Source organism: Nocardioides marmorisolisilvae, assembly GCF_003725775.1.
In the GTDB taxonomy this organism is placed as follows: domain Bacteria; phylum Actinomycetota; class Actinomycetes; order Propionibacteriales; family Nocardioidaceae; genus Marmoricola; species Marmoricola marmorisolisilvae.
In genome coordinates this window covers 1,722,593-1,778,877 of sequence record NZ_RJSG01000002.1, presented here as the reverse complement: position 1 = coordinate 1,778,877, position 56,285 = coordinate 1,722,593, and the positions used below count along the sequence as shown (strand labels likewise).

Genomic DNA, 56,285 nt, shown 5'->3' with positions numbered 1-56,285 from the left:
CTCGGGGTCTCCACGACCACGGACGATGCCGAGGGTGAGGTCATCGCCTCGACGCCTGCGTCCTTCCACCAACCCGGCCTGGTCGCGGCGGAGTTCGAGGAGCTCGTCGGCGAGATCCTGCAGGTGCCGACCGCGGTCAGCGCGATCAAGGTCGACGGCAAGCGCGCCTACCAGCGGGTGCGGGACGGCGAGCAGGTCGAGCTCAAGGCCCGACCCGTGACGATCCACTCCCTCGAGGTCCGCGAGCAGCGGGTGGTGGGCGAGTTCCTCGACGTCGACATCTCGGTGCGCTGCTCCAGCGGGACCTACATCCGGGCCATCGCCCGTGACGTCGGAGCGGCGCTGGGGGTCGGAGGACACCTCACCGCGCTGTGCCGGACCGCGGTCGGCCCGTTCGGCCTCGACCTGGCCAGCTCGCTGGACCAGCTCGCCGACGAGTTCGCGCTGGTGCCGATCGACGACGCAGCCCGGGCGAGCTTCCCGGCGTACGAGCTCGACGAGATCCAGACGGCGATGGTCCGCGTCGGCAAGAAGCTCCCGATCGACCTGCCGTCCGACGGTCCGGTCGCAGTGTTCTCACCGGCGGGCGAGTTCCTGGCCCTGTACGAGCGGGGCGGCGACCTCGCCCGGCCCGTGGCAGTGTTCGTGTGATGGACCGGATCTTCCACCTCGCCCTCGCCACCGACTGGGCAGCGGCCCAGGAAGCAGGGGACTACCGGATCTCCACGCTCGGGCGGACGCTCGAGCAGGAGGGGTTCCTGCACGCCTCCCGCGAGGACCAGTGGCGGGCCACCAAGCAGCGCTTCTACGCCGACGTGCCCGAGCCGCTGGTGCTGCTCGAGATCGACCCGGCGCTGCTCACCTCCGAGCTCCGGATCGACGAGGTGCCGGAGGCCGGCGACTCGTTCCCGCACATCTACGGTCCGCTCAACCTCGACGCCGTGGTCGCGGTCCACGAGCAGTAGACGCATCGATAGTCTTTGGTCGTGCGTGTGTGGCATTCCCTCGACCAGGTGCCGGCCGACCTCGGCCGAACCGTCGTCGTCATCGGCAACTTCGACGGCGTCCACCTCGGCCACCAGCACGTCATCGCCCGGGCCCGTGAGATCGCGGACGCCGAGGGCATCCGGTTGGTCGCGGTCACCTTCGACCCGCACCCGATGGCCGTCCTGCGCCCGGACCACGCGCCGCTGACCCTGACCGACGTCAACACCCGCTGCGTGCTGCTGCACGACGCGGGGGCGGACGACATCCTGGTGATCCCGTTCTCCCGGGACATCGCGGCGTGGACCCCCGGGGAGTTCATCGACCGGGTGCTCGTCACCGCGCTCAACGCCCGCGCGGTGGTCGTCGGTGCGAACTTCCGGTTCGGCAACAAGGCAGCGGGCGACGTCAGCACCCTGACCTCGGCCGGCGCCGAGCACGACTTCACCGTCGAGGGGATCGCCCTGGACGGCGGCCCGCAGGTGTGGTCCTCGACGTACGTGCGGACCTGCCTGCTGGCCGGCGACGTGGAGGGCGCAGCCGAGGCCCTGGGACGCCCGTACGCCGTCACCGGGCACGTCGTGAAGGGCGACCAGCGCGGCCGTGAGCTCGGGTTCCCGACGGCGAACGTGCCGACCCACGGCATCGCGGCTCCGGCCGACGGCGTCTACGCCGGGTGGCTGCGCAACCTCGACGAGCCCGGGACCGACCCACTGCCGGCCGCGATCTCGGTGGGGACGAACCCGACCTTCGACGGTGAGCGCGAGCGCCGCGTCGAGGCCTACGTGCTGGACCGCACCGACCTCGCGCTCTACGGCGTCGCGGTCGAGATCTCCTTCGTCGCCCGGATCCGCGGGATGGTCGCGTTCGAGGGCATCGAGGCTCTCGTCGAGACGATGAAGGGCGACGTCGAGCGGACCCGTCAGATCCTGGGCGTATGACCGCGCTCGCCAAGGCGGGCCGCGCAGGGGTGGCGGCGCTCAGCTTCCTCACCGTGCTGCCCGTCGGGCGCCTCGTCGCGCTGGACGGCGAGGACGTGGCCCGGGGCTCGGTGCTGTTCCCGGTCGTCGGTGCGCTGATCGGCGCCCTGACCGGAGGGATCGCCTGGGGGATCGGGGACGACCTGCCGCCGATGCTCGCCGCGGCCCTCGCCGTGGCCGCCGGCGCGATGGTGACCGGAGCGCTGCACCTCGACGGCCTGGCCGACTGCGCCGACGGCTTCGGGGCGCGGACGCCCGAGGACCGGCTCCGGGTCATGCGCGACCACACCAACGGCACCTACGGCGGCACCGCGCTGCTGCTCGACCTGATCATCAGGGTGAGCGCCCTCGCCGCGCTGGCCGGCACCCGGGACGCACTCCTGTTCTCGGTCGCGGCCGGGGCGCTCAGCAGGACGGTCGGGCCGCTGCTCGCGATCGCGCTGCCCTACGCCCAGGCGAAGCCAGGAGCCGGCGAGGCGCTCAACTCGTTCCCGAGCCAGCCCCGCGCGGCTGCGGTGCTGGTGATCTCCGGCCTGGTCACGTTCTTCTGCGTGGACGACAGCACCGCCTACCCGCTGTGCCTGGTGGCCACCGCGGTGGTGATCGCACTGGTCGGCTGGACCGCGAAGAAGCGCCTCGGCCGCGTCACCGGGGACGTGATGGGCGCCTGCTCCGAGCTCGTCGAGCTCGCGGTGCTGACCGTCCTGGTCGCGACGCTCTAGGCCCGCAGCCAGGCGAGCACGGCGCGCACCCGACGGTTGTCGTCGATGTCGACCGGCAGGTCGAGCTTGGTGAAGATCGCGTTGGTGTGCTTGGCCACGGCCTTCTCGGTGACGAACAGCCCCGCCGCGATCGCCGCGTTCGAGCGCCCTTCGGCCATCAGGGCCAGCACCTCCCGCTCGCGCTCGGTGAGACGGTCCAGCGGGTCGTCGGGGCGGCGCGCCATGATCGCGGCGATCACCTCCGGGTCGATCACCGTCCCTCCGGCCAGCACGCGGCGGACACCGTCGACGAACTCGGTCACGTCCGAGACGCGGTCCTTGAGCAGGTAGCCGATGGCACCGTCGCCACTGGCGAGCAGCTCGCGGGCGTAGAGCTGCTCGACGTACTGGGAGAGCACCATGACGGGGAAGCCCGGTCGGTCTTCGCGGACCTTCACCGCGGCCCGGATGCCCTCGTCGGTGAAGCTCGGGTGCAGCCGTACGTCGAGAACGGCGCCGTCGACGTCGGGATCGGCGAGCGCGCGGTCCAGCTCCGGGGCGTTGTCGACGACCCCGGCGACGGTGAATCCGCCCGCGGTCAGGATCCGCGTCAGTCCGTCGGCGAGGAGGGCGTGGTCCTCTGCGAGGACAAGGCGCACGGGACCTCCAGGGTGATCAGTGTCGGCCCCCCGTCGGGACTCGACACGGTCATCGTGCCGTCAAATGCCGCCAGCCGTCGCATCACCCCCCGCATGCCGGTCCCCGAATCCGGGTTCGCGCCGCCGCGACCGTCGTCGCCGACGACGGTGACGAGCACCCCGTCGGCGTACCGGAGGGTGACCCAGGCGTTCGCGGCGCCGGCGTGCTTGCCGATGTTCGCCAGGCACTCGGCCACCGCGAAGTAGACCGCGGACTCCACCGGGGCGGGCGGTCGACCGGGCAGCTCGGAGGTCACGGTGACCGGCAGCGCCATGTCCAGCGCGAGCGCCTGGACCGCCCCGCTGATGCCGCGGTCGGCCAGCACCGGCGGGTGGATGCCACGCACCACCGAGCGCAGGTCGCCGAGCGCGGCGCTGGCCGTGGCCCGGGCCTCCGCGACCAGCCTGGCCGCCTGTTCGGGATCCTCGGCGTACATGCTCTCGGCCAGGCCGAGGTTCATGCCCACCGAGACCAGCCGGGCCTGGGCGCCGTCGTGCAGGTCGCGCTCGATCCGGCGCAGCTCGGCGGCCGAGTGGTCGATCGAGGAGGCGCGCGTCTCGGTCAGCACCTGGACCCGCTGCTCGAGCCGCTCGGTGGTGCCGTAGGAGAGCAGCCCACGGTCGAGCCGGGCCCGGTAGCGCATGATCGGCTCGGCGCCGTACCACCACAGCGCGCCGGTCGCGATCGCGAGGAACAGCAGCACCGTCAGCAGGGACATCACGAACCCGAGCGTGACCGCGAACAACATCCAAGCCAGGTCGCGCCAGGTCATCGGGTCCCGGGCCCAGATCAGCACCCGGCCGACCAGGTGGGTGCCCTTCGGGACCGGCCGGTACTCCGCCGGGACGGGCGCGCCGAGGATCCTCGAGGCGATCAGCCGGTGCCGTCCGGCGAACCAGCGTCCCGCAGGCAGCGCCAGGAACAGGATGCCCAGGCCGACCCAGGCGACGGCCACGACGCCGCCGACCACGATCAGGATGAAGAACAGCAGCGTCGGGACCGCCATCAGCACGTGCAGCGCCGCGAAGCCGGTCAGCTTGAAGCGTCCGGGTTGCTTGGGGGGAGCCGGGACGTCGGGGTGCTCCAGCACCAACGTCTCCTCGGGCTCGTCCATGGCTCCATTCTGGCCGAACCCGCGCTCGGCGACAGGGGACCTAGGTCTACCTCGGGTGTGGTGCTGGGGCCCCCGACACGCGGCTCGCGCCGCCCGAGGCTGGAGACATCCCTCCAACGGTGCGAGAACAGAGAAGGAGAACCCGATGTCCCTCCACCAGTCCCTGAGCCGGGTGCCGCTGCGTGCGGCACGCTGGTCGGCCACCCACCCCTGGCGCGCGATCGGCGCCTGGATGGCCTTCGTCATCCTCGCGGTCGGCCTCGCCGTCGCGATCCCCACCAAGTCCACCACCGATGCCGACTACGGCGTCGGCGACTCCGGCAAGGCTGCGGCCCTGGTCCGTGGCGCCGGGATGGAAGCGCTGCCGACCGAGGACGTGCTGGTGCGCGCCCGGGCCGGTGCCGCCCTCGACGCCACGGCGGCGAAGGCAGCTGCTGAGGACGTCGCCACCAAGATGCGCGCACTGCCGCGAGTCCACGAGGCCTCGGTCCAGCTCTCACCGAAGGGTTCGGCGTACCTGGTCGACATCCAGCTGGCCCGCGGCACCGACAACGTCGACGCGCTGCAGAAGGTCACCGATGCGGCGCAGAAGGCGCACCCGGACCTGCGGATCTCCCAGGCCGGTGACGTCAGCCTCGACAACGGCGTCAACGACCGGGTCGGCGAGGACCTGTCCTCCGCGGAGGGGATCAGCCTGCCGATCACCCTGCTGCTGATGCTGCTGGCCTTCGGTGCCCTCATCGCGGCCGGCATCCCGGTGCTGATCGCGGCGAGCAGCGTGGCCGCGACGATCGGCATCACCGCGCCGCTCTCGCACCTCGTGCACGCCGAGCCGACGGTGAGCAGCATGATCGTGCTGATCGGCATGGCGGTCGGTGTCGACTACTCGCTGTTCTACCTCAAGCGCGAGCGCGAGGAGCGGGCGCGCGGTCGGTCCACGGTCGACGCCGTGGAGATCGCTGCCCAGACCTCCGGTCACTCGATCGTGCTCAGCGGCCTCGCGGTCGTCGCCGCGATGACCGGCCTGTACGTCGTGGGCGGTGCGACCTTCAACTCGCTGGCCACCGGCTCGATCCTGGTGGTGGCGATCGCGGTGCTCGGCTCGATCACCGTGCTTCCGGCCCTGCTGGCGCGTCTCGGTCGCTGGGTCGACCGGCCGCGGCTCCCGCTGCTGTGGCGGCTCAACCGCCGGATCGGCCAGGGCGGGATCAGCAAGCGACTGCTCGGTCCGGTCGTCCGGCACCCGAAGGCCGCCCTGGGCATCGGTGCCGCCGTCGTGGTGGCGCTCTCGCTGCCGACGCTCGGCATGAAGGTCCACGAGGGCAACCTGAAGACCCTGCCGGCGGACATCCCTCAGGTGCAGACGTTCCGGGCGATGAGCGCGGCGTTCCCCTCGCAGAACGAGGGTGCCGACGTCGTGGTCAAGGCTCCGGCTGGTCAGCAGCAGCAGGTGCGCAGCGAGCTCGAGCAGCTCGCGGCCGCGGCCACCCGGACCCGCGACTTCGTGCCCGAGGACGGTCAGCTCGTTCAGGTGAGCCGGGACGGGACCGTCTCGGTGCTGCACCTGCGCACGGCGTACGCCGACTCCGACCCGCGGCTGGACGGTGCCGTCCAGCACCTGCGCGAGGACCTGGTGCCGGCCAACGTGCACGGCAGCACGGCGTACGTCGGGGGCTCGGCGGCCGAGAGCCTGGACAGCGCCGACCACCTGCGCGAGTACCTGCCGATCGTCGTCGGGTTCGTGCTGCTGCTGACGCTGCTCACGATGGGGGCCTCGTTCCGCAGCCCGATCGTGGCGGGCCTGTCCGCGCTGCTCAACCTGGGCTCGGTCGGGGTCGCCTTCGGGCTGATGACCCTGGTCTTCCAGCACGGCTGGTTCGCGGGCGCGCTCGACTTCACCTCGCCCGGCTTCGTCATCGACTGGTTGCCGATGTTCGTGCTGGTGGTGCTGATCGGGCTGTCGATGGACTACCAGGTCTTCGTGCTCAGCCGGATCCGCGAGCACGTCCGCAGCGGACTCCCGTCCCGGCTCGCCGTGGCCCGGGGCATCCAGGACACCGCCGGTGTGGTGACCAGTGCCGCGGCGGTGATGGTCTCGGTGTTCGCGATCTTCGCGACGCTGAGCATGCTGGAGATGAAGATGATGGGCGTCGGTCTCTCGGCCGCCATCCTCGTGGACGCGACGCTGGTCCGACTGGTCCTGCTGCCCGCCGCGCTGATCCTGATCGGCGACCGGGCGTGGGGTCGGAAGGACACCGCTCCCGCAGGGGAGCGCGTCACCGAGACCGAGCCGGCCTATCAGCTGGTGTGAGTCCCGCGAGGTGCCCGGGTCAGACCGGCTCGGGCACCTTCGCGGACACGAGCGCCTCGACGGTCACCGGTACGCCGCTCAGCGCGGCGTTGCCGCTGACGTCGAGGCGTTCGGGGTCGGTGAGGTCGTTGATGGAGACGCCGGGCACCGTGCTGGCGTGGCCCAACCGGGTCCCGTCGACCTGGTGCCCGTACCCGTGCGGCAGCGAGACCACGCCGGGCATCATGTCGTCGGCGGCGGTCACCTCGACCTCGACCTCGCCGACCCGGGAAGTCACCCGGACCACTGCGCCGTCGGTGATGCCGCGCGCAGCCAGGTCGCCCGGGTTCATCAGCAGGTGGTGGCGCGGCTTGCCCTTGGTCAGCCGCTCGGAGTTGTGCATCCAGGAGTTGCAGTCCTGCTTGTGCCGACGGCCGATCAGCACCAGCTCGCCCTCGGCCGGGGCCGGCAGCGCGGTGCGCAGCCGGTCGAGGTCGGCGACCAGGGGAGCCGGGGCCAGGTCGATCCGCTTGTTCTTGGTCTGCAAGCGCCCCGGCAGCGTCGGGCGCAGCGGACCGAGGTCGACGCCCTGGGGGTTCTTCCGCAGCGCACCCATCGTCGTCTTGCGGCCGACGGCGAGCAGCAGCGAGACGATCATCGCTGGGCTCATCGACAGCCGGGCCCGTTCAGCCAGGCGTTGCGCCAGCGGCTTCTTGCGGCGCAGCCGCGCGTTGGTGCGCAGGGTGATCTCCCGGAAGATCTCCCAGTCGTGCATCGCGCCCTCGGGCTTCGGGAAGACGCCCGGGGTGAACCGCGCGGTGTTCCTGGTGTTGAACAACAGCAGCGCGAGGTCGTAGTGGTCGCGCTCGAGGTGGCTGGTCGGCGGCAGGATCACGTTCGCGTGCCGGGTGGTCTCGTTGAGGTAGATGTCCACGCTGGCCATGAAGTCGAGCGTCTCGAACGCCTTGCTCAGCCGACGACCGTCCGGGGTCGAGAGCACCGGGTTGCCGGCGATGGTGAGCACGGCCTTGATCTGGCCCTCGCCGGGCGTCTCGATCTCCTCGCTGAAGACCGCGACCGGAAGCTCGCCGCCGAACTCGGGTGCACCGCGGACCCGGCTGCGCCAGGCGTCGTAGTGGCCCTTGCCGAGCAGCCCGTTGGTGAGGACGTCGATCGCCGGCTCGGAGAACAGTGCGCCGCCCTCGCGGTCGAGGTTGCCGGTGAGCATGTTCAGCAGGTTGATCGCCCACTGGCACAGCGAGCCGAAGCCCTGCGTGGACAGACCCATGCGCCCGTAGGCGGCGGCGCTCTCGGCGCCGGCGAACTCGCGGGTGATCCGGCGGATGTCCTCGGCGTCGACACCGCTGACCGAGGCGGCGTACTCCGGGGTGAAGTCGGCGATCGCCGCCCGCAGCACCTCGATGTTGTCCAGGTAGGCCGCAGGGGAGGTGAGGTTCTCCTCGAAAAGCGTGTGCACCATCGCCAGCAGCACGGCGGCATCGCTCGCCGGTCGCACGAACTGGTGCTCGGTGGCGACCTTCGCGGTCTCGGTGCGGCGCGGGTCGAAGACCGTCATCTTCCCGCCACGGGCCTTGAGCTCGCGGACCCGGTTCGGGAAGTCCGGCACCGTCCACAGCGACCCGTTGGACGCCATCGGGTTGGCGCCGAAGACCAGCAGGTACTGGGTCCGGTCGATGTCCGGGACCGGCAGCAGCAGCTGGTGGCCGAACTGCAGCATCCCGACGTACATGTGCGGGATCTGGTCCACCGAGGAGGCGGAGAACTTGTTGCGCGTCTTGAAGCTCTTGATCAGCTCGAAGCCGTGCGTCATCGCGCCCAGGGCGTGCGCGTTCGGGTTGCCGATGTAGATGCCGAGGACGTTCGGGTCGTTCTCGTTGATCGCCTCGGCCAGGTTGTCGGCGACGGTGTCCAGCGCCTCGTCCCAGGAGATCTCCTCCCAGGTGGCCTCCGCGCCCTCGCCGACCCGCTTGACCGGGTGCCGCAGCCGGTCCGGGTCGTTGTAGACGTCCGCCAGCGCCACGCCCTTGGGGCAGATGTGCCCGCGGGAGAGCGGGTCGGCCTCGTTGCCGCGGATGCCGGTGATCTCGCCCTTCTCCAGGGTGATCTCCAGACCGCAGATGGCCTCGCAGAGGTTGCAGACCCCGATCCGGGTGCCGGTGAAACCGGGCTCCACCGGGTTGCCGGCGCCGACGATCGGGAGGAGGCGCACAGCACGGTTCAGCTCTTGGGTGACGTCCATGCCTGCATCCTCACATCGGGAGTGGTGCGAAGCCAGGTTTCAGGCCCCTGAACTGCGGAAACACTCGATTTCGACTCTGCAAGAACCGCTGATAGCCTTGGGCGTTGCCGTCTATCGGCCGCGGACCCCAGTGCCCGGAGGGACATGCCCCGGCGCGCCGCGCTGCGAACAAAAGGAAGGGAGCTCACGTTGTCCATCGGTACCGACGCTGAGACCAAGAAGAAGATCATCGCCGAGTACGCCACCGTTGAGGGCGACACCGGCTCCCCGGAGGTCCAGATCGCGCTGCTCTCGCACCGCATCTCGCACCTGACCGAGCACCTGAAGTCGCACAAGCACGACCACCACAGCCGTCGTGGTCTGCTGCTCCTCGTCGGTCAGCGCCGCCGTCTTCTCAACTACCTCGAGAAGACCGAGATCGAGCGCTACCGCTCGATCGTGCAGCGCCTCGGCCTGCGTCGATGATTTCCCGGCACCCCGGAGGGCACTAGCCTCCGGGGTGTCGTCTTACAACTGAACAAAACAACCCAACAGGAGCGGCCCGCGAATGCCGGCCTTTGGTAGTGGCCCCCCGTTCCGACGGTGGGCTTCGATCGAAGACCGGCCCCCAGCAGGGCAGGCGCCCGCCAGGGCTCGCGGATCGCTCCGCGAAGAGAAAGGGAACCCCTTTGAACGAGGGACCCGTCGTTTCCGCCGTCGAGACCGTTCTGGACAACGGCAAGTTCGGCACCCGCACCGTCAAGTTCGAGACCGGGCTGCTGGCCCGCCAGGCCGCCGGCTCCGTGTCGGCGTACCTCGACGACGACACGATGCTGCTCTCGGCCACCACGGTCGGCAAGCAGCCGAAGGACCAGTTCGACTTCTTCCCGCTGACCATCGACGTCGAGGAGCGGATGTACGCCGCGGGCCGCATCCCCGGCTCGTTCTTCCGCTCCGAGGGTCGTCCGGGTGAGGACGCGATCCTCGCCTGCCGGCTGATCGACCGCCCGCTGCGCCCGACCTTCAAGAAGGGTCTGCGCAACGAGGTCCAGGTCGTCATCACCGTGATGGCGCTCAACCCCGACGCCCAGTACGACGTGCTGGCGATCAACGCCGCGTCCGCCTCGACCCAGCTCTCCGGCCTGCCGTTCTCCGGCCCGGTCGGTGCCACCCGGGTCGCCCTGATCGAGGGCCAGTGGGTCGCGTTCCCGTCGCACAGCCAGGTCGAGAAGGCCGTCTTCGACATGGTCGTCGCCGGTCGGGTCACCGACACCGGTGACGTCGCGATCATGATGGTCGAGGCCGAGGCCACCGAGCAGACCATCGAGCTCATCCAGGGCGGCGCCACCGCGCCGACCGAGGAGGTCGTGGCCAGCGGTCTGGAGGCCGCGAAGCCGTTCATCAAGCAGCTGTGCGAGGCCCAGGCCGAGCTGGCGAAGCAGGCCGCGAAGCCGGTCGAGGAGTTCCCGATCTTCCTCGACTACCAGGACGACGTCTACGAGGCGGTCAAGGCCGCTGCCGAGACCGAGACCGCTGCCGCGCTGACCATCGCCGGCAAGCACGAGCGCGAGGACAAGCTCGACGACATCAAGGCCGGCGTGCTGGAGAAGCTCGGCGCGCAGTTCGAGGGTCGCGAGAAGGAGATCGGCGCGGCGTTCCGCTCGCTGAACAAGTCCCTGGTCCGCCAGCGGGTGCTCCGCGACAAGGTCCGCATCGACGGCCGTGGCCTGACCGACATCCGGTCGCTGACCGCTGAGGTCGAGGTCCTGCCGCGGGTGCACGGCTCGGCGCTGTTCGAGCGCGGCGAGACCCAGATCCTGGGTGTCACCACGCTGGACATGCTCAAGCTGGAGCAGCAGCTCGACGGTCTCTCCCCGGAGAAGTACCGCCGGTACATGCACAAGTACATCTTCCCGCCGTTCTCCACCGGTGAGACCGGCCGCGTCGGTTCGCCGAAGCGTCGCGAGATCGGTCACGGCGCGCTGGCTCGCCGCGCGCTGCTGCCGGTGCTGCCGACCCGCGAGGAGTTCCCGTACGCGATCCGTCAGCTCTCCGAGGCGATGGGCTCCAACGGCTCCACCTCGATGGGCTCGGTCTGCGCCTCGACCCTGTCGCTGCTGCAGGCCGGTGTCCCGCTGAAGGCTCCGGTCGCCGGTATCGCCATGGGCCTGATCTCCGACACCGTCGACGGCAAGACCGAGTACGTCGCGCTGACCGACATCCTCGGTGCCGAGGACGCGTTCGGTGACATGGACTTCAAGGTCGCTGGTACCAAGGACTTCGTGACGGCCCTGCAGCTCGACACCAAGCTCGACGGCATCCCGGCCGACGTGCTGGCCGGTGCGCTGACCCAGGCCCGTGACGCCCGCCTGACCATCCTCGAGGTGATGGCCGAGGCCATCGACGGCCCCGAGGAGATGTCGGTGCACGCCCCGCGGATCATCACCATCAAGATCCCGGTGGACAAGATCGGCGAGGTGATCGGGCCGAAGGGCAAGGTCATCAACCAGATCCAGGACGACACGGGCGCGAACATCTCGATCGAGGACGACGGCACCATCTACATCGGTGCCACCAACGGTGAGGCCGCCGAGGCCGCCCGGTCCGCGATCAACCAGATCGCCAACCCGACGATGCCCGAGGTCGGGGAGCGCTACCTCGGCACCGTGGTCAAGACGACCAACTTCGGTGCGTTCGTCTCGCTGATGCCCGGCAAGGACGGCCTGCTGCACATCAGCAAGCTGCGCGACCTCGCCGGCGGCAAGCGCGTCGACAACGTCGAGGACGTCGTCTCGGTGGGTCAGAAGCTCCAGGTCCAGATCGCCGAGATCGACGACCGCGGCAAGCTGTCCCTGATCCCGGTCGTGGAAGACGCCGCCGCCGAGGGCGCGGCTGACGACGCGGCCGAGGAGTCCGTCGACGCGTGACGCTCGCAGCTGAGCAGAAGCCCGGCACGACCCGCACCCTCATCGAAGGCGTCCACAGGACCGTCCTTCCGGGAGGGCTGCGGGTCGTGACCGAGCACGTCCCCGGTGTCCGCTCCGCGGCCATCGGGGTCTTCGTCGGTGTCGGGTCCCGTGATGAGACCCCGGCGCTGAACGGTGCGTCGCACTTCCTCGAGCACCTGCTGTTCAAGGGCACCCCGACGCGCTCGGCGATGGACATCTCCGCCGCCCTGGACTCGGTCGGTGGCGAGTTCAACGCCTACACCGCCCGCGAGTACACCTGCTACCACGCCCGGGTGCTCGACGAGGACCTGCCGATGGCGGTCGACGTCCTCGGCGACATGCTCACCTCCTCGCTGATCACCAGCGAGGACGTCGAGGCCGAGCGCGAGGTGATTCTCGACGAGATCGCCATGCACGACGACGACCCGGACGACGTGGTGCACAACCTGTTCGCGGCCAAGGCCTGGAGCGGGACCTCGCTGGCACGCCCGATCGCCGGCACGAACGAGTCGATCCGCGCCCTGAACCGCTCGCAGATCAACCGGTACTACCGGACCCGCTACACCGCGCCGGCCATGACGGTGGCGGTCGCCGGGAACGTCGTGCACCGCGACGTGGTCCGCCTGGTGCGCAAGGCGTTCTCGCGCAACCACTTCCTCGCCGACCTCGACGCCCGCCCGCTGCCGCCGCGTCTCTCGTCCACCCCGAAGCCGACCAAGCCGGGCCACACGCAGACCACTCGGCCGTTCGAGCAGGTCAACCTGGTCCTCGGGATGCGCGGCATGACCCGGTCGGACGACCGCCGCTACACGCTCGGCGTGCTGAACGCCGCCTTCGGCGGGGGATCGTCCTCGCGGCTGTTCCAGGAGGTGCGTGAGCGCCGCGGCCTGGCCTACTCGGTGTACTCCTTCGCGACCAGCTACTCCGACGCCGGCATGGTCGGCGTCGCCGTGGGCTCGCTGCCGAGCAAGTCGACCGAGGTGCTCGACGTGGTGCGCTCCGAGCTGACCCGGATGGTCGAGTCCGGCCTGACCCAGGAGGAGCTCGACCGCGGTCGCGGCCAGATGCGCGGCGGCCTGGTGCTGTCCCTGGAGGACACCGGATCCCGGATGACCCGCCTCGGTGAGGTGGAGCTCTTCCAGGAGCGGCTGCTCTCGCTGGACGAGGTGCTCAACCGTCTGGACAAGGTGAACCTCGCCGACGTGCACGAGCTCGCCCGCGACCTGTTCCAGCGCCCCGAGACTCTGGCCGTCGTCGGTCCGTAGTCCTAGTTCAGCATCGCCCAGAGCACGCCGGCCCAGGCGATCGCCCAGAGCACGCTGGTGAACGAGCCGATGATGAAGCGCTCGGCCGCGCCCGGCTGCTTGAGCTCGGGGTAGCGGCCCAGACCCTTCATGGCCAGCACGATGGCCAGCCCGTGCGGCCACCCGACGGCCAGCGTCACGAAGATCGCGGCGCGCTCCATGGCGCCGATCCAGGCGCCACCGCGCAGCACGTTGCCGGCCTGCTCGATCGGCCCGCCGTGGTCGACGCGGTGCAGCACGGCGGCGGTGACCGGTCCACCGCCGAAAGCAGCGAGGAGTGCGATCAGCAGGGTGAGGGTCCCGCGCAGGGCGTCGCCGTCGGCGACGTACCCGGGGTCGTAGAGCAGCCAGGCGCCCAGGCCGAGCAGGCTGAGCACGCCGACCACGGAGCCGACCAGGTGCGCGCGCGTCTTGTCCGAGAGGAACCAGCCGGGCAGGGTGCCGGCCAGCGCCACGAACAGCACCGCGATGGTCATCGGCGTTCCTCTCCTGTCAGTACCTGGTCGATCAGCTCGGTCAGAAGCTCGGCCGCCCGATCCGCCTCGACGAGTCCGGCGGCCTGCGCCCGCTGGGAGACCGCTGACTGCGAGATCCCGAGCCGGTGAGCCGCCTCCGCGTGCGAGATGCCTCCTGCCAGCAGGTCGGCCACCTCCCAGCCACGGACGCTGCGTCGGGTGAGGACGCCGGCCCACAGCCACGCGATGGTCTCGATCTGATCCGCACGATACTGGCCGTCGCCGACAACGCCGGAGCCCGTCACCGCCAGCCGGCTGGGGTGTTGCTTGGCCCGGGTCACCGCCTGGCGGGCGAGCACGAACGCCTCACCACGGCCGGCCCGGGTCGAGGGCGGCAGCGGCTCCTCGACGTCACCGAGGCCGAGCCCGACGTTCCACTCGCCGCGGCGCAGCAGCAGCTCGATGCGACGCACGACGGCAGCGCCGTCGGCCAGCACGCCCTGAACCTCGTCGCCGGCGGTGCGTTCGAAAGCCCGGGCAGGCGTTCCCAGGTCGGGGGAGTTCAGAGCCTCGAGCACCTCGGGCACCAGGTCCGGTCCCGAGCGGCTGCCCCGCTGGTCGACCGTGAGGATGGCGATCGGCATCGTTAAGCCTCCGTCCTTCTTTCTCAAAGCATAAGCCATAAGCCTTATGAAATGAAGATGAAGGCCAGAACCTGTTCCGCTAGGCTGAGCCGGTGAACGCGATGAGGGTCGGGGTGCTCGGTGCCCAGGGCAAGGTAGGACGCGAGGTCTGCGCTGGTGTGCAGGCGGCCGAGGACATGGAGCTGGTCGCCGGTCTCGACCTCGGCGACGACCTGAAGGCCCTGGTGGACGCAGGGGCCGAGGCGATCGTGGACTTCACCCACCCGGACGCGGTGATGGCGAACCTCGCGTTCTGCATCGAGAACGGCATCAACGCCGTGGTCGGAACCACCGGGTTCGACGACGCCCGCCTGGAGACCCTCCGCGGGCAGCTGGGCGAGAGCCCGCGCAGCGGTGTGCTCATCGCCCCCAACTTCTCGATCGGCGCGATCCTGATGATGCGGTTCTCCGCCCAGGCCGCGAAGTACTACGAGTCCGTCGAGATCATCGAGCTGCACCACCCGACCAAGGCCGACGCCCCGTCGGGCACCGCCGCGCGCACCGCCCGGCTGATCGCCCAGGCGCGCCGCGACGCCGGGCTGGGCGCGCCGCCCGACGCCACCTCGACCGGGATCGAGGGCGCCCGCGGTGCCGACGTCGACGGCATCCGCGTGCACGGACTGCGCATCCGTGGCCTGGTCGCGCACCAGGAGGTCGTCCTCGGCGGCCCGGGGGAGACGCTCACCATCCGTCACGACTCGCTCGACCGGGCCTCGTTCGTCCCGGGCGTGCTGCTCGGACTGCGCAGCATCGGTGCGGCGCCCGGGCTCACCGTCGGCCTGGAAGCGTTCCTCGACCTCGACTGACGCGGAGATTGCAGGTTCCTGCAGCACAGCTTTTGACAGGTTCCCGCAGTCGTCGTGACGGCGTGATGCTGTCCTCGCGAGGAGCACTCGGGCACCTCCACGAACGTGCATCTCGGAGGAACCATGCGCATCCCACCGCTCCTCGCTGCCACGACGGCGGCCGCCACCGTCGCTGTGGTGGCTCTGGCCACCCAACCGGCCCACGCCCAGTCACCGACCGGGCAGACCCACGCCCAGCGGGCCATCTCAGCCCTGCGGTCCCACGGCGCCGCGGCTCACGTCGACTCCCACCAGGGCTTCCGCGCGACGGCCACGATCGTCGACGCCGACGGCACCTCCCACGTCCGGCTCCAGCGCACCTACCGCGGGCTCGACGTCGTCGGCGGTGACCTCGTGGTGCACCAGTCCAAGTCCGGGACCTGGCGCGGGGTCAGCCAGACCCTCGGCAAGAACCTCACGCTCGGCACCACCGCAACGGTGAGCCAGGCATCGGCGGACTCCGCAGCGACCTCGTCGAAGGCCAACCGCCGGATCGCCGGGGCGAAGGCGGAATCCTCGAAGCTGGTCGTCGACGCCACCACGACCACGCCGCGCCTGGCCTGGGCGGTGACCACGGGTGGCACCCAGTCCGACGGCACGCCGAGCCGCCTGGTGAGCTACGTCGACGCACGCTCGGGTGCACTGATCCGCAGCGAGCAGCAGATCGAGACCGCGGACGGCTCCGGCCAGTCCCTGTACGCCGGCACCGTCCCGCTGCAGCTGACCCAGTCCGGTACGACGTACCAGCTCAAGGACGGTACCCGCGGCAACACCTACACGACCGACATGAAGAACAAGTCCGACTCGATCCTGTGCACCGGTCTCGGGATCGGTTGCTCGGCGGGCACGTTGTTCACCAGCCCGGACAACCTGTTCGGCAACGGCACGACCAGCTCGCGCGAGTCGGCGGCGGTGGACGCCCAGTACGGCACCAACATGACCTGGGACTTCTACAAGACCACGTTCAACCGCAACGGCATCTTCGGCAACGGCACCGGCTCCTACAACCGCGTCCACTACGGCAGCAACTACGTGAACGCCTTCTGGGACGGCACCAAGATGACCTACGGCGACGGCGACGGGACGAACTACGGTCCGCTCACCTCGCTCGACGTGGCCGGACACGAGATGTCGCACGGCGTCACCGAGAACTCCGCGAACCTCACGTACTCCGGTGAGTCCGGCGGCCTGAACGAGTCCACGTCGGACATCTTCGGCACCATGGTCGAGTTCTTCGCCAACAACCCCGCCGACCCGGGCGACTACCTGATCGGCGAGCAGTTCGACAAGACGCACAAGGGCCTGCGCCGGATGGACAACCCGGCCTCGGACGGCAAGTCCGCGAACTGCTGGTCGAGCTCGGTCGGCAACCTCGACGTGCACTACTCCTCGGGCGTGGGCAACCACTTCTTCTACCTGCTCGCCGAGGGCTCGGGTCCGAAGACCATCGGCGGCGTCGCCCACAACAGCCCGACCTGCAACGGTTCGACGGTGGTCGGCATCGGCCGCGCCGATGCCGAGCAGATCTGGTACCGCGCGCTGACCGTCTACATGACCTCGAGCACCAACTACGCCGGTGCACGGACCGCGTCGCTGAACGCGGCCAAGGACCTGTACGGCGCGAGCAGCGCCCAGTACGCCGGCGTCGCGGCCGCCTGGAGCGCGGTCTCGGTGAACTAAGGAGCCGTCCCGGTCCGTACCTCGGCACCTCCCTGCTCGAGGTCCGGACCGGGATCGAAAGCGCGAGGAGCTCTTGCCCTGGGGGTGGGAGCTCCTCGTCTGTTCTGGGCTCCGGATGCGGCGTGGCCGGGACGCCACCGGTAATGATCGCGGCAGATGATGGCATCCGCGCACTCATAGCGGCAGATCCGTGCACACGTCAGCGGACCGTGAGGATCGCAAAGACCAAGCCAGCGATCACGGCCAGCACGATCCACTCCGGGTGCTCGCCCCAAGCGCGATCGAAGCCCGAGACATACCTCCCCTTGCTGCGGCGGCGGGTGAACCTGGTCGCGAGGGCCGACATCAGCAAGAAGCCGGGCAGGTAAATCAAGATGATGAACGCCCAGAACTTCACGTGAGCAGTATGAGTGCCGCCAGCGACGATGCTGATCTCGGCAGATCCGGACACCCCGCAGGTCAGCCAGCCAGCCGGATCAGCGCCGCCGTCAGGGCCGAGGCCACGACCACGACGAGGAACGGCGCCCGCAGCAACAGGGCGACGACCGCGGCGCCGAGCCCGGCCAGCCGTGCGTCGACGGTGAGGCTGCGACCGTCCCCGCTGAAGACCTGGACGGCGATGAGCGCTGCCAGCAAGGCAACGGGCAGCAGGTCGGCGATCCGCTGGACCAGGGGTCGTTCCAGGACGCTCGCCGGCACCGACAGGCCGGCCACCTTGAGCGCGTAGCAGCCGACCGCGCAGGCGAGGACACCGAGCCAGATCATGAGTCCGCCCCCGTGCCATCGCGGCCGCGAAGGCCGAGGCCGAGGGCGACGACCCCGGCGGCGAGCACCGGGATGCCCGCCGGGGTGAGCGGCACGAGCACCGTCGCCAGGACCGCGGCGAGGATTGCGGTCAGCCGGGCGGTCGGGGTGTTCAGTCGGGGCCAGAGCAGGGCCAGGAAGGCGCCGCCGACGGCCGAGTCGAGGCCGTAGTCCCGGGGATCTCCGAGTGCGTCGCCGGCCAGGGCTCCGATCAGGGTGGAGAGGTTCCAGAGGCTGAAGACGCCGAGCCCGGTGGTCAAGAAGCCGACCCGGGCGGCGGCGGTCGAGTCGCGGGTGACACTCATCGCCGTGGACTCGTCGATGACCAGGTGCGCCGCCGCCGTCCGTCGCGCGCCGTGCCAGTCGAGGAGCGGGGCGAGCCGGAGCCCGTAGAGGGTGTTACGGACGCCGAGGAGCAGCCCGGAGGCGGCGCCGAGCAGGGGAGCGCCACCGGCCGCGATCACGCCGACGAACGCGAACTGGGACGCCCCGGTGAAGACCAGCAGCGAGAGCGCACAGGTCTGGAGCACGTCGAGCCCGCTGCTGACGCCGATCGCGCCGAAGGAGATGCCGTAGGCGCCGGTCGCGACCGAGACCGCGATCGAGTCGGAGACGATCCGGCGTCGCTCGGCCGGGTCCAGCGGTGGGTCGGGCGTCGGCACGGTCAGCCCAGGTCGGTGTGCAGGCGGACCTGCTTGACGGTGACGCTGCCGTCGCCGGTCAGGTCGAGGGTGCGGTGGGCGCCGTCAGGAGCCCAGCCGGCCGCGGTCAGGAAGGTCCGGGTCGCGTCGTCGGTGGCGCCGAGCCAGGTCACGGCGCGGTTGAACCGGTCGGCCTTCAACGTGTCCACGCAGGCCTGCATCAGGCGCGAGCCGTGACCGTTGCCGCGCTGGTGCGGGTCGACGGTGAGGTCGGTGATCTCGCCGTCCGCGACCGGATCGCGGTCGGGGTCGGTGGCCGGCCCGGTGAGCGCGAACCCGGTGACCAGGTTCCGCTCCAGGGCGATCAGCACGCGGTTGCGGGCGTCGGCGGGCCGGGCCAGCGAGGCGCTCCAACCCTCGGCGATCGCCTCGGCATTCAGGCCCGCCAGCAGCTCGGCGGGCAGCAGGTCGGCGTAGGAGTCACGCCAGGCCCGGACCTGCACCGCGGCGATCGCGGGGGCGTCGTCGGACCAGGCAACGCGGCAGGAGACATCAGCACTCACCGGGCCATCCAACCAGGGTGCTCGACGCCGGTCGCGGATGTTTCACTTTGCACGGCGTACAACGATGAATCTGTAACACTTCTGGGTTACCCTCGGGGCGTGAGCACGTTCGAAGCACTGATCGCGGCACAGGACCGGGTCGAGCCCCGGGACGAGATGCCCGGGGACTACCGGGCCACTCTGGTGCGCCAGATCGCGCAGCACGCGCATTCCGAGATCATCGGCATGCAGCCGGAGGGCGACTGGATCACGCGAGCGCCGAGTCTGCGCCGCAAGGCGATCCTGCTGGCCAAGGTCCAGGACGAGGCCGGGCACGGGCTCTACCTCTACGCGGCCGCCGAGACCCTCGGCGTCGACCGGGACGACCTGCTCGAGGCGCTGCACACCGGACGGCAGAAGTACTCCTCGATCTTCAACTACCCCAGCCTGACCTGGGCCGACGTCGCTGCCATCGGCTGGCTCGTCGACGGCGCCGCGATCGTCAACCAGGTGCCGCTCGGGCGTTGCTCCTACGGCCCGTACGCGCGGGCGATGGTGCGCATCTGCAAGGAGGAGTCCTTCCACCAGCGCCAGGGCTTCGAGTCGCTGCTGACCATGAGCCGCGGGACGCCGGCCCAGCACGCGATGGCCCAGGACGCCGTCGACCGCTGGTGGTGGCCCTCGCTGATGATGTTCGGTCCACCCGACGCCGAGTCTCCGCACAGCGCACGGTCGACCGCCTGGGGCATCAAGCGGTTCTCCAACGACACCCTGCGGCAGCGTTTCGTCGACCTCGCGGTGCCGCAGGCCGAGGCACTCGGACTGACCCTTCCGGACCCGGACCTGCGCTGGGACGAGGAGCGGGGTTCCTGGGACTTCGGCACGATCGACTTCACCGAGCTCCGCGAGGTCGTCTCGGGCAACGGGCCGTGCAACGAGGTCCGCATCGGGCGCCGGGTGGCAGCTCACGAGGACGGCGCCTGGGTGCGCGAGGCAGCGGCGGCGTACGCGGCCAAGCAGGGCACGCGGGGTGCGGCATGAGCGACGGCAGCCTGCTCTGGGAAGTGTTCGTCCGGCCGCGTCGCGGGCTGGCGCACACGCACGTCGGCTCGATCCACGCCGCTGACGCCGAGCTCGCCCTGCGCAACGCGCGCGACGTCTACACCCGTCGCGGTGAAGGGGTTTCGATCTGGGTGGTGCCCTCAGGCGCGGTGACCGCCAGCAGCCCTGACGAGCAGGACTCGTTCTTCGAACCGGCCGGCGACAAGGTCTACCGGCACCCGACCTTCTACGAGGTTCCCGATGAGCTCCAGCTCTGAGGTCGACACCGGGATGGTGCTCGCCCTGGCCGACGATGCGCTGGTCGCCTCGCACCGGCTCTCGGAATGGATCGCTCGCGCGCCCTCGATCGAGGAGGACGTCGCCCTGGCGAACATCGCGCTGGACCTGCTCGGCCAGGCCCGGCTGCTCTACGCGCTGATCGGCGACGAGGACGAGCTGGCCTACCGTCGCCCGGCCGGGGCGTTCCGCAACGCCGTGATGCTCGAGCGACCGAACGGCGACTTCGGCGCGACCATCGCCCGGCTGTTGCTGCTCGCCGCCCACCAGCACGCGCTGTACTCCTCGCTGGCCGCGGCGGACGGCGACCTCGGGGCGATCGCCGCCAAGGCCGTCAAGGAGGTCAGCTACCACCGCGACCATGCTCGGGCCTGGACGGTGCGGCTGGGGGACGGGACCGAGGAGTCCCACCGCCGGATGCAGGACGGCCTGGACGCCGAGTGGGCGGTCTGGGGCGAGCTGGCGCCGACTCAGGAAGCCGTCGACTGGGCCACTGCGGTGATCACGCAGGCGACCCTGCGCGTTCCTGGTCCGGTGCTGGCCGTCGAGCGCCAGGAGCACACGGCGGACCTCGACGAGCTGCTGAGCACGATGCGCGAGGTCACCGCCGTTCACCCGGGGGCGACCTGGTGAGCGTGATGAGCACCCCCGTTGCCGATGAGCTGCGCCGCCGGATCGAGCAGGTCGCCGACCCCGAGCTGCCGGTGGTGACGATCGCCGACCTCGGCATCCTGCGCGAGATCACCGAGCACGACGGTGTCCTGCAGGTCACCATCACCCCGACGTACGCCGGGTGCCCGGCGATGGACGCCATCCGTGCCGACATCGCCGCGGCCGTCAGTCCGCACGAGGTCGTGGTGCACACGGTGCTCGCACCGGCGTGGTCGACCGACGACATCACCGAGACCGGCCGCCAGCGGCTGGCCGAGCACGGGGTGGCCCCGCCGGCTCCGGTTCGCGGAGGTCCGGTGGACCTGACGCTGGGCACGCGCCCGGTCACCCCGCGGTGCCCGCACTGCGGCTCGGGCGAGACCCGGGAGGCGAGCCCGTTCTCCTCCACCGCCTGCAAGGCCCTGTACGTCTGCGCGTCGTGCTGGGAGCCCTTCGACTACTTCAAGCCGCTGTGACCGCGCTCGAGACCGGGCGGACCGGTCACCTCGCCGGGCCCACCTTCCACCCGCTGCGGGTCGTGGAGATCGAGGAGCTGACCGACGACGCGGTCGCGCTGCGCTTCGAGGTGCCCGCGGAGCTCGCGGGGGAGTTCGCCTTCACCCCGGGCCAGCACGTCGCCGTCCGGGTGCCCGAGGACGAGGAGCGCCGGTCGTACTCGGTCTGCTCGGCGCCCGGCGCGCCGCTGCGGGTCGGCGTGCGACGCATCCCCGGTGGTGCGTTCTCGGGGGCCGTGCTCGACCGGCTGCGTCCGGGCGACGAGCTCGAGGTGATGACCCCGACCGGGCGGTTCGGAGCCGCACTGCCCGGTCTGCGCCGACCGGGGTTCGTCGCGGCCGGATCGGGCATCACGCCGATCCTGGCGATGGCCACCGCTGCTCTGACCGATCCCGCGGTCGAGCGCGTCAGCCTGGTCGACATCAACCGCAGCCAGCGCGACGTGATGTTCCTCGACGAGCTCGCCGACCTGAAGGACCGCTACCCCGAGCGGTTGCAGCTGGTGCACGTGCTCACCCGCGAGCCGCAGGAGAGCGAGCTGCTCTCCGTCCGTCCCGACGCCGACGGGATCACCCGGATCCGCACGGCGCTGCTCGGTGATGTCGACGGCTGGTTCCTCTGCGGGCCCCAGGGCATGGTGACCACGGTGCGCGACGCCCTGCTGGCGGACGGAATCGAGGGCGGGAGCATCCACACCGAGCTGTTCCATGCCGACGCGGCTCCGGCGCCGGATCTGCCGGCGGTTCCCGGCCTGGACTCGGTGGAGGTGGAGGCGCGCCTCGGCGGCCGCCGCTCGGCGTACCGGATGTCGGCCGGCGAGACCGTGCTGGATGCGCTGCTGCGCACCCGCGGCGATGCGCCGTACGCGTGCAAGGGCGGGGTGTGCGGGACGTGCCGGGCACGCGTCGTGGAGGGGTCGGTCGCCATGGCCGCGTCCTGGGCGCTGGAGCCGGACGAGATCGCCCGCGGTGACGTGCTCACCTGTCAGTCACGGCCGACCTCGGACCGGGTCGTCCTGGACTACGACGCCTAGCTAGCTGGCGTCCTCGAGGTCGGCGGCGCCGTCGTCGAGCACGTCGTCCTCGATCATGTCGATCGCCGCCTCGGCCCCGCAGAGCACCACGCCCGCCGCCATGCTGATCACGAAGGCGCCGATCGCGAACGGCCACCAGCCGTCGCGGACCTTGTCGTCGAAGAGCGCGATCCCCACCGTCGCCGGGAGGGCGGTGGCCAGCAGGATCTGCGGCGCCGTTGCCGCGGTCACCGAGGTGCGCTTCAGGGCGACCGAGTAGAGGACGAAGCCCAGCGAGCCGAAGAGCCCGATGCTGAGCGCCGTCGCCGCAGTGTCCGGCTCCCAGGAGAAGTCGACCAGGGCGCGGGTCGCGATCGGCGAGGTGCCGTAGGCGAACCCTGCCAGGATCGCCAGGGCGACGCCGCTCTGCCGGTGCTGCCAGCGCCAGGCCAGCCAGCCGAGCACGGCGGTGACCGCGAGCAGGCTGTAGAGCGCGACGGTGGTCCGGTCGGTGAAGTGGGACTGGCCGACCTTGCCGGCGGCGATCGCGAGGACGCCGAGGCCGACGACCATCCCGACCACCGCCAGCCAGTGCCCGCGGTGCAGCGGCTCGCCCATCACGAAGGAGGCGAGCACAGCGGTGACGACCAGCGAGGAGCCGACGCCGACCTGGGCCAGGTAGAGGGGGAGCTCGGAGATGGCCACGAAGTGCAGTGCCCAGCCGACCAGGTACGCCGCCAGGACGCCGAGCATCGGGACCGACCAGAACCCGTGCTTGCGGATGACGGAGGCCTGGATGGCGGCGATCGAGCCGAACATCGCCGCGGCCAGCAGGGCCGATGCCATTCCCAGAAGCACAGCCGGAGTCTGTCACGGGCGACAAGTGGTGTCAGACGCCCGCGGTTCGGAGGCACTGCCGGGGGTGGTGCGCAGGTAGGTTGGCTCCATGCAGAGCTACCTCGACCTCGTGCAGAGGATCTTGGACGAAGGCGTCGAGAAGTCCGACCGAACCGGCACCGGCACGCTGTCGGTCTTCGGGCACCAGATGCGGTTCGACCTGGAGGCCGGGTTCCCCCTGGTGACCACCAAGAAGATCCACACCCGCTCGGTGTTCGCCGAGCTGCTCTGGTTCCTGCGTGGCGACACGAACGTGAAGTGGCTCCAGGACCGGGGCGTGACCATCTGGGACGAGTGGGCTGACGAGAACGGCGACCTCGGACCGGTCTACGGCTACCAGTGGCGGTCCTGGCCGACCCCGGACGGTCACCACGTCGACCAGATCAAGCAGGTCGTCGAGCAGATCCGCAGCAACCCCGACTCGCGCCGGCACATCGTCTCGGCGTGGAACGTCGCCGACATCCCGCAGATGGCGCTGGCGCCGTGCCACACCATGTTCCAGTTCTACGTCGCGGACGGGAAGCTCTCCTGCCAGCTGTACCAGCGCTCGGCGGACGTCTTCCTCGGGGTGCCGTTCAACATCGCGTCGTACGCGTTGCTGACGCACATGGTCGCCCAGGTCACCGGCCTCGGTGTCGGTGACTTCGTGCACACCCTGGGCGACGCCCACCTCTACACCAACCACCTCGAGCAGGCCCGGCTCCAGCTGACCCGCGACCCGCGGCCGCTGCCGACCCTGCACCTGGACCGGTCGGTCACCGAGCTCGACGCGTTCGACCTCGAGCACATCGAGATCAGCGGCTACGACCCGCACCCCGGGATCAAGGCGCCGATCGCGGTATGAGCCTGACGCTCGTTGCCGCTGTCGCGGACAACGGCGTCATCGGCGCCGACGGCGACATCCCCTGGCGGATCAGCGAGGACTTCGCCCACTTCAAGGCACTGACCATGGGCGGCGTCCTGATCATGGGCCGGGCGACCTTCGAGTCGATCGGCCGGCCGCTGCCCGGCCGGACCACGATCGTGCTGACCCGCGACCCGTCCTGGCCGCCGGGCGAGGGCTTCGCCGGCGTCCTGGTCGCACCGGGAATGGACCAGGCCCTCGACCTCGCCGCTGACCTGCCTGGTGAGGTCTTCGTGGTCGGAGGCTCCAGCGTGTACGCCGCGGCGCTGCCGCACGCCACCCACCAGGTGCTTACTGAGGTGCACCTCGCGCCCGTGGGGGACACCCGGTACCCGGCCTTCGACCGGTCGGCGTGGACCGAGGTACGCCGGGAGCCGCACCTGGATGCGGACATCCCGTACGAATTCGTCTGGTGGGAGCGGGCCTGACCGGTCCAGGTGAGGAGGCGGCTGGCCTAGACCCGTGAATTCGATGCTCGCCAGTCTCCGAAACGCGGCCATCTGATGGATCGGTCCGGGTCCTCTTCTCCCTCCCAGGAGGCCGTCATGGCCGCTCGTCGATTCCTGCTCGCCGCACTCAGTGCCGTCCTGGTGCTGCTGGCATCCATCCTCACCACGCCGCCGTCGTTCGCGGCCTCGCAGGACGGGATCCTGCTCATCAAGGGCCCGGGCAGCGTTTACAGCGGCCCGTCGGCGTACGTCTCCGAGAACGTGGCCGCTGGTTCCGTCGACCAGTTCGAGCTGCTGGTGAAGAACCGCGGCACCAGCCTCGCGCAGTACAACATCAAGATCCTCACGGAGGGGCTGCACGCCACCGTCGACCTGTACACCGGGTCGGTCCTGCTCTCGCCGCTGCCGCTGACCGACGACGGGTACTACACCGCGCCGATCCAGCCGGGGAAGACCCAGCCGCTGACGTTGAAGGTGAAGATCCCGGCCGGGAGTCCGCAGGGCAAGACCGTGGTCTCGTTCGGTCTCTTCTCGACCGACGGCAACTACCTGGCTGACGCCTACGCGGAGACAGACGTGAAGGCGCCGACGTACGGGACCTTCGCCTACGACGTCTACGCGAAGCAGGGCGGCCAGAACTACACCGGCGGGTCGATCGACCAGCAGGCGATGACCTCGCCGGCGATCGCGTACAACGCCACCGCGACGTTCAGCGTGAAGCTCCAGAACGACGGAGGGTCACCGAGCGCCATCGTCGGACGGTTGGAGAACTCCGAGTACCTGCAGTGCTCGACGGTGACGGTCAAGGACGGTGCCGTCGACGTGACCCGTGCCGTCATCGCCGGCACCTACACGACCCCGGTGCTGGCGGTGCACGCGTCGAAGACCTTGACGGTGAGCTTCAAGCGGACCGTGTCGCTCTGCTACCAGTCGGTCGACTTCGCGCAGTTCGACGGGCAGAGCCCGAGCAACCAGTTCGCCTGGCGCAACGTGAACCTGATCGTGCCCTACCCGGAGCACCCCTAGCCGAGACCCCCGGTGGCGATCTCCTCGAAGGTCGCCATCGGGGCGTCGAACTCCGAGTCCGGGATCGGCCAGTGCAGCACGATCTCGTCGAACCCGAGCGCGAGGTGGCGCCCGGCGTAGTCGGCGAACCGCTCGGTCGACTCCAGAAACGCGTTCGCCTCGGGCGTGAACCCGGTGAGCAGCACCTTGCGGATGCTCGCCGGGTCGCGGCCGATGGCGCCGCAGGCATCCTCGAGCCGGGCGATCTGGCCCGCGATCGCGGCGTCGGACTCCGCCGGCGTACCGGTCTCGAACAGGGACGGGTCACCGGTGCTCACCCAGGCCTGGCCATGCCGCGCTGTCAGCGCAAGGCCGCGCGGACCGAAGGCGGCGATGGCAAACGGAATGCGTGGTTGCTGCACGCAGCCCGGGATGTTGCGCGCTTCGTTCGCTGAGTAGAACTGACCGCTGCTGGTGACGTCCGGCTCGGTGAGCAACCGGTCGAGCAGGTTGACGAACTCGGCGAACCGGTCAGCGCGTTCCCGCGGGCTCCACGGCTCGTGGCCGAGCACGGTCGCGTCGAACCCGATGGTGCCCGCGCCGATCCCGAGCGTGACCCGGCCGCCGGAGATGTCGTCGAGGCTGATCAGGTCCTTGGCCAGCGTGACCGGGTGCCGGAAGTTCGGGTTGGTGACCAGGGTGCCGAGACGGATCCGTTCGGTCGCGCCCGCTGCCGCGGTGAGGGTCGGCCAGGCGCCGAACCAGGGGCCGTCGCGGAACGACCGCCAGGACAGGTGGTCGTAGGTGTACGCCGCGGCGAAGCCGAGCTCCTCGGCGCGCTGCCAGCTCGCGCGGGCGCCGCCCTCCCAGGTCTGATAGGGGAGGATGCAGGTGCTCAGGACCTGACCGTTCGGCTGGTTCATGCCCGAAGGCTACGTCGACGCCGTCCAGCGCTGGCACCATGACGGCCATGTCCCGCAACGCCGACTACGTCCCGGCCGAGGAGAGTCCTCTGCGCCGGGCCCTCCTCGTGGTCCTGCCGGTGCTGATCGCCGTCATCGTGGTCGGCATGACACCCGTGTTCGATCGGACGACCGTCACCGACAAGTCCGACCAGAAGGCCGTCGCACTCGGCCTGCCGTGGCCCTGGCTGCACCAGGACCAGACGCGGCTCGAGCCGGTCTTCCCGATCCGCGTCGGGCTCGACGCGGTCCAGGAGAGCCCCGTGACCATCCAGTGGCCGGGGCTGGCCGCCGACCTCGGCGCCGTGCTGGCCGTCGAGCTGCTGGTGATCGGCGGTGTGGTGCTGGTGCGCCGACGCCGCGAGCGCGACGTCTTCGGCTGACCGATCAGGCCTGGGAGGCGGCCAGCTTCAGCAGCTTGATCGTCATGGCCTTCACGGCGCTGGCGCTCATCCCGGCGCTCTGGGTGAGGTTGATGCTGATGATCCGGTTGCCGACCCGGACGGCGCCTGCGCCCTGGACCGCGGGCTCGCCGAACGCAGTGCCGGTCACGACGAACGCGGCGTCGCCGATCCCGGACAGGTCGTGGGGGTCGCCCTCGACCGAGGAGGTCGCCTCGGTCTTCGCGCCGTCCATGCCTCCGGGGGTCTTGGCCAGGGACTTCTCGACGAACGTCGCGGACGGCGCCTTCGCCGATGCCTGGGTGAAGCCGCAGCCACCGCCCGGAAGTGCTGCTCCCTTCACGGTCCCGCCGACCACGGCGCCGACCTCGCCGGCCGAGAGGTCGCCGCAGATGCCCCCGCCGGCGGTGGCCGGGGTGTCGTCGTCCTCGCCGTCACCGTCGCCCTCGGTCTGGGTCGGCGTGCTCTTCGGCGTCGGCGTCGAGGTCTTCGTCGGGCCGGAGTGCGGAGTGCTGTGCCCGGTGGCCGTGGTGCCCGTCGTCGGCGGCTCGTCGGCGGTGGGTTCCTGGGTGGAGCCGCAGCCGGTCAGCGTCAAGGTGGCCGCGGCGGTCAGGGCGACGGCGGCGGAGGTCGAGCGCAGGCGCATGGTCACGACCCTAGGCCGCGCGCCCGCGCCGACGGCCCGTGCCGCGCCGGTGGCCGGGACGCCCGTTCGCCCCGTCCGCCGCGCCACCGGGGCCGTCAGCGCACTAACCTAGGCGGCATGAGTCTTCCTGCAGCACCCCTCGGTCGCGTGCTCACCGCCATGGTGACGCCCTTCAAGGACGACGGGTCGGTCGACCTCGACGGCGTCGCCCGGGTGGCGACGCACCTGGTCGAGAACGGGAACGACGGCATCGTGGTCAGCGGCACCACCGGCGAGGCCCCGACCACCTCGGTCGCCGAGGACGGCGAGATCCTGCGTGCGGTGATCGACGCGGTGGGGGACCGGGCCACGATCGTGGCCGGCATCGGCACCAACCACACCGAGCACTCGATCGAGCTCAACGAGCAGGCACAGAAGGCCGGCGCCGACGGCGTGCTGCTGGTCTCGCCGTACTACAACAAGCCGACCCAGGCAGGCATCGCGGCGCACTTCGAGGCCGTCGCGGCCGCCAGCGACCTGCCGATCATGCTCTACGACATCCCCGGTCGCACCGGCGTGACGATCGCCCCGGAGACCTACGCGCGGGTCGCCAGCAACGAGAAGTTCGTCGCGGTCAAGGACGCCGTCGGTGACCTGTTCCGCGGCGCCCGGATCATGGCTGACACCGGCTTGGCCTTCTACTCCGGCGACGACGTGCTCAACCTCGGCTGGCTGACCCATGGCGGCTGCGGCGTCGTCTCGGTCGTCGCCCACGTCGCGGGCCGGCAGTACGCCGAGATGGTCTCGGCCGTCGACCATGGCGACCTGCCCACCGCGCTCGCGATCTACAACGACCTGCTGCCGGTGGTCGACGCGATCATGAACCACGCTCCGGGCGTGATGACCGCGAAGGCCGCGCTGCAGCTGATGGGGGTGCTGGAGAACCGCACCGTCCGGCTGCCCCTGGTCGAGGCCGACAACGACCAGGTCGGCATGGTCCACGAGGCCCTCGCGAACGCCGGACTGCTGCCCGAGTCCGAGGCATGAGCCACCCGCACCCCGAGCTGGGGGTCCCCGGCCCGCTCGCGGCCGGCGGTCTGCGCGTCACCGCGCTCGGCGGGCTCGGCGAGGTCGGGCGCAACATGACCGTCTTCGAGTACGACGGACGCCTGCTGATCGTCGATTGCGGGGTGCTCTTCCCCGAGGAGAACCACCCGGGCGTGGACCTGATCCTGCCGGACTTCGCCTCGATCCGGGACCGGCTCGACGACGTCGAGGCACTGGTGCTCACGCACGGTCACGAGGACCACATCGGCGCGACGCCGTACCTGCTGCGCGAGCGCGAGGACATCCCGCTGGTCGGCTCGCAGCTGACCCTGGCATTGCTCGACTCCAAGCTCCGCGAGCACCGGCTCAAGAACACGGTGAAGTCGATCGTCTCCGAGGGCGACCGGATCTCCTTCGGACCGTTCGACCTCGAGTTCGTCGCGGTGAACCACTCGATCCCGGACGCCCTCGCGGTCGCGATCCGGACCGGCGCCGGCCTGGCGCTGCACACCGGCGACTTCAAGATGGACCAGCTCCCGCTTGATGGCCGGATCACCGACCTGCGCGCGTTCGCACGCCTGGGGGAGGAGGGCGTCGACCTCTTCCTGACCGACTCGACCAACGCCGAGGTGCCCGGGTTCACCACCCACGAGAAGGACATCTCCCCGGTGCTGGACCGGGTCTTCCACCAGAGCAGCCAGCGGATCGTCGTGGCGTGCTTCGCCTCGCACGTGCACCGCGTGCAGCAGATCATGGACGCCGCGGCCGAGCACGGCCGGAAGGTCGCCTACGTCGGTCGCTCGATGGTCCGCAACATGGCCATCGCCAAGGAGCTCGGCTACCTCAACGTGCCACCGGGCCTCCTGGTCGACGCCAAGGAGCTGGCCGACATGCCCCCGGAGAAGATCGTGATGGTCTCCACCGGGTCCCAGGGTGAGCCGATGTCCGCGCTGTCGCGGATCGCCCAGCGCAACCACAACTTCGTGCACATCGAGGAGGGCGACACCGTCATCCTCGCCAGCAGCCTGATCCCGGGCAACGAGAACTCGGTGTACCGGGTGATCAACGGTCTCACCCGCTGGGGCGCGCGCGTGGTGCACAAGGGCAACGCCCTGGTCCACGTCAGCGGTCACGCGAGCGCCGGTGAGCTGCTCTACTGCTACAACATCGTCCGCCCGCGCAACGTGATGCCGGTGCACGGCGAGATCCGGCACATGAAGGCGAACGCCGACCTGGCGATCGCCGCGGGCGTCGCCTCCGACCGGGTGGTCATCGCCGAGGACGGCGTGGTCGTCGACCTCGTCGGCGGCAAGGCCGCGGTCGCCGGCAAGGTCGAGTGCGGCTACGTCTTCGTCGACGGCACCTCGGTCGGCGACATCACCGAGTCCAGCCTCAAGGACCGCCGGATCCTCGGCGAGGAGGGCTTCGTCTCGGTGATCGTGGTGATCGACTCCCAGTCCGGCAAGGTGCTCTCCGGTCCGGAGATCCACGCGCGCGGGTTCGCGGAGGAGGACAACGCCTTCGAGGAGATCAAGCAGCCGATCATCGACGCGCTCACCAAGGCGGTCACCGAGGGCGCCGACGACCCGTACCAGCTGCAGCAGACCATCCGCCGGGTGATCGGTCGCTGGGTGAGCAATACCCACCGCCGGCGCCCGATGATCATCCCCGTGGTGCTGGAGGCCTGAGGTGCCCATCGAAGAGTCGGAGTTCGTCAGCTACCAGCAGTGGGGGCTGGACTTCTTCGCCGAGGCCGTCAGCCAGTCGCGCATCCTCGGCGCGGTCAACAACATCGCCGGCCAGCCGATCAACTTCGGGCCGATGGGCGTGGGCCCGGGCAAGATCGCCAAGGTCAAGGCGTACGGCGAGATCGGTGCTGCCACCGCGCACCCGGTCGACGGGCCGCAGATCAGCTACCACGTCGAGCTCCCCGTCTCGCTGACCTTCGAGGTGGACCTCCAGGTCGAGACGCACGTCTTCCACGCCGAGCTGCTGGTGCCGCTCACCCTGACGGCGCGCGCCCTGGACCAGGTCAAGATCTTCATCACCATCGACCCGCCCCGGGCCTCGGACATCCAGGTCAAGGTCCAGGCCGAGGGCATCCGTGCCTCGATCATGCAGCGGGTGGTCAACGTCGAGGGTGAGCTGCGTCGGTTCGTGGCCAAGTACGTCGCCCGGGAGACCTCCAAGCCGCACATCGAGGAGGCCCGGCTCATCGACGTCTCGGCCGCCATCGACCGGGCCTGGGGCTCGATCGCGCCGAAGCCGAGCAAGACGAAGGTCACCGACGACTTCAACGAAGCCCTCGAGCAGGAGATCCGCGAGAACGAGGACACCTTCCTCGAGATGTAGCCGGATCAGGCGGTCTCGAAATTCTTTTCGGGATTTCTGTATCAATCCGGACTGCTCGGTGCTCCTACGGGCATGACGACCTTGCACCTGTACGCCGAAGCAGCGATCCGGCGCGATCTCGCGCGCGCCCGAGCCCTGCTCATCTCCCGGGTTCGGATGTCCACGGAACGCCGTCGCGCCGTCACCGACCACCTGACCTGGCTCGCCAGCCTCGTCCGTCCCGGCACCGACCGGATCAGCCCCGCCTCCGCAGCCATGCGCGAGGCCGCGGTCGCCTTCGGCAAGGACGGGCTCGGTCACGAGCGCGAGCTGCTGATCGAGGCGATCGACATCCTGGTCGACACCACCGCGACCTGGCCGACCCGCTGGACCGCGGAGGACGTGCCGCGGGTGGCGTGCGGCAACCTGCCCTGGGTGCTCGATGGCATCCCGCTGCGCGGCGGCCCGGGCCTGGTGCTACCCAGCCCTCCTGACCCTGAGGTAGCCCGGACCCGGGCCGCGCTCTACCGGCGCAAGCGTGCCCAGCTCTGGGGCCCCGTGGCCCTGACGCCGTCCCGGATCCTCGAAGCCGCCGCGGCCGGTTGAAAGCCGGCCGGGCTCAGCCCATCCGGACCGGGTGGTTGTGGGTCGGAGCCGGCAGGTCCGGATCCGCGACCTCGCCCGGAGCGGTGACCATGCCCCAGCAGAACAGCGCTCCGTCGGTGCGGATGCCGCACGCCGAGTCGTAGCCGGCGTCCACGACCGCCCACGTCGTCCAGCTGCCGACCTGGAGCGGGGTGTGCGAGGTCGCTGGGCTGTAGGAGCCGGTGCCGAGCTTGCCGTACTCGTTCGAGCCCCAGCACCACGCGGTGCCGTCCGAGCGCACGCCGCAGGAGAACTGGTACCCGGCGCTGGCGTTGCGCCAGGAGCCGGCGGCCACGTGCTGAGGGGTGTCGCTCGTCGGTCCGGGGCCGGACTGGCCGTAGGTGCTGTCGCCCCAGCACCACAGCGACTTCGCGGTGTGGAGGCCACACGACTGTCCGTAACCGGACTCCAGCGACGCCCACCTGGACGAGTCCAGCACGTACGGCGACGGTTCCAGCGAGCTGTTCTCGTGGAAGCACCAGAGCAGGTCCCCGAGCCGGATCCCGCATCCCTGGGCGTCGCCACGCGGTCCGGACGCGACCCGCAGCCAGTTCGCGTAGGCGACCGGGTACGGCGTCCAGGTGTCGGTGCCGTCGGCTCCGTGCCAGCCCTTGCCCCAGCAGAGCGCCACCTGGCCGGTGGTGCGACCGCAGCCGCCGTAGCTGCCGGGCGTCACCTCGGCCCAGTCGTGGCGCGTGCCCATCTGGGTGAAGTGGTAGGCGTCCCGCCCCGGGCCGGCGATCGCACCGCCGTCCTCGTTGTGGCCGGTGCACCACATCGTGCGGTCGGTGCGCACCCCGCAGGTGTTGAACCAGCCGGCCTTCACCCACAACCAGGAGCTGGTCCCGATCCGGCGCAGGGAGGGCACCTCCTTCGTGGTGCCGAGTCCCAGCTGGCCGTCGAAGTTCGAGCCGAAGCACCACAGGGTGTGGTCGTACTTGAGCGCGCAGGTGTGCCCCGGCCCGCTGGTCACGCTGGAGAAGCCCGGCTTGACCCCGACCACCCGGACGACCTTGCTCGTGCCGGCGGCCCTCGTCGAGCTCGCGGCCTTGGTCACGCGGAACGCCGTCGACCCCAGGGGGACGGCCTTCCTGAAGGAGTAGTGCGAGGTGCTGCTCAGCTTCGCGGACGCGACCGAGGTCCAGCGGCCGGCGTACTGCTGCAGCACCACGGTGTGCCCGGCCGCCGACGGGCCGACCGACCCGGAGATCGTGACCGGCGTCCCGCGCACCACGAGGGTCTTCGAGGCAGCGGTCCAGACCTGGTACGCGGAAGCACCGGACGCAGGTCCCGGGGCGCCGGTGAGGAGGAGTGCGACCACGAGGGCGAGGACGGTGCCGACGGCGCCGCTCCGGACCGAGAACTGGGGTGCGGGCATGACGGCAGTTTCGCACCCGCGAAACGGTCGGGTCGGCCGTTTCCCCAGGTCGATCTGAGAGAAATTCGTAAGGACTCGGAGGTTCCCGGTTCGCGCGACGAGGAGCAGAGTGGCCCCATGGACGTTGGAGAGGTCTACCTCGAGGCTCTCGGCCGGGTCACCGAGCAGGTACCGCAGATCGTCGACGGGCTCGGGATCGACGACCTGGCGTGGCGCCCCGACCCCGGGGCCAACTCGATCGCGTGGCTGCTCTGGCACCTGACCCGGGTCGCGGACGAGTACAGCGCGGTCTACGCAGGCACCGAGGCCCGCTGGGTCGCCGGGGGCTGGTACGACCGCTTCGGGCTCCCGTTCGGCCCCGAGGCGCACGGCTACGGGCAGACCGCCGAGGAGGTGGCCCAGGTCCGGGTCGCGGGGGACCTGCTGGCGGGCTACTACGCGGAGGTCGAGCCGGTGCTGACGGGCTACCTCGGCACGCTCGGGCCGGCCGCCCTCGACGAGGTGGTGGACGCCGACTACGACCCGCCGGTCACCCTCGGGGTGCGGATGGTCAGCATCGTCGACGACATGGTCCAGCACGTCGCCCAGGCGGCGTACCTGCGCGGGATCCTCGACCGCCGCTGATCCCCGCGCGACGGGCTCGCCTGACAACCCGGGCGGAACGGGGCACTTGTCCGGATTTCGCTGGTGCGAAAAACACGGCGTGGGACACGTGGGACACGTGTGGCTGGCGGGTACATTGCGACCATGGCGACCCGTACGTCTTCCCCGCCGGCGTCGCGCAGTAGGAGCACCGCTACCAAGGGTGCTTCGACTTCGCGGTCCCGGCCGTCCGGCAGCCAGAGCAAGCGCAAGCCGCCTGCGAAGAAGAGCGCCTCGAAGAACCGGCGCCCGGCTCCGCGAGCGGTCCGCAACGGCCCTGGTCCCGTTTCGCGTACCTTCTCCGGCCTCGGCCACGGCGTCTCCGCCGTCTGGCTCGGTGTGGCCGGCGGTATCGGCTCCGGCGCGCGCCGGATCGGTCAGGGCGCTCGCGACCTCGAGCCGGAGCACCGGCGCGACGGCGCTGGACTGTTCCTGATCGCTCTCTCGGTCGTCGTCGCCGCCGCCGTCTGGTGGCAGGTCCCCGGGGGGATCTTCGACGCCACCCGCGCGGTCGTCGCCGGCTCGGTCGGGCTGCTTGCCTGGTTCGTGCCGCTGATGCTCGTCTACATCTCCTGGCGCAACCTGCGCGACCCCGACGCCAACGGCCCGGCGGGCCGTCAGGTCGTCGGCTGGGCGGCGCTGCTGTTCGGCGTCCTGGGCATCGTCCAGATCGCCAACGGTTCGCCCGAGCCGAAGCTCGGTGACACCAGCGACCTCCAGAAGGCGGGCGGCGCGATCGGCTTCGTGGTCGCCAAGCTGCTCGGCGACCTCCTGCACACCGGCTACGTGGTGGTCCCGTTGCTGGTGCTGCTCAGCGTCTTCGGTGTCCTGGTGGTCACCGCGACCCCCGTCTACCAGGTTCCCGTCCGGCTGCGGTACCTGCGCGACCGGATCCTCGGCCGGGTTGTCGAGGAAGAGGCCGAGGACACCGAGGACACCGCTCCTGTCGCCAAGGGCCGACGCCGCTCGCGCGTCGGGGTCTTCGCCGACGACGTCGACCCGGACATGGGGGACGCCGCCTACGACACCCCGATCCTGGAAGACCGGGAGGTGAAGAAGCGCGGCAAGAAGGCCGACCTCGAGATCGAGGAGCCGAAGGCCGACCTCGAGCCGCCGCCGCACACCCCGCTCCCGGTCCGGGTGGAGCAGCTCAGCCTGTCCGGCGACATCACCTACACGCTGCCGGAGAGCACCATCCTCAAGGAGGGCAGCGCGCACAAGGCGCGCACCCCCGCCTCGGACAGTGTCGTCGAGCGCCTGCAGGCGGTCTTCGAGGAGTTCGACATCGATGCCCAGGTCACCGGGTACACCCGAGGTCCGACGGTGACGCGCTACGTGGTCGAGGTCGGTTCGGGCGTCAAGGTCGAGAAGATCATGAACATCCAGAAGAACATCGCCTACGCGGTGGCTTCGGCGGACGTCCGGATCCTCTCGCCGATCCCCGGCAAGTCAGCGGTGGGTGTCGAGATCCCGAACACCGACAAGGAGATCGTCTCCCTCGGTGACGTGCTGCGCTCGAACACCGCGCGCAACGACCACCACCCGATGGTGGCCGGCCTGGGCAAGGACGTGGAGGGCGGCTTCGTCGTCGCGAACCTGGCGAAGATGCCGCACCTGCTGGTGGCCGGTGCCACCGGCTCCGGCAAGTCGAGCTTCATCAACTCGATGATCACCTCGATCCTGATGCGCTCGACCCCGGACGAGGTCCGGATGATCATGGTCGACCCCAAGCGGGTCGAGCTGAACGCCTACGAGGGCATCCCGCACCTGATCACGCCCATCATCACCAACCCGAAGAAGGCGGCCGAGGCGCTTCAGTGGGTCGTGCGCGAGATGGACATGCGCTACGACGACCTGGCCAACTTCGGCTTCCGACACATCGACGACTTCAACAAGGCCGTCCGGGCCGGCAAGGTGACTGTCCCGGCCGGGAGCGAGCGGGTGCTGGCGCCGTACCCGTACCTGCTGGTGGTCGTCGACGAGCTCGCCGACCTGATGATGATCGCCCCGCGCGACGTCGAGGACTCGGTCGTCCGGATCACCCAGCTCGCGCGTGCCGCCGGCATCCACCTGGTGCTGGCGACCCAGCGTCCGTCGGTCGACGTGGTCACCGGCCTGATCAAGGCGAACGTGCCCTCGCGGCTCGCGTTCGCCACCTCGAGCCTGGCCGACAGCCGGGTCATCCTGGACCAGCCGGGTGCCGAGAAGCTGGTCGGCCAGGGCGACGGACTGTTCCTGCCGATGGGCGCCTCCAAGCCGGTGCGCGTCCAGGGCAGCTGGGTCACCGAGGCGGAGATCCACCAGGTCGTGAAGAAGTGCAAGGACCAGCTCCAGCCGACGTACCGCGAGGACGTCACCGCGCCGGCCGCGGCCAAGCGCGAGCTGGACGACGACATCGGCGACGACCTGGACCTGGTGGTCCAGGCGATCGAGCTGGTCGTGTCCACCCAGTTCGGCTCGACCTCGATGCTGCAGCGCAAGCTGCGGGTCGGCTTCGCCAAGGCCGGGCGACTGATGGACATCATGGAGAGCAGGGGAGTGGTCGGCCCCAGCGAGGGTTCGAAGGCACGCGACGTGCTGATCAAGCCTGATGACCTCGACGCGGTCATCGCGACACTCCAGGGGGAGATGTGAGCACCACGACGCACGCACGCTCGCACAGGAATTCGCACAGCAACGCGCACTTCGACGCCGACGACCACGACGTGGTGTCGCTGCGCCGCAACGTCCTGCTCAGCGGGGTCGTGGGCGGGCTGGCGATGCTGCTCGGACTGGCCTACCTGATCCGCGGCTCCTCGCCGTTCGACGTGATCATCGGGCTGCTGATGGTCCTGGTCGCGGGCTGGCACCTGCCGGCCCTGGCCGCAGCCCGGCTTCCCGTGGTGGTCGCGGACGACCAGGGTCTGCGACTGCGGATCGGCTACACCTGGCGCGGGCTCCCGTGGTCCGCGGTGCGTCAGGTCGTCGTCGAGTACGCCGAGTCGCCACTGCGCGACGGGCGGATGGTCGTGGTGCTGCGGGACCCGTCCCGACTGCTCGACGGACTCGGCTCGGTGGCGCAGGCGCACCTGCGCTGGAACGAGCTCTGGTACGGCGCCCAGCTGGCCTTCCCGCTCGGGATGGCGACCGTCACCGACAGCACCGACCTCGCCGCCGACCTGGAGCTGCACGCCGCCGGGCGCACCGAGGTGGTCAGCCTGCGCGGACGCGACCTCTCGAACCTGGACGAGCCGCCGGTCCAGGAGCGGCCCGAGCCGCTGGTGGCGCCGACCTGGGTCCCGGACGCGATCACGTTCACCGCGCCGCCGCAGGACGGCTGGGACGAGCCCGAGGTCGTCACCGGTGAGGTCGTGGAGCCCGAGGACCTGGCCGAGCCTGACCCGGAGCCCCAGCTCGAGCTGGTCGAGCCGGAGATCGTCGAGCCGGAGATCGTCGAGCCGGAGATGGAGGTCGAGGAGCTCCCGCCGCCGCCGGAGGAGCCGCTCCTGCCCGAGCCCGTCGCACCGCTGCGGGACCTGTACCGCCCGACCCGGGTGGACGTCCGGATCGAGGCTCCGGTCGTGGAGATCACTCCCGAGGCCGTCCCCGACGTTCCCGAGCAGCGTTCCGCGATGGACGCCCCGCTCGAGGAGTTCCCGGTCGACATCGAGGTGCTGATCGACGACTTCGCCGACCCGGTCGTGCCGGCACTGGTGCCGGTGATCGGCCCGAAGGTCCTGCACGCCCGCGAGATGCTCGACATGAGCATCGAGGAGCTGAGCCAGCGCACCCGGATCCGTCCGCACGTGCTCGAGGCGATCGAGGTCGACGACTTCGGTCCGTGCGGTGGCGACTTCTACGCCCGCGGCCACCTGACCGCGATCTCGCGCGTGCTGGGACTGACCCTGGACCCGCTGATGAAGACCTACGACGAGCGCTACGCCCAGGCGCCGATCAACGCCCGCCGCGTCTTCGAGGCCGAGCTGTCCTCGGGTCTGTCGGGAGGCATGCGGGCCACGCTCGGCGGACCTCGCTGGAGCCTGCTGATCGGCTCGGTGCTGTGCCTGACCATGGTCTGGGGACTGGCCCGCCTGTTCGCCGGTGACCCGGAGCACCTGACCGCCGCACCGGACGGCAGCAGCCAGACCGCGGGTCTCGCGGCCAACCAGAAGCCGATCACGTCGCCGCTGATGAAGACGACCGAGATGACGGTCTCCGCCGCGCACGCACCGGCCCACGTGGTGGTCCGCGACCGTACCCACAAGGTGCTGTGGTCCGGGGACCTCGGGCTCGGAAAGGCACGCAAGATCGTCGGTCTCGCCCCGTTCAAGGTGACCGCCGACAACGCGGGAGCCGTGGAGATCACCGTCCGGGGCAAGGCGCGGGGCACCGTCGGCACGGCAGGGGTCAAGGGCTCCAAGTCGTTCGGTTAGGACCAGCCCGCCCCGGACCGGCATACTTCTGTCGGATATGACTGAGCCCCACACTGTCGCCCTGGTGACCCTCGGCTGCGCCCGCAACGAGGTCGACTCCGAGGAGCTCGCCGGACAGCTCGAGGCCGGCGGATTCCTGCTCGTGGAGGACCCGTCGGACGCCGAGACGGTGGTGGTCAACACCTGCGGCTTCGTCGAGGCCGCCAAGAAGGACTCGGTCGACACGCTGCTGGCCGCCGCCGACCTGAAGGACTCCGGGCAGGCCAAGTCCGTGGTCGCGGTCGGCTGCCTCGCCGAGCGGTACGGCGCCGAGCTGGCCGACTCGCTGCCCGAGGCGGACGCGGTCCTGGGCTTCGACGCCTACCCGGACATCGCCGATCGGCTGCGCTCGATCCTGGCCGGCGACCAGCAGCACCCGCACACCCCGTCCGACCGTCGCAAGCTGCTCCCGATCACGCCCACCGAGCGGGTCGAGGTCGACGTCGTCGTCCCCGGCCACAGCTTCGAGGTCGCGACCGTGGACGAGATCGGGACCGGTGCCCCGCAGACCGGTCCGCGCGCGGTCCGGCGACGCCTCGACGGCGGCCCGATGGCGCCGCTCAAGCTCGCGTCCGGGTGCGACCGGCGCTGCTCGTTCTGCGCGATCCCGAGCTTCCGCGGCTCCTTCGTCTCGCGCCGACCCGCCGATGTGCTGGCCGAGGCGCGCTGGCTCGGCGAGCAGGGCGTCAGGGAGCTGTTCCTGGTCTCGGAGAACTCCACGTCCTACGGCAAGGACCTCGGCGACATCCGCCTGCTGGAGACGATGCTTCCGGAGATCGCGGCCGTCGACGGTGTCGAGCGGGTGCGGGTCTCCTACCTGCAGCCTGCCGAGACCCGTCCCGGGTTGGTCGCGGCGATCGCGACGACGCCGGGAGTGGCGGACTACTTCGACCTGTCCTTCCAGCACGCCTCGCCGACCGTGCTGCGGGCCATGCGACGCTTCGGAGATCCGGAGTCGTTCGGAAACCTGCTGGCCGAGGTCCGCAAGCACGCGCCGCTGGCCGGCGTTCGGTCGAACTTCATCGTGGGCTTCCCGGGCGAGACCGAGGCGGACTTCGAGACCCTCTGCGACTTCGTCACCGAGGCGCGGCTCGACGCGATCGGCGTGTTCGGCTACTCCGACGAGGACGGCACTGAGGCCGAGACCTACGACGGGAAGCTGGACGAGGACGCGATCGCCGAGCGGGTCGAGCACCTGCGGGCCCTGACCGACGAGCTCACCGCCCAGCGCGCCGAGGAGCGGATCGGGGAGCGTGTCGTCGTCCTGGTCGAGGCCCTCGAGGACGAGGACGGAACCGGAAATCTGCTGGCCGAAGGACGCGCCGCGTGCCAGGGTCCGGAGGTCGACGGGTCCACCACGCTGACCGGGCTGTCCGTCGACGTGCGGGTGGGTGACATGATCGAGGCGGTCGTTACCGCCACCGAGGGTGTCGACCTGGTCGCCGAGCCGGTCTGAGGCCAGGCAGGTCGACCGCGGACGCACCGCGCGAGGAGAGGGAGGGGAGCACGATGGCAGAGACGCAGTCGAACTGGAACGTGCCGAACGCCCTGACCACTCTGCGCATCGTGATGGTCCCGTTCTTCGGCTGGGCGCTGCTCCACGAGGGCGGCGACAGCGCCGGGTGGCGGTGGGTCGCCTACGTGCTGTTCGCGCTCGCGATGATCACCGACAAGATCGACGGTGACCTGGCCCGCAAGCACAACCTGATCACCAACTTCGGCAAGATCGCCGACCCGATCGCCGACAAGGCGATCACCGGGATGGCCTTCGTCGGCCTCTCGATCATCTACCCGGTGATGTGGTGGATCACCGTCCCGGTGCTGATCCGGGAGTGGGGGATCACCGTCGCGCGGCTCTCCATCGCCAAGCAGGTCGTGATGGCCGCGAACCAGAGCGGCAAGGTGAAGACCATGGCGCAGGCCCTCGCTCTCGGCGGCCTGATCGCGCCCTTCCACTACCTCTCGGGCGGGTGGGACGTGCCGGGCGAGATCGTCTGGTGGCTCGCGATCGTGCTGCTCGCCGTTGCGGTCGTGCTCACGATGACCTCGGGCGCGGAGTTCGTCCGCGACGTCGTCCGCTACCGGCGTACGGCCAGCGACCAGCCGGCCTGAGCGCCCTCGAACGGGTCAGCGGTTGTAGCGGTCGTGCCGGTCCTGGCGCTCGCGCTCGGCCACGGCCCGGTAGTGCAGCAGGATCGTGTCGAACTCCACCGGGTTCACGTTCGCCGCGGTGAGCACGATCTCGCGGTGGTGCACCGACTCCAGCACCACCTTCCAGGAGCTGCTGCCCGGCGTCCCCGTCACCTCGACCCGGGTGGCCGGGTCAGCCAGGTTGAAGACGCTGAGCTCGTTGCCCTCGCGCACCTTGAGCGTGGAGCTCTTCAGGTCGACGGTCGTCAGCGCCGACGACATCAGGGCGCCGCGGAAGATCACCGCGATGACGGCGCACCCGACGAGCGCGCCGACGGCGATGACGGACTGGGCGACGATCGCGAAGACGAGCGAGGCCACGGCTCCGAGGAGCGCGAGGCTCAGGAGCGCTCCGACGAAGAACCGCGGCTTGCGGTGCTCGACCCAGTGCGCGGCGTCCGGGACCGAGTCGGCGATCGGGGTCGGGGCGTACACGTGCAGCTGGTCGTGCACCGGCTCCGGCTGGACCGGGACCTGCGGCGGCACGTACTCCCGCTGGCTCGGACCGAGCCAGGAAGGAGTGTCGAAGTGCGAAGGGGGATCCAGGTGGGCGCGCGCCTCGGCACGGCGCTGCTCGGCCCAGTCCTCGCGTGAAACCTGCTCGGCGGTCGTGGTGTCGGCCTCGAGAGGCGCGCCGTTCTGGTCGCCCATGTCCATCTCGCCCATGGATCCTCCGAATTCTCCGGGGTTGTACCGCTCCAGTGTCGGCCGGGCCGCCCCGAAACCCCTAAGGTCCGGCGCGGTTCCGGAACGATGGTCCAGACCGGTCTCAACGGTGAACTAGACCGCCGTGCAGCGCACACTAGCCGACCCGGGCCTTAGGTCCCGGGTGTCTCGTTCCGCGGGGCGCTCAGGTCTCGCGCAGCCCGGATCAGGGTGAGGTGGGTGAACGCCTGGGGGAAATTGCCGGCCATCCGCCCGTTCACCGGGTCGTACTCCTCGCTGAACAGACCGACATCGTTTCCCAGCGCGAGCAGCCGGTCCATCAACGCGCGGGCGTCGTGGTGGCGCCCGGCCCGGGCGTAGGCCGAGACGAGCCAGAACGAGCAGGCCAGGAACGGGTGCTCGTCGCCCGGCAGGCCGTCCACCCCCGAACTGGTCCGGTAGCGCAGCAGCAGACCGTCGCGGAGCAGGTCCTCCTCGACCGCCGCCACGGTGCCGAGCATGCGCGGGTCGTCCCCGGCGACGAAGCCCACCTGCCCGAGCAGCAGCAAGGAGGCGTCGACCTCGCGGGTCGCGTAGTGCTGGGTGAAGGTGTTCCGATCCGGGTCGTAGCCGCGCTCGTGCACCTCGGCGGCGATCCGGTCCCGCACGGCCCGCCAGTGCTCGACAGGCCCGTCGAGCCCGTGCTCCTCGACCCCGCGCACCATCCGGTCGAAGGCGACCCACATCATCACCTTGCTGTGGGTGAAGTGCTGCTGCGGGCCGCGGATCTCCCAGATGCCGTGGTCAGGCTGGTCCCAGGTCTCGCCGAGCGAGGCCAGCAGCGCGCACTGCAGGCTCCAGGAGACGCTGTTCTCCTCCAGGCCGGCACCGCGCGCGGCCGACAGGGCGCCGAGAACCTCTCCGAGGACGTCGCTCTGACGCTGGCCGACGGCGGCGTTGCCGATCCGTACCGGCCTCGAACCGGCGTACCCGGCCAGGTTCGGCAGCTCGACCTCGGGCAGGTGCCGGCTCCCGTCGACGGCGTACATGATCTGCAGGTCCTCCGGGTCCCCGGCGATCGCGCGGAGCAACCAGTCGCGCCAGGGTCCGGCCGTGTCGGGGTGGCCGCTGCCGACCATCGCCTCGACGGTCAACGAGGCGTCGCGCAACCAGGAGTAGCGGTAGTCCCAGTTCCGTGATCCGCCGAAGTCCTCGGGCAGCGATGTCGTGGCCGCGGCCACGATGCCCCCGGTGTCCTCGTGGGTCAGCGACCGCAGGGTGAGCAGGCTGCGGTCGACGGCCTCGGTGTAAGCGCCGTTCGAGCGTGCCCGCAGCCAGTCGCGGTCGACCGCCAGCGTGTGCTCGATCCGCTCGTCCACATCGACGGGCGGCGGCACCTCGCGGTGCGACGGCACCCAGGTCAGCGTGAAGTCGAGGACCTCGCCCTCACCGACCTCGAACTCGTCCTCGTGGCGGCCGTCAGCGGCCGCGGGCAGCCGGGGCCCGGTGAGCACGAGCTTGTCCGGCCCGGCGACCGCGATCAGCACCTCGTCACCACCCGGGCCGATCTCGCGGTGCACCCAGGGCCGGATCTCGCCGTAGTCGAAGCGGATCACGAGGTCGTGCGCGAGGCGCACCGTGCCGCGCACGCCCGTGACGCGGCGGATCAGGTCCGCGCGCCGGTCGCCGATCGGCATCAGGTCGATGACCCGAGCCTCGCCGGTCTCCGTCGTGATCGTCGTCTCCAGCACGTTCGACCCCGGCAGGTAGCGCCGCGAGGCCTGGTGCTCACCGGCGGCGCCGATCCGCCACCGGGAGCCGTCGGCGTCGCCGAGCAACGCGGTGAAGCAGGACGGTGAGTCGAAGCGCGGTAGGCACAACCAGTCCACCGAGCCGTCGATCCCGACCAGGGCCACGGTGTGCTGGTCGCCGATCGCTGCGTACTCCTCGATGCCCAGCGCCATGCTGTCGAGGTTAGCCAGACCGGCTCAACCCGCCGCTGCCCTAGCCTGGGGCCATGGACACCTCGGACCCCGCGCCCGATCCAGCGCCCGACTCAGCGCCCGACTCAGCGCCCGACTCAGCGCCGGACTCCGCGGCGCTGGCGGCCCGGGTGCACCAGGCGCTGCTCGCCCGGGGCGAGACCGTCGGCTGTGCGGAGTCGCTCACCGGCGGGGGACTGGCCGACCTGCTCAGCGGTACGCCGGGGGCCTCGGCCACGTTCGTCGGCAGCGTGACCACCTACGCGACCCGGGTCAAGCGCGACCTGCTCGGGGTCACGGCCGCCCAGGTCGTCTCCGCGGACTGCGCCTCGCAGATGGCCACCGGGGTGCGCGACCTGCTGCACGTCGACTGGGCGTTGTCCACGACCGGGGTGGCCGGCCCGGACAAGCAGGACGACAAGCCGGTGGGCACGGTGTACGTCGGGGTCGCCGGACCGACCGGCGTCCAGGTGCACCGGCTGTCGCTGGACGGCGGTCGTGCGGAGATCCGGCAGCAGGCCTGCCGGGCGGCGTTGGAGGCGTTGGCCGATGAGCTCGGCTGACCTGCTGGAGGTGGCGGATCGCGTCTACGCCGTACCGGCCAGCGAATTCATCGCCGTCCGCGATGCCGAGGCGAAGGCGGTGGCCGACAAGGACCTCGCCAAGCAGGTCAAGACCTTGCGCAAGCCGTCGGTCGCTGCCTGGGCCGTGAACCTCCTGGTCCGCCGCGAGTCCGCGCAGATCGACCAGGTCCTCGGTCTGGCCGAGTCGTTGCGCGCGGCTGCCGAGTCGCTCGACGGGGAGGAGCTGCGGACGTTGACCCGGCAGCGCCGGCAGCTCACCGCAGCCCTGACCCAGACCGCGCGCGAGCTCGTCCGCGAGTACGACGTCCGGCTCACCGGCGCGGTCGCGGACCAGGTCGAGGGGATGCTGAACGCCGCCATGCTCGACCCGGTGGCGGCTGCGGTGCTGCGCAGCGGCCTGGTGGTCACCGCGTTCACCGCGACCGGAGTCTCCGAGCTGGACGTCGCTGCTGTGTGCGCCGTACCGGAGGCCACCGGGCACCAAGCCGTGGCCGTCGAACGGAAGCCTCCCGCGCTGCACGTGGTCAGCGATGAGCCGGTGCGCCGCGAGCAGGCCCGCGAGCGCGTCCACGAGGCGACCCTCGCCCGCGCCGCCGCCGAGCTCGCGGTCGAAGAGGTGGCAGCCCGGATCGAGCGCGACCAGGCGAGGCGGCTCCAGCTGGCCGGGGAGATCGACGAGCTGCGTCGTCGGATCGCGGTGCTCGAGGACGAGATCGACGGCGTCGACGACGACCTCGAGGAGGCCGAGAGCGCCCAGGAGGAGGCCCGGCTCGAGCTCGAGGACGCGGTCGCGGAGCACCAGGACGCCGAGCAGGCGCTCAGCGACCTGGGCTGAGGATCAGGCCCAGTTCTTGCTGCGCTTGACCGCCTTCTGCCACAGCGCGTAGGCGGCCGCGGTGGACTCGGCGGCGGCCGGATCGGGCTCGAAGACCCGGTCGAGCTGCCAGGAGGCGCGCAGGTCCTCGGTGCTGTTCCAGACGCCGGTGCCGAGGCCGGCCATGAAGGCAGCGCCCAGTGCGGTGGTCTCGACGATCTTCGGCCGCTCCACCGGTACGCCGAGCAGGTCGGCCTGGAGCTGGCAGAGCAGGTCGTTGGCGGCGGCCCCGCCGTCGACGGCGACCGAGGTCAGCCGCGGCATCGTGTCGACGACGTCGCGGACCTCGTAGGTGATGGCCTCCAGGGTCGCCCGGACCAGGTGTGCGCGCGTGGTGCCGCGGGTCAGGCCGAGGATCGTGCCCCGCGCGGTCGGGTCCCAGTGCGGGGCGCCCAACCCGGTCAGCGCCGGCACGAACACGACCCCGTCGGAGGACGGCACGGTCGCCGCGATGGCGGCGGTCTCGGCCGCGGTGCCGACGATCTGCAGGCCGTCGCGCAGCCACTGCACCGCGGCGCCGGTCACGAAGATCGCGCCCTCCAGGGCGTAGGTGATCGCACCGGACGGGTCCCGCCAGCCGGCGGTGGAGAGCAGGCCGGCGTCCGAGCGCTCGACGGCGGTCCCGGTGTTGGTGAGGATGAACGACCCGGTGCCGTAGGTGCACTTGGAATCGCCCTCGTCGAAGCAGGTCTGCCCGAACAGCGCGGACTGCTGGTCACCGGCGATGCCGGCGATCGGAAGGTCGAGGTCGAGGAAGCTGCGGGGGTCGGTGCGGGCCAGCTCGCCCCAGGAGTCGACGACCTCCGGCAGGGCGTCCGCCGGTACGCCGAAGAGGTCGCACAGCTCGGGGGACCAGGCGCCCTGCTCCAGGTCGAAGAGCAGCGTGCGGGACGCGTTGGAGACGTCGGTGAGGTGCCAGGTGCCGCGGGTCATCCGGGCGACGAGGTAGGAGTCGACGGTGCCGATCGCGTACCGGCCGGCGGTGACCAGGGCCCAGGTGTTCGGCTCGTGCTCGGCGAGCCACGCCAGCTTGGTCCCGGAGAAGTACGGATCGAGCCGCAGGCCGGTCAACCGGGCGACCCGCTCCTCGTGCCCGGCGGCCTTGAGGCGCTCGCAGATCTCGGTGGTGCGGCGGTCCTGCCAGACGATCGCGCGTCGCGGGGACCCGAGGGTCTCGCGGTCCCAGAGCAGGATCGTCTCGCGCTGGTTGGTGATGCCGATGCCGGCCAGCTCCTCGGCGGGTCGGCCCCAGGTCTTGAGCGCGGCGCGCGTCGACTCCAGCGTCGCCTGCCAGATCTCCTCGGGGGAGTGCTCCACCCAGCCCGGTTGAGGGAAGTGCTGGGCGAACTCCTGGTAGCCCTTGGCGGCGATCGTTCCCTCGGGGGTGACGACGACGGCGGTGACCCCGGTCGTGCCGGCGTCGATGGCGAGGACGCACTGCGAGCTCATGGCGTCATCCTGTCAGTCGGCCTGCTCCTCGGCGCCCGGGCCGCCCCGCAGGATCCCGAGGATCTTCGGGTCGATCCAGCTGCCGTCCTCGGCGACCCGCATCTCGTAGTTCTCGGTGCCGACCCAGGCGGCCAGGTTCGGGTGGCCGGCCGCCTTGACCAGGCCGTCGATCTCGGCTGCCAGCTCGGGGGTGACCTCGATCCGCTCGGCCTCGGTCGAGGCGGTGAGGTACAGGTCGTTGAGGCCGAGCAGGCGGGTGAGCTCGGTGATCGGCGCCGCGTGGTCGTCCACGCGCAGGTCGACCGCGACGTCGTCCATCCCGCCGTACCCGGCTCCTTCGCTGACCACCAGCAGCGCTGCCGACTGACGCCCGCGCTTGTCCCCGCCCGCGGCGTCTCCGGCTGCGAGTGCCTCGAGCAGGCGGTGCGCCAGGGGAGATTCCGGGTCGGAGTCCGTCCAGGCGTCCTTCATCGCCTCGACCACCTCGGGCCCGGCGAGGATGTTGCCCTGGATCGCGAAGCCGTCGCCGCTGACGCCGCCGGCCCAGTCGAAGCACGCCGACCCGGTGTGGGTGGCGGCACCTCCGTCGACGTCGACGATGCCGACCTGACGGTGGTTGCGCTTGGGGTCCTCCTCGAGGAGCCGGTCCAGGGCGACGGTCGCGGTGGCGCCCTCGTCGAGCAGGGACAGGCCGATGCCCTTGAAGGCCACGTTCGCGTCTGCCTGGGTGGCGATCGCGCCGACCCCGGCCACCGCGGCCGGGACCGCGTTGCCGACGGCGAGGAACTTCGAGGCGACGGCGACGCCCCACTCCGGGTTGCCGTTCGGGCCGGACTCCGAGCGGGCGACGATCGAGAAGGTCATGGCGTGACCCTAGCCAAGATCGCTAAGGTGAACGCGGTTACTTGAACGTTCCAATGAGGCCGAGGGAGGCGTGCACATGCGGGTCGGAGTGCTCACGGGGGGCGGTGACTGCCCGGGCCTCAACGCCGTGATCCGGGCGGTGGTCCGCAAGGGCGTCAAGGAGTTCGGCGACGAGTTCGTCGGGTTCCGGGACGGGTGGAAGGGCCCGCTGGAGGGCCTGACGATGGAGCTGGGCGTCGACCAGGTCCGCGGCATCCTCCCGCGCGGCGGCACCATCCTGGGCTCCTCGCGCACGAACCCGTTCGCCGTCGAGGGCGGCGTCGAGCAGATCAAGGCCAACCTGGCCTCGGCCGGGGTCGACGCGCTGGTCGCGATCGGTGGTGAGGACACCCTCGGGGTGGCCACCAAGCTGCACGACCTCGGCGTCAACGTGGTCGGCGTGCCGAAGACGATCGACAACGACCTGTCCGGCACCGACTTCACCTTCGGCTTCGACACCGCGGTGAACATCGCCTCCGAGGCGATCGACCGGCTGCACACCACCGCCGAGTCGCACCACCGCGTCCTGGTGGTCGAGGTGATGGGTCGGCACGCCGGTTGGATCGCCCTGCACTCCGGGATCGCTGGCGGTGCGAACGTGGTGCTGATCCCGGAGCGGCCCTTCGACATCGAGCAGGTCTGCGCGTTCGTCGAGCAGCGCTTCGAGAGCAAGTACGCCGTGATCATGGTCGTCTCCGAGGGCGCGGTCCCCGCCGACGGCACCGGGATGACCCTGGTCTCGGGGGAGAAGGACGCCTTCGGCCACGTCCGCCTCGGTGGCATCGGCGAACGGCTCGCCTCGGAGATCGAGGCGCGCACCGGCAAGGAGGCGCGGGCCGTGGTGCTCGGGCACATCCAGCGCGGTGGCACCCCGACCGCCTTCGACCGCTGGCTGGCCACCCGGTTCGGCCTCCAGGCGATCGGCGCGGTCCACGACGGAGACTTCGGCACGATGATGGCGCTGCGCGGCACCGACATCGTCCGGGTGCCGCTCGCGGAGGGCACCAAGGAGCTGAAGCTGGTCTCGCCCGAGGAGTACGCCGAGGCAGAAGTGTTCTTCGGGTGACAGCTGGCCGGTGACCCCGGTCACTTCCGGTATCTGACTTCCCAGGCGTGCCTCGTCACGGTTGCGGCGCACCTCCCAGGCGCCGCATCCAGCGACGAAGGAGTCCTCCCATGAAGTCCACCAACCCGACCCACCGCAAGACCCCGCTCCACCGCGCCCGTCGGGCACTCTCCGCCTGGAGCGCCGCGGCGCTCCTCGGTGTGACCGTGCTCGCCGCCAGCGCCACGGCCGGCTCTGCCAACGCCTCGTCCGACAACGTCTACGGCCCCGTGATGGGCGGCCGTGCGTACAGCATCGGATTCTTCGACACCAAGATCCTCAACCTCACCGTCCCCGACGGCGGCAGCCCGGACACCGGTTGGGTCTCGAGCCAGGCCAGCAGCACCTTCACGCGTCCGTGCACCAACGTGAACCTCGGCTTCGCCTCGGCGACCGCGAACTGCGTGAACGTCACCACCGCGGCGCAGTCGCACCGGGCCATCGCCAGCACCTCGCTCGCGACCGCTCACCTGGGTCTGACCGGCCTGCCGGTCGTCGACGTCAAGGCGGTCAACGCGACGTCGTTCTCCAGCTGCTTCGGCGAGCCCGGGTACGGCGGTTCGACCACGATCGCCTACCTCAAGGTCGGCACCAAGGTCGTCATCGCCCAGCCGACCGCGATCGCGCCGAACACCAAGATCACGGTGGGTCCGGTCTCGCTGACCCTGAACGAGCAGATCGCCGGCGAGAACGGCTTCACGGTCAACGCCGTCCACCTGCGCGCGAGCGTGCCCGGCGTGGTCACCACCAACGCGGTGATCTCCTCGGCCACGAGCTTCGTGAGCAACTGCTACTACGACTGATCAGTCGCGCAGAACCCCAGCCCGAGGGCGGACCGTGAACCGGTCCGCCCTCGTGGCGTCCCGGTCCGGCGCCTAGGGGAGCAGCACGATCTTGCCGGTGGCCTTCCGGCTGGACAGCAGCTCGTGAGCGGCGACCACCGCGGTGAGCGGGAAGGTCGCCTCGACGAAGACCTTCAGCCGCCCGTCGGCCGCGAGCTCGGCGATCTCGACGGCGGCAGCGGCCCGGACGTCCTTGCCTTCCTCGCCCCCGGCGCCAAGGACCCGGATGCCCTCCTTCGGGCCGCGGTCGAAGTTCGCGATCGTGGCGATGCGCTGGCGGTCGGCGACCAGCGCGAGCGAGACGTCCAGCGCCTCGTCGGTCCCGGCCAGGTCGAGCGCGGCGTCCACGCCGTCCGGAGCGAGCTCGCGAACCCGCTCGAGCAGTCCGTCGCCGTACGTCGTCGGGACGACGCCCAGCTCCCGGAGCAGGTCGTGCTGGCCCGGGGCGGCTGTGCCGATCACGGTCGCGTCGCGCAGGACGGCCAGCTGGACGGCGACCAGCCCCACGCCTCCGGCGGCGCCGTGGACGAGCACCGTGTCGCCGGCGGAGACGCCCGCGGCGTGGACCGCGTGTGCGGCGGCGGTCCCGGTCAGCTGGAGTCCGGACGCCTCCGCCCACCCCAGCCCTTCCGGCTTGGCGATCACCGTGTCGGCCGGTGCGAGCACCTCGGTGGCGTAGCCTCCGCGCACCGGGTGGGCGATCACCGCGTCTCCGACCGCCAGGTGCTCGACGCCGTCGCCGACCGCTGCAACGACTCCGGCGACCTCGAAGCCGAGGGGAATCGGCAGCTTGGCCGGGTCGGTGCCCCAGACGCCGCCGTAGACCTTCACGTCGGCCACGTTCACGCCCGCCGCCCGCACCGTGATGAGCACCTCGTGCGGGCCGGGCTCGGGGGTGGGGGACTCCACGATCGCGAGGACCTCGGTTCCGCCGTACGCCTGCGCCTGCACTGAAGTCGTCATGGTCCGGATCCTAGGCGGCGGTCCGGGGGCAAACCCGCTGGCACGACCCAAGTACCCTTGTGCGGTGAGTTCCGAAGTTCCCAGCCTTGCCGAGCTGCACGCCCGTGGCGCGGCTCAGCAGCCGACCTACCCCGACGCGTCCGCGGTCGACGCCGCCGTCGCCCGGCTGCGCTCCTTCCCGCCGCTGGTCTTCGCCGGCGAGTGCGACGAGCTCACCGACCAGCTGGCCGCGGTCTCGCGCGGCGAGGCCTTCCTTCTCCAGGGCGGCGACTGCGCCGAGACCTTCGAGGGCGTGACAGCGGACAACATCCGCAACAAGCTCCGCGTGCTGCTCCAGATGGCGGTCGTGCTCACCTACGCCGCCTCGGTCCCGGTCGTGAAGCTCGGCCGCTTCGCCGGCCAGTACGCCAAGCCGCGCTCCTCGGACTTGGAGACCCGCGACGGCGTCACGCTGCCGGCGTACCGGGGTGACGCGGTCAACGGGTTCGAGTTCACCGAGGCGTCCCGGATCCCGGACCCCCAGCGCCTGGTGGACGTCTACAACGCCTCGTCGGCGACGCTCAACCTGGTGCGCGCCTTCACCACCGGTGGCTACGCGGACCTGCGCCAGGTGCACGCCTGGAACACCGACTTCGTCCTCGGCTCGGCCGTCGGCAGCCGCTACGAGGCGCTGGCCAACGAGATCGACCGAGCCCTGACGTTCATGAAGGCCATCGGCGCCGACCCGGACGAGTTCCACCGCGTCCAGATGCACTCCAGCCACGAGGCGCTGGTACTGGAGTACGAGCACGCGATGACGCGCATCGACTCGCGTACCCAGAACCCGTACGACGTCTCCGGCCACTTCGTCTGGATCGGGGAGCGCACCCGCCAGCTGGACGGCGCCCACGTCGAGCTGCTGTCCCGGATCAAGAACCCGATCGGCGTGAAGCTGGGTCCGACCTCGACCGCTGACGACGCGATCGCGCTTGCGGGCCGGCTGAACCCGGACAACACCGCGGGCAGGCTGACCTTCATCACCCGGATGGGTGCCGCCAAGGTGCGCGACCTGCTGCCGCCGCTGGTGGAGAAGGTCGAGGCCGCAGGGGTCCAGGTCGCCTGGGTGACCGACCCGATGCACGGCAACACCTACGAGGCGTCCTCGGGCTACAAGACCCGCCGCTTCGACGACGTGATCGCCGAGGTGCAGGGCTTCTTCGACGTGCACCGCGCGCTCGGCACCTGGCCCGGCGGGATCCACGTCGAGCTCACCGGGGACGACGTCACCGAGTGCGTGGGCGGCGGCGAGGAGCTCTCCGAGGCCGACCTCGCCGGGCGCTACGAGTCGGTCTGCGACCCGCGCCTGAACCGGGTGCAGTCCCTCGAGCTGGCCTTCCTGGTCGCGGAGATGCTGCGCAAGGCCTGAGCGCACTGAACCGGTCCGCCCCCTCGATCGTGTGAGGGTCATGACCTCCTTCCGTGCTGCCCGCGTGCTCGCCGGGCTCGCTCTGCTCGCACCGCTCATGGCCCTGCTCGCGCAGGGTCCGGCCCAGGCCACCACCCGGACCGTCACCGTCGGGGACGACTTCTTCACCCCGAAGACCCTCAAGGTCGTCGTCGGCGACTCGGTGAAGTGGAGCTTCGAGGGCACCCACACCTCGACCTCGACCCAGGGGTTCTGGAACTCCGGGACCAAGAACGCGGGTCAGAGCTACACCCGCCCGTTCGCGGACGCGGGCACCTACCCGTACTACTGCACGATCCACGGGATGATGATGAGCGGCAGCATCCAGGTTCCGGTGAAGGCGTCGGGAAGTGCCTCAAGCGGCTGGACGCTGCGCTGGTCCTCCCGAACCGGCACCAGCTCGGTGCGCTACGACGTCCAGTACAAGCGGGTTGGGTCCTCGACGTGGACCAGCTGGCGCACCGGTACGGCGAGCCGGAGCGCGACCTTCAACCCGTCGGGCGCGCACAGCTACTACGTGCACGCCCGCACCCACGTGGGCAGCCACACCTCGTCCTGGTCGCCGAGCATCACCGTGAAGGTCACCTAGTCCCGGGTGGGTCGCTACTCTCGCGGGGTGATCGATCTCCGCTCCGACACCCTGACCAAGCCGTCGCGCGGCATGCGCGCCGCGATGGCCGACGCCGAGGTGGGTGACGACGTCTACGGCGAGGATCCGACGGTCACCGCGCTGGAGGCCCGGGTCGCGGCGATGTTCGGCAAGGAGGCCGCGGTCTTCACCCCGACCGGGTCGATGGCCAACGTGCTCGCCGTCGGCGCGCTGGTCGCCCCCGGGCAGGAAGTGCTCTGCGAGTCGCGGGCCCACATCGTGCGGGCGGAGCTCGGTGCCCACGGAGCCCTGACCGGCATCACCAGCCGGACCTGGGTGCATCCGGACGGGCAGGTCGACCTGCCGACGATCCGGGAGATGTACGCACCCGACATGGGCATGTACTTCGTCCGCACCACAGCGGTCTCGGTCGAGAACACCCACAACTTCGCCGGGGGAGCGGTGCTGCCGCTGGCGGACCTGAAGGCCCTGCGCGCTTGGGCCGACGAGGTCGGGATCGCCGTCCACCTGGACGGCGCCCGGATCTGGAACGCCCACGTTGCCACCGGGACGCCGCTCGTCGAGTACGGCGCGATCGCGGACACGATGGCGGTCTGCCTCTCGAAAGGACTCGGAGCCCCGATCGGCTCGCTGATGCTCGGGACCACCGAGGCGGTCGCCGCTGCGCGCGTCCGACGCAAGCGGCTCGGCGGAGGCATGCGTCAGGTCGGCGTCCTCGCGGCCGCCGGCCACTACGCGCTCGACAACAACATCGACCGGATGACCGAGGACCACGCGAACGCCCGGCTGATCGCCGAGGCGTGCGGCGTCGACCCGGCCTCGGTCCCGACGAACATCGTCGTGGTGGACGTGCCCTCGGCCCCCGAGGTTGTCGCGGCTGCCGCCGAGCAGGGCGTGAAGCTCGGCGCGGTGGGACCGCGCCGGGTGCGGTTGCTGACCCACCTGGACGTGACGCACGACGACGCGGTGAATGCGGCAGAGATCTTGGCGCGACTCCTGAGGTGACCCGCTGGTCTAGATCCTCCTGCGAGAACCCGGCGTCTCGCTTACGCTTCCAGCACCACCTCCGCCCCTCCCAGGCGACCGACTCCGGAGGCTCTCCTTGTTCAAGCGCGCTCGGACGCTCTGCCTCACCCTGGTCGGCGCTGTCCTGCTCCTCGGACTGACTGCGGCGCCCGGTGAGGCCGACCAGGGCGAGGTTGCGATCTACGGGTACGTCCTGGACGCCAGCGGAGCGCCGGCACCGAACGTCTCGATCAAGGTGCACCCGGTGGCGGAGCCGAACCACTACTACTTCACCCGGACTGCCGCGGACGGCTCCTTCGTCGTGCCCGTACCCCAGTTCATCGACGTCTACCTCGAGATCTCGAACGAGACCGAGGCTGCCGGCGTCATCTCGTCGGCCTCGCAGCAGTTCCAGACCTCCTCGAGTCGTTACGAGGTCTTCAGCCTGCCCGCCCGGGCCACCCTAGTCGCCACGGTCACGACCGGGGCCGGAGGCCTCCCGGCATCCGGCGCTCTGGTCAGAGCCACGGACCCGACCTCGAGCAGCCTGTCGTCCGGCGGCCTGCAGTTCACCAACACCCGTAAAACCTCGGTCTGCACGACCACCTCGACCGGAAGTTGCGACATGTCGGTCTTGGCGAACGGCACGGTCAGTGCGCTTCAGGTCGTGCCGACGAGCGGCTACCAGGTGACGTTCCCGGGCGGACCAACGCCGGCTGGGACCAGCACCCGGGTGCTGGTGCTCCCGGCTGACCACGAGATCACGGGCGTGGTGAGCACGGACGACGGCGGCGCGGCCGCCGGAGTCGCCGTCGAGCTCACGAACTCCCGGACCGGAGCCACGGTGACCACGACCACCGACGCCGCCGGTGGGTACACCTTCCACGTGGTGCCCGACCCGTACCGGGTGCGGGCCACCGGGACGGTGGATCACGGCGGCACGTCGCTGCGGTACGAGCTCAGGACGGCCACGTTCGACCTGGACCGGTCGCGTTCCGTGGCGCTCGCGCTGCCGGCAGTCACCCAGCTTCACGTCCTCGTGCGTGACGACCTCGATCAGCCGGTCCCGGGTGCTCGCGTCGACCTGGGTGCTCCGCTGTCGTCCTCGGCCCGCACCAGCGCCGACGGCGTGGCCGTCACCGGCGAGCTCCGCAGCTCCTCCGGGAACGGGCTGACCTGCGCGGCCACGGACGCCGCCGGTGGGTGCGAGTTTCCGGTGCTGCTCGGCGGCACGACGGCGGCAGGCTCGGTGATCCCCCCGTTCGGTTACCAGATCAGCTTCCCCGGACTTGCCGCTGGATCGGGGGCGGACCCGCAACAGGTCGTGGCCGTCGGCGGACGAGCCTCGGCGGCGTCAGCCGGTAGCACCGCGGGAACCGTGATCGCTCTCACCGACAGCCGGTTCACCCGGCTCGAGGTGAGACCGTTCTCTGCACCTGCCGGGGTGGATCCGGTCGTGGGTCGGGTGGACTACCGCGTCCGGGCCGGGTCGGACGGCCTGGCCGAGCTGCGGCTCGTGCTCCCGCAAGGACGTGTGGCGAACGCGCTGATGCGCGTCGCCTCGGGCGGGCAACTCGTTCAACTCCCGAACGCGCCGACGGACCAGCCCAGTGTCCTGGTGGCCGACGGGTCGGCTGCGGACGTGGACGGCGTCGTCGATGGGTGGGTGACCGCGAACGTGGTCCCGGTCGTACGCCAAGACCTGGTCCTGCCCGGGGGCAACCCACCCGCCCCCGGAAAGGGGGTCGCGTACTCGGCTCAGCTAGTGGCCAGCGGTCCGGGGCAGCCGTTCACCTGGAGCCTCGAGCCCGCTCAGCCGGGCGCAGGCATCGACGGTCTGCCCACCGGACTGTCACTAAGTCCGAGCGGCCTGATAAGCGGTACCACCACCGCGGTCGGGGACCACCGCTTCGTGGTCCGGGTCACCGACCAGTTCGGTTACAGCACCACTCGCGAGTACCTGTTCACCGTTGCTGCCGTGGTAGTGCTCACCCGAACCGTTCCGGACGCCTACGTCGGCACCGTGTACTCGGCGACGTTGAAGTCGAACGCCACCGGCTTCCCGTCGTGGAAGCTGGCAGAACCGCTTCCGCCCGGTTTGAAGCTGGCCAACAACGGGACGATCTCTGGTACGCCGACTTCTGCGGGCAGCTACCGGTTCGCCGCCTACGTCGTCAGCGGCGGCGTCAGCAGCCCGGTCGCCTACTTCGATCTGGTGGTTGGGCCGATGGACATCGCGACGGTCACCCTGCCCGATGCGCCGGTGTGGAGCGCCTACTCCCAGAAGCTGACCGCCCACGGCGGCAAGGCGACCCTCGTCTGGTCCGTCGCCGGTGGCACCCTTCCGCCGGGAGTCGTGATGAGCTCGGCCGGGGCTCTTTCCGGAAAGCCGACCGCGGTAGGCAGTTACCCGGTCACGTTCAAGGTGAAGGACGCGCTCGGCCAGGTGGCGACCAAGTCGCTCGTGATCACCGTGACCCCGATGACGATCACGACCTCGTCGCTCCCGAGCGTCAAGAAGGGCGCGTACTACAGCCAGTTGCTGACGGCGAGCGGCGGGAAGGCCACACTGGCCTGGTCCTTGGCATCCGGGACCCTGCCGCCCGGACTCACCCTGTCCAGCGCCGGCCGCATCACCGGCTACCCGAAGACCCCGGGCACCTGGACCTTCACGGTCCGGCTCCTCGACGCGAGCACGCCGAAGAACCAGGCGACCCGGACGCTTTCGATCACAGTCCTCTGATTCTTGTCATGGTGTCGCTCACCTTCGCCGGGTGAAGCGGACGTCGCCGTTGGGGAGTTCTTGGGTGAGGTAGCGGGTGTCGTGGGCTCGGTGGTGGTGGTGTGAGCAGAGGAGTTTGCCGTCGGCGAGGTCGGTGCGTCCGCCGTGGCTCCAGGGAGTGCGGAAGTGGTGTCCTTCGCACCAGGTCGCGGGAACCGTGCAGCCTTCTGCTCGGCAGTTCTTGTCGCGCAGTGCCATCGCCTTGCGTTGGGCCGGGCTGAAGAGCCGGGCGCTGCGGCCGAGGTCGAGGATCTCGGACTTCCCGCCGAGCACGACCGGGATGATCGTGGCGGTGCACGCGAGGCGGCGGACCTCGCCGGCGCTGATCCTCTCGGCCCCGAAGCCGGCGCCGAGGTCGGCGCCGCCCAGGCCGGTGCGGAGCGCCTCGAGGGTCACGGTGACCAGGACGGTGGTGGCGTCACCGCCGTGCAGGGGGAGGCGTTTCGGGTCGATGGATTCCAGGAGGGCACCGAAGGCGAGGCCTTTGGCCTGGTAGGACGGCATCCGATCGGCCAGGCCGGTGGCGTCCCCGGCTGTGCGTCGCGGTGAGGTGAAGGCTTGGAGGTAGGTCTCCAGGCGGGCGGCCACCGCGTCGGCGACCCGCAGGCTGATCCGCGTCGTCCCGTCGCCGAGGCGCTGGCTGAAGTAGGCCGTCGCGCGCTCGGCCCGGGCCTCCTCGCGCTCCAGCGCGATCCGTTCCTGGTCCTCGGCGACCTCGGGGGCGACCACCTCCAGGATCCGGCG

At 70.6% G+C, this 56,285-nt stretch carries 55 protein-coding genes (1 of these 55 cut by a window edge); 36 read left to right on the top strand and 19 right to left on the bottom strand.

Annotated features, from left to right (window positions below; translation table 11 throughout):
* The 4 genes in view from truB to cobS are tightly spaced (at most 21 nt apart) and all read left to right on the top strand, a layout consistent with a single transcriptional unit that may run on beyond the window.
* Nucleotides 1-651 carry the 3' portion of a tRNA pseudouridine(55) synthase TruB gene (truB, locus tag EFL95_RS12690; RefSeq protein ID WP_123234303.1) on the top strand. The gene continues 222 nt to the left of window position 1, outside the view, so 651 of the gene's 873 nt are visible here — the last part of the coding sequence; its start codon lies beyond the left edge, outside the window; the stop codon is at nt 649-651.
* A complete protein-coding gene (locus EFL95_RS12685) occupies nt 651-965 on the top strand; it encodes a DUF952 domain-containing protein (RefSeq protein WP_123234302.1) in 315 nt (104 codons plus the stop codon). Before truB ends, EFL95_RS12685 begins: the two co-directional genes overlap by 1 nt.
* A gap of 21 nt (nt 966-986) precedes the next feature.
* Complete coding sequence (locus tag EFL95_RS12680; protein ID WP_123234960.1) at nt 987-1,925, top strand: bifunctional riboflavin kinase/FAD synthetase; 939 nt, start codon at nt 987-989, stop codon at nt 1,923-1,925.
* Nucleotides 1,922-2,686: an adenosylcobinamide-GDP ribazoletransferase gene (gene cobS, locus EFL95_RS12675; RefSeq protein ID WP_123234301.1), complete on the top strand. Its 765-nt coding sequence runs from the start codon at nt 1,922-1,924 to the stop codon at nt 2,684-2,686. Before EFL95_RS12680 ends, cobS begins: the two co-directional genes overlap by 4 nt.
* Here the strand turns inward: cobS and EFL95_RS12670 are convergent.
* Complete coding sequence (locus EFL95_RS12670) at nt 2,683-3,324, bottom strand: LuxR C-terminal-related transcriptional regulator (protein WP_123234300.1); 642 nt, start codon at nt 3,322-3,324, stop codon at nt 2,683-2,685. The two genes, cobS and EFL95_RS12670, sit on opposite strands and share 4 nt — an antisense overlap.
* The gene (locus tag EFL95_RS12665; RefSeq protein WP_123234959.1) at nt 3,276-4,478 is read right to left on the bottom strand and encodes a sensor histidine kinase; all 1,203 of its coding nucleotides are present in this window, start codon (nt 4,476-4,478) and stop codon (nt 3,276-3,278) included. The genes EFL95_RS12670 and EFL95_RS12665 overlap by 49 nt, the downstream gene beginning before the upstream one ends.
* Nucleotides 4,479-4,623: 145 nt before the next feature.
* On the opposite strand from EFL95_RS12665, the gene EFL95_RS12660 reads away from it, so the two are divergent.
* Nucleotides 4,624-6,789: an MMPL family transporter gene (locus EFL95_RS12660; RefSeq protein WP_183407142.1), complete on the top strand. Its 2,166-nt coding sequence runs from the start codon at nt 4,624-4,626 to the stop codon at nt 6,787-6,789.
* Nucleotides 6,790-6,808: 19 nt separating this feature from the next.
* On the opposite strand, the gene EFL95_RS12655 is transcribed toward EFL95_RS12660, so the two are convergent.
* On the bottom strand, nt 6,809-9,028 hold the full coding sequence (locus EFL95_RS12655; protein WP_123234298.1) for a molybdopterin-dependent oxidoreductase: 2,220 nt from the start codon (nt 9,026-9,028) through the stop codon (nt 6,809-6,811).
* Nucleotides 9,029-9,217: 189 nt separating this feature from the next.
* On the opposite strand from EFL95_RS12655, the gene rpsO reads away from it, so the two are divergent.
* From rpsO to EFL95_RS12640, 3 genes are all read left to right on the top strand, one after another.
* On the top strand, nt 9,218-9,493 hold the full coding sequence (rpsO, locus tag EFL95_RS12650) for a 30S ribosomal protein S15 (RefSeq protein WP_123234297.1): 276 nt from the start codon (nt 9,218-9,220) through the stop codon (nt 9,491-9,493).
* Between the two features lie 203 nt (nt 9,494-9,696).
* Nucleotides 9,697-11,934, top strand: a complete 2,238-nt coding sequence (locus EFL95_RS12645) for a polyribonucleotide nucleotidyltransferase (RefSeq protein WP_123234296.1) — start codon at nt 9,697-9,699, stop codon at nt 11,932-11,934.
* Complete coding sequence (locus EFL95_RS12640; RefSeq protein WP_123234295.1) at nt 11,931-13,220, top strand: M16 family metallopeptidase; 1,290 nt, start codon at nt 11,931-11,933, stop codon at nt 13,218-13,220. Before EFL95_RS12645 ends, EFL95_RS12640 begins: the two co-directional genes overlap by 4 nt.
* Nucleotides 13,221-13,222: 2 nt before the next feature.
* Here EFL95_RS12640 and EFL95_RS19550 read toward each other — a convergent pair whose 3' ends face one another.
* On the bottom strand, nt 13,223-13,735 hold the full coding sequence (locus tag EFL95_RS19550) for a hypothetical protein (RefSeq protein WP_183407141.1): 513 nt from the start codon (nt 13,733-13,735) through the stop codon (nt 13,223-13,225).
* Nucleotides 13,732-14,358: a transposase gene (locus tag EFL95_RS12630; protein WP_123234294.1), complete on the bottom strand. Its 627-nt coding sequence runs from the start codon at nt 14,356-14,358 to the stop codon at nt 13,732-13,734. The genes EFL95_RS19550 and EFL95_RS12630 overlap by 4 nt, the downstream gene beginning before the upstream one ends.
* A gap of 101 nt (nt 14,359-14,459) precedes the next feature.
* On the opposite strand from EFL95_RS12630, the gene dapB reads away from it, so the two are divergent.
* Both dapB and EFL95_RS12620 read left to right on the top strand, forming a co-directional pair.
* Entirely contained in the window at nt 14,460-15,203 is a 744-nt protein-coding gene (gene dapB / locus EFL95_RS12625) for a 4-hydroxy-tetrahydrodipicolinate reductase (RefSeq protein ID WP_123234958.1), read from the top strand.
* A 123-nt stretch (nt 15,204-15,326) separates the two neighbouring features.
* Entirely contained in the window at nt 15,327-16,922 is a 1,596-nt protein-coding gene (locus EFL95_RS12620) for a M4 family metallopeptidase (protein ID WP_123234293.1), read from the top strand.
* A gap of 199 nt (nt 16,923-17,121) precedes the next feature.
* Here the strand turns inward: EFL95_RS12620 and EFL95_RS12615 are convergent, their stop codons facing one another.
* The 4 genes from EFL95_RS12615 to EFL95_RS12600 all read right to left on the bottom strand — a co-directional run bounded on the left by EFL95_RS12615 (nt 17,122) and on the right by EFL95_RS12600 (nt 18,930).
* Entirely contained in the window at nt 17,122-17,319 is a 198-nt protein-coding gene (locus EFL95_RS12615; protein WP_148045043.1) for a hypothetical protein, read from the bottom strand.
* Nucleotides 17,320-17,381: 62 nt separating this feature from the next.
* A complete protein-coding gene (locus EFL95_RS12610) occupies nt 17,382-17,687 on the bottom strand; it encodes an AzlD domain-containing protein (protein WP_123234291.1) in 306 nt (101 codons plus the stop codon).
* The gene (locus tag EFL95_RS12605; RefSeq protein WP_123234290.1) at nt 17,684-18,388 is read right to left on the bottom strand and encodes an AzlC family ABC transporter permease; all 705 of its coding nucleotides are present in this window, start codon (nt 18,386-18,388) and stop codon (nt 17,684-17,686) included. The genes EFL95_RS12610 and EFL95_RS12605 overlap by 4 nt, the downstream gene beginning before the upstream one ends.
* A 2-nt stretch (nt 18,389-18,390) precedes the next feature.
* A complete protein-coding gene (locus tag EFL95_RS12600) occupies nt 18,391-18,930 on the bottom strand; it encodes a GNAT family N-acetyltransferase (protein WP_246004929.1) in 540 nt (179 codons plus the stop codon).
* A 99-nt stretch (nt 18,931-19,029) separates the two neighbouring features.
* Here EFL95_RS12600 and paaA point away from each other — a divergent pair, with 99 nt between their 5' ends.
* Genes paaA through EFL95_RS12575 form a run of 5 tightly spaced genes read left to right on the top strand, consistent with a single transcriptional unit; the run spans nt 19,030 to nt 22,447 of the window.
* Nucleotides 19,030-19,950: a 1,2-phenylacetyl-CoA epoxidase subunit PaaA gene (gene paaA / locus EFL95_RS12595; RefSeq protein WP_246004928.1), complete on the top strand. Its 921-nt coding sequence runs from the start codon at nt 19,030-19,032 to the stop codon at nt 19,948-19,950.
* Nucleotides 19,947-20,228 carry a 1,2-phenylacetyl-CoA epoxidase subunit PaaB gene (paaB, locus tag EFL95_RS12590; RefSeq protein ID WP_123234289.1) on the top strand — a complete coding sequence of 94 codons (282 nt, stop codon included), beginning with the start codon at nt 19,947-19,949 and terminating at the stop codon, nt 20,226-20,228. Before paaA ends, paaB begins: the two co-directional genes overlap by 4 nt.
* Complete coding sequence (gene paaC, locus EFL95_RS12585) at nt 20,212-20,880, top strand: 1,2-phenylacetyl-CoA epoxidase subunit PaaC (protein WP_123234288.1); 669 nt, start codon at nt 20,212-20,214, stop codon at nt 20,878-20,880. The genes paaB and paaC overlap by 17 nt, the downstream gene beginning before the upstream one ends.
* Nucleotides 20,881-20,885: 5 nt before the next feature.
* Entirely contained in the window at nt 20,886-21,374 is a 489-nt protein-coding gene (gene paaD, locus EFL95_RS12580) for a 1,2-phenylacetyl-CoA epoxidase subunit PaaD (protein ID WP_123234287.1), read from the top strand.
* Complete coding sequence (locus EFL95_RS12575) at nt 21,371-22,447, top strand: 2Fe-2S iron-sulfur cluster-binding protein (RefSeq protein ID WP_123234286.1); 1,077 nt, start codon at nt 21,371-21,373, stop codon at nt 22,445-22,447. The genes paaD and EFL95_RS12575 overlap by 4 nt, the downstream gene beginning before the upstream one ends.
* Here the strand turns inward: EFL95_RS12575 and EFL95_RS12570 are convergent, their stop codons facing one another.
* On the bottom strand, nt 22,448-23,284 hold the full coding sequence (locus tag EFL95_RS12570; protein WP_148045042.1) for a hypothetical protein: 837 nt from the start codon (nt 23,282-23,284) through the stop codon (nt 22,448-22,450).
* Nucleotides 23,285-23,372: 88 nt separating this feature from the next.
* Between EFL95_RS12570 and EFL95_RS12565 the strand changes: the two genes are divergently transcribed.
* The 3 genes from EFL95_RS12565 to EFL95_RS12555 all read left to right on the top strand — a co-directional run bounded on the left by EFL95_RS12565 (nt 23,373) and on the right by EFL95_RS12555 (nt 25,702).
* Entirely contained in the window at nt 23,373-24,167 is a 795-nt protein-coding gene (locus tag EFL95_RS12565; protein WP_123234284.1) for a thymidylate synthase, read from the top strand.
* Nucleotides 24,164-24,655 (top strand): dihydrofolate reductase, encoded by a 492-nt coding sequence (locus EFL95_RS12560; RefSeq protein WP_123234283.1) that lies wholly within the window; start codon nt 24,164-24,166, stop codon nt 24,653-24,655. Before EFL95_RS12565 ends, EFL95_RS12560 begins: the two co-directional genes overlap by 4 nt.
* A gap of 117 nt (nt 24,656-24,772) precedes the next feature.
* The gene (locus EFL95_RS12555) at nt 24,773-25,702 is read left to right on the top strand and encodes an ML domain-containing protein (protein ID WP_123234282.1); all 930 of its coding nucleotides are present in this window, start codon (nt 24,773-24,775) and stop codon (nt 25,700-25,702) included.
* On the opposite strand, the gene EFL95_RS12550 is transcribed toward EFL95_RS12555, so the two are convergent.
* On the bottom strand, nt 25,699-26,604 hold the full coding sequence (locus EFL95_RS12550) for an LLM class flavin-dependent oxidoreductase (RefSeq protein WP_123234281.1): 906 nt from the start codon (nt 26,602-26,604) through the stop codon (nt 25,699-25,701). The genes EFL95_RS12555 and EFL95_RS12550 overlap by 4 nt on opposite strands.
* Before the next feature lie 47 nt (nt 26,605-26,651).
* On the opposite strand from EFL95_RS12550, the gene EFL95_RS12545 reads away from it, so the two are divergent.
* Nucleotides 26,652-27,026 carry a hypothetical protein gene (locus EFL95_RS12545; RefSeq protein WP_123234280.1) on the top strand — a complete coding sequence of 125 codons (375 nt, stop codon included), beginning with the start codon at nt 26,652-26,654 and terminating at the stop codon, nt 27,024-27,026.
* 4 nt (nt 27,027-27,030) lie between these two features.
* Here the strand turns inward: EFL95_RS12545 and EFL95_RS19245 are convergent, their stop codons facing one another.
* Nucleotides 27,031-27,690, bottom strand: a complete 660-nt coding sequence (locus tag EFL95_RS19245; RefSeq protein ID WP_148045041.1) for a hypothetical protein — start codon at nt 27,688-27,690, stop codon at nt 27,031-27,033.
* Between the two features lie 117 nt (nt 27,691-27,807).
* On the opposite strand from EFL95_RS19245, the gene dapA reads away from it, so the two are divergent.
* From dapA to EFL95_RS12520, 4 genes are all read left to right on the top strand, one after another.
* Nucleotides 27,808-28,716 (top strand): 4-hydroxy-tetrahydrodipicolinate synthase, encoded by a 909-nt coding sequence (dapA, locus tag EFL95_RS12535; RefSeq protein ID WP_123234278.1) that lies wholly within the window; start codon nt 27,808-27,810, stop codon nt 28,714-28,716.
* A complete protein-coding gene (locus tag EFL95_RS12530; protein WP_123234277.1) occupies nt 28,713-30,404 on the top strand; it encodes a ribonuclease J in 1,692 nt (563 codons plus the stop codon). The genes dapA and EFL95_RS12530 overlap by 4 nt, the downstream gene beginning before the upstream one ends.
* A 1-nt stretch (nt 30,405) precedes the next feature.
* Nucleotides 30,406-31,068 (top strand): hypothetical protein, encoded by a 663-nt coding sequence (locus tag EFL95_RS12525; RefSeq protein WP_123234276.1) that lies wholly within the window; start codon nt 30,406-30,408, stop codon nt 31,066-31,068.
* Between the two features lie 72 nt (nt 31,069-31,140).
* The gene (locus EFL95_RS12520; protein WP_123234275.1) at nt 31,141-31,653 is read left to right on the top strand and encodes a hypothetical protein; all 513 of its coding nucleotides are present in this window, start codon (nt 31,141-31,143) and stop codon (nt 31,651-31,653) included.
* Nucleotides 31,654-31,666: 13 nt separating this feature from the next.
* On the opposite strand, the gene EFL95_RS12515 is transcribed toward EFL95_RS12520, so the two are convergent.
* Nucleotides 31,667-33,070 carry an RCC1 domain-containing protein gene (locus EFL95_RS12515; protein ID WP_123234274.1) on the bottom strand — a complete coding sequence of 468 codons (1,404 nt, stop codon included), beginning with the start codon at nt 33,068-33,070 and terminating at the stop codon, nt 31,667-31,669.
* A gap of 117 nt (nt 33,071-33,187) precedes the next feature.
* Here EFL95_RS12515 and EFL95_RS12510 point away from each other — a divergent pair, with 117 nt between their 5' ends.
* From EFL95_RS12510 to pgsA, 5 genes are all read left to right on the top strand, one after another.
* On the top strand, nt 33,188-33,694 hold the full coding sequence (locus EFL95_RS12510) for a mycothiol transferase (RefSeq protein ID WP_123234273.1): 507 nt from the start codon (nt 33,188-33,190) through the stop codon (nt 33,692-33,694).
* A 123-nt stretch (nt 33,695-33,817) separates the two neighbouring features.
* Entirely contained in the window at nt 33,818-36,346 is a 2,529-nt protein-coding gene (locus tag EFL95_RS12505) for an FtsK/SpoIIIE family DNA translocase (RefSeq protein ID WP_123234272.1), read from the top strand.
* On the top strand, nt 36,343-38,124 hold the full coding sequence (locus EFL95_RS12500; RefSeq protein ID WP_123234271.1) for a RodZ domain-containing protein: 1,782 nt from the start codon (nt 36,343-36,345) through the stop codon (nt 38,122-38,124). The genes EFL95_RS12505 and EFL95_RS12500 overlap by 4 nt, the downstream gene beginning before the upstream one ends.
* 37 nt (nt 38,125-38,161) lie before the next feature.
* Entirely contained in the window at nt 38,162-39,619 is a 1,458-nt protein-coding gene (gene rimO, locus EFL95_RS12495; RefSeq protein ID WP_123234270.1) for a 30S ribosomal protein S12 methylthiotransferase RimO, read from the top strand.
* Between the two features lie 53 nt (nt 39,620-39,672).
* Nucleotides 39,673-40,275 carry a CDP-diacylglycerol--glycerol-3-phosphate 3-phosphatidyltransferase gene (gene pgsA / locus EFL95_RS12490; RefSeq protein ID WP_123234269.1) on the top strand — a complete coding sequence of 201 codons (603 nt, stop codon included), beginning with the start codon at nt 39,673-39,675 and terminating at the stop codon, nt 40,273-40,275.
* Between the two features lie 15 nt (nt 40,276-40,290).
* On the opposite strand, the gene EFL95_RS12485 is transcribed toward pgsA, so the two are convergent.
* On the bottom strand, nt 40,291-41,019 hold the full coding sequence (locus tag EFL95_RS12485) for a hypothetical protein (protein WP_123234268.1): 729 nt from the start codon (nt 41,017-41,019) through the stop codon (nt 40,291-40,293).
* A 152-nt stretch (nt 41,020-41,171) separates the two neighbouring features.
* A complete protein-coding gene (locus tag EFL95_RS12480) occupies nt 41,172-42,962 on the bottom strand; it encodes a glycoside hydrolase family 15 protein (protein ID WP_123234267.1) in 1,791 nt (596 codons plus the stop codon).
* A gap of 53 nt (nt 42,963-43,015) precedes the next feature.
* On the opposite strand from EFL95_RS12480, the gene EFL95_RS12475 reads away from it, so the two are divergent.
* Together EFL95_RS12475 and EFL95_RS12470 are read left to right on the top strand one after the other, a co-directional pair.
* On the top strand, nt 43,016-43,543 hold the full coding sequence (locus EFL95_RS12475) for a CinA family protein (RefSeq protein WP_123234266.1): 528 nt from the start codon (nt 43,016-43,018) through the stop codon (nt 43,541-43,543).
* A complete protein-coding gene (locus EFL95_RS12470; protein ID WP_123234265.1) occupies nt 43,530-44,399 on the top strand; it encodes a hypothetical protein in 870 nt (289 codons plus the stop codon). Before EFL95_RS12475 ends, EFL95_RS12470 begins: the two co-directional genes overlap by 14 nt.
* Before the next feature lie 3 nt (nt 44,400-44,402).
* Here EFL95_RS12470 and glpK read toward each other — a convergent pair whose 3' ends face one another.
* Complete coding sequence (gene glpK, locus EFL95_RS12465) at nt 44,403-45,887, bottom strand: glycerol kinase GlpK (protein ID WP_123234264.1); 1,485 nt, start codon at nt 45,885-45,887, stop codon at nt 44,403-44,405.
* A 12-nt stretch (nt 45,888-45,899) separates the two neighbouring features.
* Nucleotides 45,900-46,751, bottom strand: a complete 852-nt coding sequence (locus tag EFL95_RS12460) for a DUF1028 domain-containing protein (RefSeq protein ID WP_123234263.1) — start codon at nt 46,749-46,751, stop codon at nt 45,900-45,902.
* A 76-nt stretch (nt 46,752-46,827) separates the two neighbouring features.
* On the opposite strand from EFL95_RS12460, the gene EFL95_RS12455 reads away from it, so the two are divergent.
* Both EFL95_RS12455 and EFL95_RS12450 read left to right on the top strand, forming a co-directional pair.
* Nucleotides 46,828-47,856: a 6-phosphofructokinase gene (locus EFL95_RS12455; protein ID WP_123234262.1), complete on the top strand. Its 1,029-nt coding sequence runs from the start codon at nt 46,828-46,830 to the stop codon at nt 47,854-47,856.
* Nucleotides 47,857-47,966: 110 nt separating this feature from the next.
* A complete protein-coding gene (locus EFL95_RS12450; protein ID WP_123234261.1) occupies nt 47,967-48,698 on the top strand; it encodes a hypothetical protein in 732 nt (243 codons plus the stop codon).
* A 72-nt stretch (nt 48,699-48,770) separates the two neighbouring features.
* Here EFL95_RS12450 and EFL95_RS12445 read toward each other — a convergent pair whose 3' ends face one another.
* Nucleotides 48,771-49,700, bottom strand: coding sequence for a quinone oxidoreductase family protein (locus EFL95_RS12445; RefSeq protein ID WP_123234260.1), 930 nt, complete (start codon nt 49,698-49,700; stop codon nt 48,771-48,773).
* Between the two features lie 64 nt (nt 49,701-49,764).
* Between EFL95_RS12445 and EFL95_RS12440 the strand changes: the two genes are divergently transcribed.
* The 4 genes from EFL95_RS12440 (at nt 49,765) to EFL95_RS12425 (ending at nt 55,502) form a co-directional block, all read left to right on the top strand.
* Nucleotides 49,765-51,105 (top strand): class II 3-deoxy-7-phosphoheptulonate synthase, encoded by a 1,341-nt coding sequence (locus tag EFL95_RS12440; protein WP_246004927.1) that lies wholly within the window; start codon nt 49,765-49,767, stop codon nt 51,103-51,105.
* Nucleotides 51,106-51,145: 40 nt separating this feature from the next.
* Complete coding sequence (locus EFL95_RS12435) at nt 51,146-51,733, top strand: cupredoxin domain-containing protein (RefSeq protein WP_123234258.1); 588 nt, start codon at nt 51,146-51,148, stop codon at nt 51,731-51,733.
* 27 nt (nt 51,734-51,760) lie between these two features.
* A complete protein-coding gene (locus tag EFL95_RS12430) occupies nt 51,761-52,759 on the top strand; it encodes a threonine aldolase family protein (protein ID WP_123234257.1) in 999 nt (332 codons plus the stop codon).
* Between the two features lie 97 nt (nt 52,760-52,856).
* Nucleotides 52,857-55,502, top strand: a complete 2,646-nt coding sequence (locus EFL95_RS12425) for an Ig domain-containing protein (RefSeq protein WP_123234256.1) — start codon at nt 52,857-52,859, stop codon at nt 55,500-55,502.
* Between the two features lie 18 nt (nt 55,503-55,520).
* Here the strand turns inward: EFL95_RS12425 and EFL95_RS12420 are convergent.
* Nucleotides 55,521-56,285: HNH endonuclease signature motif containing protein (locus tag EFL95_RS12420; protein WP_246004926.1), on the bottom strand; the 765-nt coding region annotated here is incomplete at its 5' end.

Coding starts and splice junctions, on each gene's coding strand:
- EFL95_RS12555 (WP_123234282.1), top strand. CDS start 24,773: ATGGCCGCTCGTCGATTCCTGCTCGCCGCACTCAGTGCCGTCCTGGTG.
- EFL95_RS19550 (WP_183407141.1), bottom strand. CDS start 13,735: ATGACCATCGCGGTGCTGTTCGTGGCGCTGGCCGGCACCCTGCCCGGC.
- EFL95_RS12545 (WP_123234280.1), top strand. CDS start 26,652: ATGTCCCGCAACGCCGACTACGTCCCGGCCGAGGAGAGTCCTCTGCGC.
- EFL95_RS12475 (WP_123234266.1), top strand. CDS start 43,016: ATGGACACCTCGGACCCCGCGCCCGATCCAGCGCCCGACTCAGCGCCC.
- EFL95_RS12515 (WP_123234274.1), bottom strand. CDS start 33,070: ATGCCCGCACCCCAGTTCTCGGTCCGGAGCGGCGCCGTCGGCACCGTC.
- EFL95_RS12460 (WP_123234263.1), bottom strand. CDS start 46,751: ATGACCTTCTCGATCGTCGCCCGCTCGGAGTCCGGCCCGAACGGCAAC.
- EFL95_RS12445 (WP_123234260.1), bottom strand. CDS start 49,700: ATGACGACTTCAGTGCAGGCGCAGGCGTACGGCGGAACCGAGGTCCTC.
- paaC (WP_123234288.1), top strand. CDS start 20,212: ATGAGCTCCAGCTCTGAGGTCGACACCGGGATGGTGCTCGCCCTGGCC.
- EFL95_RS12560 (WP_123234283.1), top strand. CDS start 24,164: ATGAGCCTGACGCTCGTTGCCGCTGTCGCGGACAACGGCGTCATCGGC.
- EFL95_RS12655 (WP_123234298.1), bottom strand. CDS start 9,028: ATGGACGTCACCCAAGAGCTGAACCGTGCTGTGCGCCTCCTCCCGATC.
- EFL95_RS12630 (WP_123234294.1), bottom strand. CDS start 14,358: ATGCCGATCGCCATCCTCACGGTCGACCAGCGGGGCAGCCGCTCGGGA.
- paaD (WP_123234287.1), top strand. CDS start 20,886: ATGAGCACCCCCGTTGCCGATGAGCTGCGCCGCCGGATCGAGCAGGTC.
- EFL95_RS12435 (WP_123234258.1), top strand. CDS start 51,146: ATGACCTCCTTCCGTGCTGCCCGCGTGCTCGCCGGGCTCGCTCTGCTC.
- EFL95_RS12450 (WP_123234261.1), top strand. CDS start 47,967: ATGAAGTCCACCAACCCGACCCACCGCAAGACCCCGCTCCACCGCGCC.
- pgsA (WP_123234269.1), top strand. CDS start 39,673: ATGGCAGAGACGCAGTCGAACTGGAACGTGCCGAACGCCCTGACCACT.
- EFL95_RS12480 (WP_123234267.1), bottom strand. CDS start 42,962: ATGGCGCTGGGCATCGAGGAGTACGCAGCGATCGGCGACCAGCACACC.
- EFL95_RS12470 (WP_123234265.1), top strand. CDS start 43,530: ATGAGCTCGGCTGACCTGCTGGAGGTGGCGGATCGCGTCTACGCCGTA.
- paaB (WP_123234289.1), top strand. CDS start 19,947: ATGAGCGACGGCAGCCTGCTCTGGGAAGTGTTCGTCCGGCCGCGTCGC.
- EFL95_RS12550 (WP_123234281.1), bottom strand. CDS start 26,604: ATGAACCAGCCGAACGGTCAGGTCCTGAGCACCTGCATCCTCCCCTAT.
- EFL95_RS12485 (WP_123234268.1), bottom strand. CDS start 41,019: ATGGGCGAGATGGACATGGGCGACCAGAACGGCGCGCCTCTCGAGGCC.
- EFL95_RS12565 (WP_123234284.1), top strand. CDS start 23,373: ATGCAGAGCTACCTCGACCTCGTGCAGAGGATCTTGGACGAAGGCGTC.
- dapB (WP_123234958.1), top strand. CDS start 14,460: ATGAGGGTCGGGGTGCTCGGTGCCCAGGGCAAGGTAGGACGCGAGGTC.
- EFL95_RS12665 (WP_123234959.1), bottom strand. CDS start 4,478: ATGGACGAGCCCGAGGAGACGTTGGTGCTGGAGCACCCCGACGTCCCG.
- EFL95_RS12510 (WP_123234273.1), top strand. CDS start 33,188: ATGGACGTTGGAGAGGTCTACCTCGAGGCTCTCGGCCGGGTCACCGAG.
- EFL95_RS12520 (WP_123234275.1), top strand. CDS start 31,141: ATGACGACCTTGCACCTGTACGCCGAAGCAGCGATCCGGCGCGATCTC.
- dapA (WP_123234278.1), top strand. CDS start 27,808: ATGAGTCTTCCTGCAGCACCCCTCGGTCGCGTGCTCACCGCCATGGTG.
- EFL95_RS12455 (WP_123234262.1), top strand. CDS start 46,828: ATGCGGGTCGGAGTGCTCACGGGGGGCGGTGACTGCCCGGGCCTCAAC.
- EFL95_RS12660 (WP_183407142.1), top strand. CDS start 4,624: ATGTCCCTCCACCAGTCCCTGAGCCGGGTGCCGCTGCGTGCGGCACGC.
- EFL95_RS19245 (WP_148045041.1), bottom strand. CDS start 27,690: ATGCGCCTGCGCTCGACCTCCGCCGCCGTCGCCCTGACCGCCGCGGCC.
- cobS (WP_123234301.1), top strand. CDS start 1,922: ATGACCGCGCTCGCCAAGGCGGGCCGCGCAGGGGTGGCGGCGCTCAGC.
- EFL95_RS12620 (WP_123234293.1), top strand. CDS start 15,327: ATGCGCATCCCACCGCTCCTCGCTGCCACGACGGCGGCCGCCACCGTC.
- rimO (WP_123234270.1), top strand. CDS start 38,162: ATGACTGAGCCCCACACTGTCGCCCTGGTGACCCTCGGCTGCGCCCGC.
- EFL95_RS12505 (WP_123234272.1), top strand. CDS start 33,818: ATGGCGACCCGTACGTCTTCCCCGCCGGCGTCGCGCAGTAGGAGCACC.
- EFL95_RS12685 (WP_123234302.1), top strand. CDS start 651: ATGGACCGGATCTTCCACCTCGCCCTCGCCACCGACTGGGCAGCGGCC.
- EFL95_RS12530 (WP_123234277.1), top strand. CDS start 28,713: ATGAGCCACCCGCACCCCGAGCTGGGGGTCCCCGGCCCGCTCGCGGCC.
- glpK (WP_123234264.1), bottom strand. CDS start 45,887: ATGAGCTCGCAGTGCGTCCTCGCCATCGACGCCGGCACGACCGGGGTC.
- EFL95_RS12610 (WP_123234291.1), bottom strand. CDS start 17,687: ATGATCTGGCTCGGTGTCCTCGCCTGCGCGGTCGGCTGCTACGCGCTC.